The 57,671-nt window shown below is 59.7% G+C and carries 53 protein-coding genes and 1 pseudogene; 30 read left to right on the forward strand and 24 right to left on the reverse strand.

Translation table 11 applies throughout. The annotated features are described in order from the left end of the window. Window positions 1–300: 300 nt before the first annotated feature. Window positions 301–957, reverse strand: a complete 657-nt coding sequence (locus J7J50_RS02185) for a response regulator transcription factor (protein ID WP_215063144.1) — start codon at window positions 955–957, stop codon at window positions 301–303. A 551-nt stretch (window positions 958–1,508) separates the two neighbouring features. On the opposite strand from J7J50_RS02185, the gene J7J50_RS02190 reads away from it, so the two are divergent. Both J7J50_RS02190 and J7J50_RS02195 read left to right on the forward strand, forming a co-directional pair. Further along, window positions 1,509–6,371, forward strand: a complete 4,863-nt coding sequence (locus tag J7J50_RS02190; protein ID WP_215063142.1) for an RHS repeat-associated core domain-containing protein — start codon at window positions 1,509–1,511, stop codon at window positions 6,369–6,371. 39 nt (window positions 6,372–6,410) lie between these two features. Further along, on the forward strand, window positions 6,411–6,881 hold the full coding sequence (locus J7J50_RS02195; protein WP_215063140.1) for a hypothetical protein: 471 nt from the start codon (window positions 6,411–6,413) through the stop codon (window positions 6,879–6,881). 980 nt (window positions 6,882–7,861) lie between these two features. On the opposite strand, the gene J7J50_RS02200 is transcribed toward J7J50_RS02195, so the two are convergent. The 5 genes from J7J50_RS02200 to J7J50_RS02220 form a co-directional block, all read right to left on the reverse strand. Beyond that, window positions 7,862–8,146: a hypothetical protein gene (locus tag J7J50_RS02200; protein ID WP_215063138.1), complete on the reverse strand. Its 285-nt coding sequence runs from the start codon at window positions 8,144–8,146 to the stop codon at window positions 7,862–7,864. Between the two features lie 272 nt (window positions 8,147–8,418). After that, window positions 8,419–8,922, reverse strand: coding sequence for a DUF3489 domain-containing protein (locus J7J50_RS02205; RefSeq protein ID WP_215063136.1), 504 nt, complete (start codon window positions 8,920–8,922; stop codon window positions 8,419–8,421). 4 nt (window positions 8,923–8,926) lie between these two features. Further along, on the reverse strand, window positions 8,927–9,157 hold the full coding sequence (locus J7J50_RS02210; RefSeq protein WP_215063135.1) for a hypothetical protein: 231 nt from the start codon (window positions 9,155–9,157) through the stop codon (window positions 8,927–8,929). Between the two features lie 205 nt (window positions 9,158–9,362). Next, window positions 9,363–9,653 (reverse strand): hypothetical protein, encoded by a 291-nt coding sequence (locus J7J50_RS02215; protein ID WP_215063134.1) that lies wholly within the window; start codon window positions 9,651–9,653, stop codon window positions 9,363–9,365. Between the two features lie 730 nt (window positions 9,654–10,383). Beyond that, complete coding sequence (locus tag J7J50_RS02220) at window positions 10,384–11,295, reverse strand: hypothetical protein (RefSeq protein ID WP_215063133.1); 912 nt, start codon at window positions 11,293–11,295, stop codon at window positions 10,384–10,386. Between the two features lie 500 nt (window positions 11,296–11,795). On the opposite strand from J7J50_RS02220, the gene J7J50_RS02225 reads away from it, so the two are divergent. The 8 genes from J7J50_RS02225 to J7J50_RS02260 all read left to right on the forward strand — a co-directional run bounded on the left by J7J50_RS02225 (window position 11,796) and on the right by J7J50_RS02260 (window position 18,195). Beyond that, window positions 11,796–12,425, forward strand: coding sequence for a hypothetical protein (locus J7J50_RS02225; protein ID WP_215063132.1), 630 nt, complete (start codon window positions 11,796–11,798; stop codon window positions 12,423–12,425). 99 nt (window positions 12,426–12,524) lie between these two features. After that, window positions 12,525–12,800 (forward strand): helix-turn-helix domain-containing protein, encoded by a 276-nt coding sequence (locus tag J7J50_RS02230; RefSeq protein WP_215063131.1) that lies wholly within the window; start codon window positions 12,525–12,527, stop codon window positions 12,798–12,800. 1 nt (window position 12,801) lies between these two features. Continuing rightward, window positions 12,802–14,583, forward strand: a complete 1,782-nt coding sequence (locus J7J50_RS02235; protein ID WP_215063130.1) for a hypothetical protein — start codon at window positions 12,802–12,804, stop codon at window positions 14,581–14,583. A 13-nt stretch (window positions 14,584–14,596) separates the two neighbouring features. Further along, on the forward strand, window positions 14,597–14,869 hold the full coding sequence (locus J7J50_RS02240; RefSeq protein WP_215063128.1) for a hypothetical protein: 273 nt from the start codon (window positions 14,597–14,599) through the stop codon (window positions 14,867–14,869). Window positions 14,870–14,890: 21 nt separating this feature from the next. After that, window positions 14,891–15,817 carry a hypothetical protein gene (locus tag J7J50_RS02245; RefSeq protein WP_215063126.1) on the forward strand — a complete coding sequence of 309 codons (927 nt, stop codon included), beginning with the start codon at window positions 14,891–14,893 and terminating at the stop codon, window positions 15,815–15,817. A gap of 112 nt (window positions 15,818–15,929) precedes the next feature. After that, window positions 15,930–16,409 carry a DUF2924 domain-containing protein gene (locus J7J50_RS02250; RefSeq protein WP_215063124.1) on the forward strand — a complete coding sequence of 160 codons (480 nt, stop codon included), beginning with the start codon at window positions 15,930–15,932 and terminating at the stop codon, window positions 16,407–16,409. Then, the gene (locus J7J50_RS02255) at window positions 16,406–17,752 is read left to right on the forward strand and encodes a recombinase family protein (protein ID WP_215063123.1); all 1,347 of its coding nucleotides are present in this window, start codon (window positions 16,406–16,408) and stop codon (window positions 17,750–17,752) included. The genes J7J50_RS02250 and J7J50_RS02255 overlap by 4 nt, the downstream gene beginning before the upstream one ends. Further along, window positions 17,749–18,195: a LacI family transcriptional regulator gene (locus J7J50_RS02260; protein ID WP_215063121.1), complete on the forward strand. Its 447-nt coding sequence runs from the start codon at window positions 17,749–17,751 to the stop codon at window positions 18,193–18,195. Before J7J50_RS02255 ends, J7J50_RS02260 begins: the two co-directional genes overlap by 4 nt. 31 nt (window positions 18,196–18,226) lie before the next feature. Here J7J50_RS02260 and J7J50_RS02265 read toward each other — a convergent pair whose 3' ends face one another. From J7J50_RS02265 to J7J50_RS02275, 3 genes are all read right to left on the reverse strand, one after another. Then, the gene (locus J7J50_RS02265; protein WP_215063120.1) at window positions 18,227–18,865 is read right to left on the reverse strand and encodes a hypothetical protein; all 639 of its coding nucleotides are present in this window, start codon (window positions 18,863–18,865) and stop codon (window positions 18,227–18,229) included. A 703-nt stretch (window positions 18,866–19,568) separates the two neighbouring features. Continuing rightward, window positions 19,569–20,669, reverse strand: a complete 1,101-nt coding sequence (locus tag J7J50_RS02270; RefSeq protein WP_215063119.1) for an XRE family transcriptional regulator — start codon at window positions 20,667–20,669, stop codon at window positions 19,569–19,571. Window positions 20,670–20,678: 9 nt separating this feature from the next. Then, a complete protein-coding gene (locus tag J7J50_RS02275; RefSeq protein WP_215063118.1) occupies window positions 20,679–21,338 on the reverse strand; it encodes a hypothetical protein in 660 nt (219 codons plus the stop codon). Between the two features lie 757 nt (window positions 21,339–22,095). Here J7J50_RS02275 and J7J50_RS02280 point away from each other — a divergent pair. The 5 genes from J7J50_RS02280 (at window position 22,096) to J7J50_RS02305 (ending at window position 30,854) form a co-directional block, all read left to right on the forward strand. Continuing rightward, window positions 22,096–23,988: a site-specific DNA-methyltransferase gene (locus tag J7J50_RS02280; RefSeq protein ID WP_215063117.1), complete on the forward strand. Its 1,893-nt coding sequence runs from the start codon at window positions 22,096–22,098 to the stop codon at window positions 23,986–23,988. Beyond that, window positions 23,985–26,663: a DEAD/DEAH box helicase family protein gene (locus tag J7J50_RS02285; protein WP_215063116.1), complete on the forward strand. Its 2,679-nt coding sequence runs from the start codon at window positions 23,985–23,987 to the stop codon at window positions 26,661–26,663. The genes J7J50_RS02280 and J7J50_RS02285 overlap by 4 nt, the downstream gene beginning before the upstream one ends. A gap of 818 nt (window positions 26,664–27,481) precedes the next feature. After that, window positions 27,482–29,044: a recombinase family protein gene (locus J7J50_RS02295; RefSeq protein WP_285222343.1), complete on the forward strand. Its 1,563-nt coding sequence runs from the start codon at window positions 27,482–27,484 to the stop codon at window positions 29,042–29,044. A gap of 11 nt (window positions 29,045–29,055) precedes the next feature. Continuing rightward, window positions 29,056–29,922, forward strand: a complete 867-nt coding sequence (locus J7J50_RS02300; protein WP_215063110.1) for a plasmid partitioning protein RepB C-terminal domain-containing protein — start codon at window positions 29,056–29,058, stop codon at window positions 29,920–29,922. A gap of 11 nt (window positions 29,923–29,933) precedes the next feature. Next, window positions 29,934–30,854, forward strand: coding sequence for a plasmid partitioning protein RepB C-terminal domain-containing protein (locus J7J50_RS02305; protein WP_215063108.1), 921 nt, complete (start codon window positions 29,934–29,936; stop codon window positions 30,852–30,854). 176 nt (window positions 30,855–31,030) lie between these two features. Here J7J50_RS02305 and J7J50_RS02310 read toward each other — a convergent pair whose 3' ends face one another. The 12 genes and pseudogenes from J7J50_RS02310 to J7J50_RS02360 form a co-directional block, all read right to left on the reverse strand. Next, window positions 31,031–31,411: a VOC family protein gene (locus tag J7J50_RS02310; RefSeq protein WP_215063107.1), complete on the reverse strand. Its 381-nt coding sequence runs from the start codon at window positions 31,409–31,411 to the stop codon at window positions 31,031–31,033. A gap of 498 nt (window positions 31,412–31,909) precedes the next feature. After that, a complete protein-coding gene (locus J7J50_RS25235; protein WP_343222422.1) occupies window positions 31,910–32,338 on the reverse strand; it encodes a response regulator in 429 nt (142 codons plus the stop codon). After that, window positions 32,324–33,439 (reverse strand): annotated as a pseudogene (locus J7J50_RS02315) (PAS domain S-box protein); the annotation flags it as partial. The gene J7J50_RS25235 and the pseudogene J7J50_RS02315, both read right to left, overlap by 15 nt. 318 nt (window positions 33,440–33,757) lie before the next feature. Further along, window positions 33,758–35,236 carry a SulP family inorganic anion transporter gene (locus J7J50_RS02320; protein ID WP_215063103.1) on the reverse strand — a complete coding sequence of 493 codons (1,479 nt, stop codon included), beginning with the start codon at window positions 35,234–35,236 and terminating at the stop codon, window positions 33,758–33,760. Window positions 35,237–35,637: 401 nt separating this feature from the next. Then, complete coding sequence (locus J7J50_RS02325) at window positions 35,638–35,961, reverse strand: hypothetical protein (RefSeq protein WP_215063101.1); 324 nt, start codon at window positions 35,959–35,961, stop codon at window positions 35,638–35,640. A 63-nt stretch (window positions 35,962–36,024) separates the two neighbouring features. Then, the gene (locus J7J50_RS02330; RefSeq protein WP_215063099.1) at window positions 36,025–36,540 is read right to left on the reverse strand and encodes a helix-turn-helix transcriptional regulator; all 516 of its coding nucleotides are present in this window, start codon (window positions 36,538–36,540) and stop codon (window positions 36,025–36,027) included. A 44-nt stretch (window positions 36,541–36,584) separates the two neighbouring features. Then, window positions 36,585–37,028, reverse strand: a complete 444-nt coding sequence (locus J7J50_RS02335) for a LacI family transcriptional regulator (RefSeq protein WP_215063097.1) — start codon at window positions 37,026–37,028, stop codon at window positions 36,585–36,587. After that, window positions 37,025–38,365, reverse strand: a complete 1,341-nt coding sequence (locus tag J7J50_RS02340; protein ID WP_215063095.1) for a recombinase family protein — start codon at window positions 38,363–38,365, stop codon at window positions 37,025–37,027. Before J7J50_RS02340 ends, J7J50_RS02335 begins: the two co-directional genes overlap by 4 nt. Next, window positions 38,362–38,814, reverse strand: a complete 453-nt coding sequence (locus tag J7J50_RS02345) for a recombinase family protein (RefSeq protein WP_215063093.1) — start codon at window positions 38,812–38,814, stop codon at window positions 38,362–38,364. The genes J7J50_RS02340 and J7J50_RS02345 overlap by 4 nt, the downstream gene beginning before the upstream one ends. Beyond that, window positions 38,811–39,167 carry a recombinase family protein gene (locus J7J50_RS02350; protein WP_215063091.1) on the reverse strand — a complete coding sequence of 119 codons (357 nt, stop codon included), beginning with the start codon at window positions 39,165–39,167 and terminating at the stop codon, window positions 38,811–38,813. Before J7J50_RS02350 ends, J7J50_RS02345 begins: the two co-directional genes overlap by 4 nt. A 13-nt stretch (window positions 39,168–39,180) precedes the next feature. Continuing rightward, the gene (locus tag J7J50_RS02355) at window positions 39,181–39,648 is read right to left on the reverse strand and encodes a DUF2924 domain-containing protein (protein ID WP_215063089.1); all 468 of its coding nucleotides are present in this window, start codon (window positions 39,646–39,648) and stop codon (window positions 39,181–39,183) included. Between the two features lie 188 nt (window positions 39,649–39,836). Continuing rightward, complete coding sequence (locus J7J50_RS02360) at window positions 39,837–40,748, reverse strand: hypothetical protein (RefSeq protein WP_215063087.1); 912 nt, start codon at window positions 40,746–40,748, stop codon at window positions 39,837–39,839. A 556-nt stretch (window positions 40,749–41,304) separates the two neighbouring features. On the opposite strand from J7J50_RS02360, the gene J7J50_RS02365 reads away from it, so the two are divergent. The 12 genes from J7J50_RS02365 (at window position 41,305) to J7J50_RS02420 (ending at window position 50,336) form a co-directional block, all read left to right on the forward strand. Further along, window positions 41,305–41,517, forward strand: a complete 213-nt coding sequence (locus tag J7J50_RS02365) for a helix-turn-helix domain-containing protein (RefSeq protein ID WP_215063085.1) — start codon at window positions 41,305–41,307, stop codon at window positions 41,515–41,517. Then, window positions 41,514–41,984 carry a hypothetical protein gene (locus J7J50_RS02370; protein WP_215063083.1) on the forward strand — a complete coding sequence of 157 codons (471 nt, stop codon included), beginning with the start codon at window positions 41,514–41,516 and terminating at the stop codon, window positions 41,982–41,984. The genes J7J50_RS02365 and J7J50_RS02370 overlap by 4 nt, the downstream gene beginning before the upstream one ends. Next, entirely contained in the window at window positions 41,981–42,811 is an 831-nt protein-coding gene (locus J7J50_RS02375; protein ID WP_215063081.1) for an ATP-binding protein, read from the forward strand. The genes J7J50_RS02370 and J7J50_RS02375 overlap by 4 nt, the downstream gene beginning before the upstream one ends. Window positions 42,812–42,825: 14 nt before the next feature. Then, on the forward strand, window positions 42,826–43,446 hold the full coding sequence (locus J7J50_RS02380; RefSeq protein WP_215063079.1) for a hypothetical protein: 621 nt from the start codon (window positions 42,826–42,828) through the stop codon (window positions 43,444–43,446). Between the two features lie 207 nt (window positions 43,447–43,653). Further along, complete coding sequence (locus J7J50_RS25240; RefSeq protein ID WP_215063077.1) at window positions 43,654–43,890, forward strand: DUF6511 domain-containing protein; 237 nt, start codon at window positions 43,654–43,656, stop codon at window positions 43,888–43,890. Continuing rightward, window positions 43,887–44,675, forward strand: a complete 789-nt coding sequence (locus J7J50_RS02390; RefSeq protein WP_251044295.1) for a PD-(D/E)XK nuclease family protein — start codon at window positions 43,887–43,889, stop codon at window positions 44,673–44,675. The genes J7J50_RS25240 and J7J50_RS02390 overlap by 4 nt, the downstream gene beginning before the upstream one ends. Before the next feature lie 27 nt (window positions 44,676–44,702). Next, the gene (locus J7J50_RS02395) at window positions 44,703–45,590 is read left to right on the forward strand and encodes a hypothetical protein (protein WP_215063075.1); all 888 of its coding nucleotides are present in this window, start codon (window positions 44,703–44,705) and stop codon (window positions 45,588–45,590) included. Next, window positions 45,587–46,450 (forward strand): ParB/RepB/Spo0J family partition protein, encoded by an 864-nt coding sequence (locus J7J50_RS02400; RefSeq protein ID WP_215063073.1) that lies wholly within the window; start codon window positions 45,587–45,589, stop codon window positions 46,448–46,450. Before J7J50_RS02395 ends, J7J50_RS02400 begins: the two co-directional genes overlap by 4 nt. Further along, window positions 46,447–48,726 (forward strand): phage/plasmid primase, P4 family, encoded by a 2,280-nt coding sequence (locus J7J50_RS02405; RefSeq protein ID WP_215063071.1) that lies wholly within the window; start codon window positions 46,447–46,449, stop codon window positions 48,724–48,726. The genes J7J50_RS02400 and J7J50_RS02405 overlap by 4 nt, the downstream gene beginning before the upstream one ends. Then, the gene (locus J7J50_RS02410; protein ID WP_251044296.1) at window positions 48,719–49,318 is read left to right on the forward strand and encodes a hypothetical protein; all 600 of its coding nucleotides are present in this window, start codon (window positions 48,719–48,721) and stop codon (window positions 49,316–49,318) included. Before J7J50_RS02405 ends, J7J50_RS02410 begins: the two co-directional genes overlap by 8 nt. Further along, window positions 49,315–49,764 (forward strand): DUF6362 family protein, encoded by a 450-nt coding sequence (locus J7J50_RS02415; protein WP_215063069.1) that lies wholly within the window; start codon window positions 49,315–49,317, stop codon window positions 49,762–49,764. Before J7J50_RS02410 ends, J7J50_RS02415 begins: the two co-directional genes overlap by 4 nt. A 248-nt stretch (window positions 49,765–50,012) precedes the next feature. Further along, on the forward strand, window positions 50,013–50,336 hold the full coding sequence (locus tag J7J50_RS02420; RefSeq protein WP_215063067.1) for a hypothetical protein: 324 nt from the start codon (window positions 50,013–50,015) through the stop codon (window positions 50,334–50,336). Window positions 50,337–50,678: 342 nt separating this feature from the next. Here the strand turns inward: J7J50_RS02420 and J7J50_RS02425 are convergent, their stop codons facing one another. Next, window positions 50,679–50,987: a hypothetical protein gene (locus tag J7J50_RS02425; protein ID WP_215063065.1), complete on the reverse strand. Its 309-nt coding sequence runs from the start codon at window positions 50,985–50,987 to the stop codon at window positions 50,679–50,681. A 465-nt stretch (window positions 50,988–51,452) separates the two neighbouring features. Here J7J50_RS02425 and J7J50_RS02430 point away from each other — a divergent pair, with 465 nt between their 5' ends. Next, window positions 51,453–52,832, forward strand: coding sequence for a hypothetical protein (locus J7J50_RS02430; RefSeq protein ID WP_215063062.1), 1,380 nt, complete (start codon window positions 51,453–51,455; stop codon window positions 52,830–52,832). A 394-nt stretch (window positions 52,833–53,226) separates the two neighbouring features. Here J7J50_RS02430 and J7J50_RS25245 read toward each other — a convergent pair whose 3' ends face one another. Further along, the gene (locus J7J50_RS25245; protein WP_215063060.1) at window positions 53,227–54,450 is read right to left on the reverse strand and encodes a hypothetical protein; all 1,224 of its coding nucleotides are present in this window, start codon (window positions 54,448–54,450) and stop codon (window positions 53,227–53,229) included. A gap of 452 nt (window positions 54,451–54,902) precedes the next feature. Between J7J50_RS25245 and J7J50_RS02440 the strand changes: the two genes are divergently transcribed. Continuing rightward, entirely contained in the window at window positions 54,903–56,159 is a 1,257-nt protein-coding gene (locus J7J50_RS02440; protein ID WP_215063058.1) for a site-specific DNA-methyltransferase, read from the forward strand. 93 nt (window positions 56,160–56,252) lie between these two features. After that, window positions 56,253–57,257 carry a hypothetical protein gene (locus J7J50_RS02445; protein ID WP_251044297.1) on the forward strand — a complete coding sequence of 335 codons (1,005 nt, stop codon included), beginning with the start codon at window positions 56,253–56,255 and terminating at the stop codon, window positions 57,255–57,257. Here the strand turns inward: J7J50_RS02445 and J7J50_RS02450 are convergent. Continuing rightward, on the reverse strand, window positions 57,230–57,550 hold the full coding sequence (locus tag J7J50_RS02450; protein ID WP_215063054.1) for a hypothetical protein: 321 nt from the start codon (window positions 57,548–57,550) through the stop codon (window positions 57,230–57,232). The genes J7J50_RS02445 and J7J50_RS02450 overlap by 28 nt on opposite strands. Between the last annotated feature and the right edge of the window lie 121 nt (window positions 57,551–57,671).

Raw genomic sequence — 57,671 nt, forward strand, 5'->3', positions numbered from 1 at the left:
ACAGGGACACCAGGGGATCAAGAGAGTTAGCCCCCAGTTGCCGTGGGCGCGCCAGTTTCCAGCGGTGAACCCTCTCCGCTCTCCGCACGCCCCTCCGAAAGCCCCAGTCCTGGCGGCCTTCCGCGATGGGCGTTTGGTTTTGACCTTTGGGCCAAACCGCCGAAACGGTTCGTTTTCCCCTCTCTCCACCCCATTTTTCTCCGGTCGGTTGGTCCTGAGACCAAACGCTCGTTTGCGCAAAGCGCCAAAAACAAGGTGGATTTCGCCGGCCCTATTTTCTACGTTGGATTCGGACTTAGGTTATCCGCCGCGATTCGAACGATCTGCCTCGGCATCGCCGGGGTGCGGAATTAGGCCCCAGACCATCGCCAGTCGCACGAGTGCGATGTCACTTCTCACCCGCAGCCTAGCCATCACCTTCGTCCGCACGGTGCGAACGGTCGATTCGGTCAGCGCAAGCTCCAGGGCGATATCGCTTGTGCGCTTACCTTGCACCATTAGCCGCGCCACCTCCAATTGCCGGGCGCTGAGATAGTCGAACGGCGAGGCCTCAAACAATAGTCTGACTCCCAGCGCGTCATCCAGAAATCGGCGTCCGGCAGCCACCTCGCGCACCGCGCGGATGACAGCAGCTCCGTCCTGCGCTTTCGATACGTAACCACTCGCACCAGCCGCCAGCAAACTGCGAGGCACTGCTCCGCGTTCAATGACCGACACAATGAGGATCTTCATCTCGGGGTCGCGCACCAGCAACCGGCGCGTGACCTCCAGCCCGTCCCACTCCGGCAGGTGGAAGTCGCACAGCACCACATCGGGCTTGCACTCCGAAATCGCAGCGAGCGCATCCTTGCCGTTCGATGCTTCTCCTACCACGCGCACATCGTTCTGCGTCTCCAGCGCTCCTCTCAAGCCCAGTCGCACCAAAGGATGGTCGTCGATTACAAATACTCGAATCATCTTCTTCCTCGGGAATCATCCGCCGAGGACAGACTTAGCCAATACAAGCCGGCCGCTATCAACATAATCATTTGTAATTTGCGATTCGCCGACGCCAATGTCGGCTAATGGCATTTATCGATAGACAAACGCCTAGGCTGGTGGATCGAAATACCAAGTAAAAGTCAGATTTTGCTTACTCTCAGCCCTTGCCTTAGCTGCTAGCGTGGAGCCCCACCGACGCACCCAAAGTACACTTCGGGCGAGCAAGGAGGGCTATGTCACATTCACGAAATTTAGCTACAGACCGAACAAGAAGCACCGAGGCTTTCGCAGTCTCTTCGAACGAGATAACCTTCGGCGAAACTGGCCATCAGGATGGCCTGGACGCTCAAGCACTCTTCTGGCGCCCCGCACTTAGACATGGACAGTTGTATGCCCACACTGAAGCTACTGGCCTCTCAGCCGGCACGAGCGGTCGTCGATTTTCTCCGCAATCCTCACCTCCCCAAGGCGTGGGCATCCGCCCGCGCTGTTCCGCTGTGCCAACAGGAGTAGCACCAAGGAATATCATGAAAAAGAATCGAATATTCGCAGTAGCGCTCAGCGTGCTGGCCGCTTGGTCGGGCCTAGCGATCGCACAAGAACCCATTACGCCATGGAATTGGAAGCTCACCATTTACGATGCCTCCGATCACGAGTTAGAGAACAAGGAGTTCACCAGCCGAAGCGCGGCAGAGCAGTACCTCTGGGCGTCTTCTCCACTGAACGCGACGCTCAAGGAAGTCAAGCTCATTAAAGCGGGCGGATTGGGCGCCGAGTATCGGTATACCGGAACTCGCTCATCGACAACTCCAGGTCCGTATCAGTACAACACATATGTTGAGGAGGGCCTGAAATGGTTTTCCAGTGAATCGGAAGCAGTTACCGCGCGTAAGCAACGCCTCACCTACGCCTGGGGTACAAGCCGGAAAGCTTGCGCCCCAATCTTTGAGGACGAAGAGTGGAGCAACGAACCTAATCCAACTGACTCCCAGAGGAAATATACTAGGGTATATGTATTCAATGAGGACGACCCTACTTGCAGACCCTACTGGGAATTTCCTTACTTCAATACTGAACTGGTTAACAAAAAACGCATTACCTTTCGCGACCACGTCAAAAATCAGGACGGCAATTTCTTTCGTGATCCGCAGCCATTCACGGGTTTGGAGGAGAGCGCACAAATCTTGCACACTGGACCCGCTCGCGACCCGTACGGAAGCAATTACACCCCGGAGCAATGGACCGTATTCAGTCGGCGAACGGCCAAGCTAGTCGGGCAACCCAATCACTGCTCGCCGATCAAGGGCAATCCCTGCGATGTCGCTAGAGGTTCAAAGTATGAAATCGTAACCGACGCGGGCGGGTACGGCCCGCTGGATTTGATTCGCCAGTACGACTCCACCGATGCCGGTGGTTCGTTTGGCCGAGGGTGGCATGGCCCGTTTGACTACAGTTTGATGGTCTCAAACGACGGTAACCAATCCATCGTTCTCACGACCCCAAGTGGCAAACAAGTCGATCTGACGCGATCGTCTGGTTTGATCGACGACGCCCAACGGTATCGCAGCTCGGACAATCGCTCGGCTACCGCGATGAAGTACTACAAAGGGGCTGGCGTGTATGCGGTCCGGGTCGAGTTTCCGGACATGTCGATCGAATTCCGCTACCCCGGCCCAGGTTACAGCGAGAGACCTAGCAGCATCACCTACAACGGCAACCAAGAAGTTCGGCTTAACTACGACACGCTCGGCCGCATCGAGCGCGCGGAGTACCTCGGCCGTTCGGTCAAGTATGTTTACGAGCACACCGATACCGAGCGCCTGCATAAGGTTTCAGCCGCGCTAATGCCGGATGGGCGGCTGATCACCTACGAGTACACGGCCGATGGCAACCTCGACCGCGTGGCGGACGACAGCGGTGAGTTGTTCAAGTACGGCTACAAGGCCGGCACGTCGCTGATCACATCGATTCTGGAAAGTGGCGAGCATCCTCGTGGATACCAGTACGACGATTTACGCCGCCTGATCGGATCGACCAATGGACCGGCCCAGTACGGCTACGCCTATCAGCCCACCCAGACTACCGTGACGTTTCCGAGCGGCCGGGTCGAGGTCACAGACTTTGAGCCCGAGCTCTCGCGACGACCGGTGCGCGAAGAGACCGTGGGCGGCTTGGTCACCTCGACAGCCTATACTTATAGCGGCCCCTACGACATCGTTACCGAGACCGACAACGCCGGTTTGACCACGATCCGGAAATACAACAGCAACTCGGAAACCGTTCAGACCCTGCTGAACAATGCGGTGTTGCGGACTATCCTCACGACATATGAACCCGGAACGTCGCGGCCGACGCGGATTCAGGCCAACGATGGGACGAGCAATCTCACCGCACAGACCGACTACACGTACAACACTCGTCGGCAGTTGACCTCGGTCGTTCGCAAAGATGCGAAGACGGCCGAACAGCGGACGACGACCCTGACCTACTGCGAGGACGCGGACCTGACGGCTCCGGCTTCCACCTGCGCCACGCTGGGGGCCTTGAAGTCCGTAGACGGACCGCGCACCGACGTCGCCGATACGACCGGTTATGACTACTTCGTCAGTGACGCGCCCGGCTGTGCAGTACCCGGTGGCAATTGCTCCTACCGGAAAGGTGATCTGTGGAAAATCAATTTCCCGATGGGTCAGACCCAGGAGTACTTGGCCTACGATGGCGGTGGCCGAACCTTGGGTTCTAAAGACTCCAACGGGGTCGTCACGAACTCGGAGTACGACCCGCGGGGTCGTTTGGCCGCGCAAAAGATTCGCGGTGCGAACGATTCGGTCAAGACCGATGACCGGATCACGCGATTCGAATACACCCCTAGCGGCTCGGTGAAACAGATCACCCTGCCGGATGGGACGTACACCCGGTTCACCTACGACGCCGCGCTGCGGCTGACAGACATCACCGACAACCTGGGTGACGTCATCCACTACACCCTGGACAACGCCGGCAATCGCAAGCAGGAAGACGTCAAGGCCGGGGGCACTACGGTCAGGCGCACCCTGTCGCGCGCCTTCAATGCGTTGGGTCAGTTGGAGGTACTGAAGGACGCGTCCCAGAATGCAACCAGCTTCCGCTACGACCTGGGCGGCAACCCCGACCGGACGACCGACGCCTTGGGGCGCATGACCGATCAGACCTACGATGGGCTAGGTCGTCTCAAGAAGACCCTTCAGGACGTGGGTGGACTGGCCGTCGAGACAAAGCTCGAATATGACCCGTTCGATCGCCTCGCTGGGGTGGTCGATCCTAAAGGATTGTCAACGGCCTACGTCTACAACGGCTTCGGAGATCAGACCAAGCTGACCAGTCCGGATACGGGCGTCACCGATTACACCTATAACGCCGCCGGTCTGCTGGCGACGAAGAAGGATGCTAACGATACCGCGGCGCACACCTATACCTACGATGCGCTCGGGCGCCCTAAGACGGTCTCCTATGGTTCGGGCAGCGCCGATGTCGAGTATGTGTACGACACCGTCAACCCGGCTTGCACGGCAGGCGAAACGTTCGCCTCCGGTCGCGTGACCGCGATGCGGACGGACGGCACGGAGTTGTTGTACTGCTACGATCGCTTCGGCCAAATAGTCCGCAAGACCCAGACGCTAGCAGGCAAGAGTTTCACCCTTCGCCACGCGTACACCAGCACGGGGCAGCTCAAAAACTTGACCTACCCGGATGGAACCGTCGTGGACTATGTTCGCGACGCCAGGGCGCGCATCAAGGAGATCGGCGTTAAGCCCAACGGCAGCGTGCGTTCCGTGTTGCTCACCAGCGCTTCATACGAGCCGTTCGGCCCCGTTAATGGCTGGACTTACGGCAACGGCCGCACCCTAAGTCGGACCTATGACCTGGATTACCGTGCCAAGACCGTGCTCGACAACGCCAGCGGCGGTTTATCGCTGGGCTACGGCTACAACGCGGTCGGCGACTTGACCGAATTGAAAGACGGCCAACAAAGCGCGTTCCAGGCCAAGTATGACTACGACACCCTTGGGCGGTTAAAGGTCACCCGCGATGGCACGACCGACACGGCATTGGAAACCTACGGCTACGATGGGACCGGCAACCGTCTCAGCGTTCTGCAGAGTGCGGTGACGACGGCGTACACCTATCCGGACACCCAGCATCGCCTTACCCGCGTCGGCACCGTCAATCGCACGTACAACGCGGTCGGCAACACGACCAGCATTGGCAGCACGGCCAAGGAGTTCGCCTACAACCCCGATGATCGGCTGAGTCAGGTCAAGCTCAATGGCGTAATCAAGGCGGGCTACCGCTACAACGCCATAGGCGAACGCGTGGCCATCACCAAGCCGGACGGCACGATCGACACGTACACGCTGTACGACGAGGCCGGGAATTGGATCGGTGACTACACGACGGCCGGAATCGCGAAGCAACAGGCGGTTTGGTTAGGCGGCGCACCCGTCGGCGTGTTGGTCGGAAGCGGCACCACTCAGTCGGCGAAATACGTGGAAACCGATCATCTCGGCACACCGCGTGCGGTCATCGACCCCATTCGCAATGTCGCGATCTGGACCTGGAGTGCGAAGGGTGAGGCGTTCGGCAAGGATGTTCCCAACCAGGATCCGGACCTGGATGGCACCGCGTTCGTGTTCAACTTGCGGTTTCCGGGACAGAGGTTCGACGCCGGCAGCGGATTTGTTTACAACTACTATCGCGATTACGACCCAGCCGTAGGCCGGTACCTGCAAAGCGACCCGATTGGCCTGAACGGTGGGGCTAGCACTTACGCCTATGCATTCAATAATTCGAATAGTTTCAAGGATCCATTTGGTCTTCAGCCGCCCGTAATTGACAGACCGGCTCCCGGCACCAGCAGAATCTTCACCCGCAATGAGTTTACAGAGCGCTACGGCCCCTTCAGTTCAGCCGTTAATCGCCAGTTGGATCGCGGCTGTGTCGGCGTTGCTTCAATCTACCAGGGCATGGGATACAACATGCCCGAGAACGCGCCCGGGGCACAGTGCTTCAAAACGCAAGACGAGGCAGAACGCAAGGCTCGCGAGTGCAAGAATAATGTTGTATGGATCAAGCAAGGCGAGTGGCGGTTTGCTGACAAATCGAACATCAAGCCCAATTCGATCAAGGGAGTCTCAAATAATGATTCGAAGAATCCTGCCGAGGCTTTCAACTACGTTACTTGGCTACTCGATGAAGAAGCATACCTAATCATGAACTATCGGGTCGAAGATGTCCCCGCTAACGGGCCTCAGATGATCGAAATTAAGTCATCACAAAATACGCAGATCGCTCCGACCGACGAATATCCTGCGCAAATTTTCTGCACTACCTGCCCAGCACGAACAAGGTGAAGAATTAGACTGTCCACTCGTTAGACAAAAAGGTGAGATATGAGATACATAGCCATTCCCAGCCTCATCATGTTGATGACGATCCCCTTCGCCTCTGCCCAGCCGCCCGAATCGAATACAGAGGTAGCGAAATTAGCGGTTCAGTACGCGAGCGCTCAGAACGAATCGCAGCGGCTACTCGCAAGCATAGAAGCGATAGATAGAAAGCTTATATGCAAAGGATGTGAGCTCGAAACAATCAACGCGATCTTTGGCACACGTTTTTCGACGAAGGACTTTTCTAGGCAGGGCGACGACGGCTTGTTCAGCGCCGTTGTGCCACTAAGGCCGCCAGCAGCCGCCGTGCAAAAGGAGAAGGCATCTCCTCTTGTGAGCCCTGAGGCTTCGGAAAAAAACCCACCATCTGCAACCGCAATTACCGGCTGGCGGCTTGGGCTTAAATACGACAACTATGGAAAGGTTAGGCTCTACTACTTAGCGAATGCGACGCTAGCACCTATGGGCTTCTAACGGCTTCCGCGCTTTGAAGCAGATAAAATAGCTGACCTACAAGGCGGAGCAGCTAGCCGGACAAGTAAGTGACTAAGGGCTGGGCTCTGTACTTCACGGGGCTCAGCCTTTTTGTCTGGTTTTGGGGGCATTCTTTTAACGCGGCGGTCACGATTGGAGCACACACTATTACCTTCGTCCCCACAGATGCCGGCCCCCCATAAGCCCCTGGCCTCCTCGAGCGCTTGAGCTGCTTTGCTGACGTCTATGCGATTGAGTCTCGTCAGTTCGTCCTGTAAATCGAGAGCAAGGTCGGCCACGCCGCTCGCCTCGGCATCAGGATTGGCCTCCGAGTAGGCCGTCCTACCGCTCGACACAAGTACAGCCTCGATGAGGCGAAGCGTCTCGCCCCCATGCATCTCAGCCTGACCGGCCAGCGCGCGGCCAAGCATCACCCGCCTCCGAGAAGATCGCCGTGCAACAGGAGCCTCGACAAGCTGCCCCTTCCTCCAGCCGCAGATCCAGCCGATATCGGCGCATACGCGAAGCAGTCGCGCTTCAATTCTTTTCCGCAGCGCGGCCTTCCTTTCGGGCGGTCGAGCCAGTCGCCCTCGACGATTTCGCTTCGCGTTCTTCATATTCTTCTCGCCGCATTGAACCAGGCGAACACGATGCGGCCATAGCGGCTGCACCGCAACAGCGATTTCGTTGCTGTGACGGTGGTGATGGTCGTGACGGTGTATCCCGACCTGCGACTACGAACGAAAAACGAGAACCACGGTCGGCCGACCGACCCGTGATGGTCGTGACGGTTGTGATGGTGTATCCGGACCTGACGCTACGACTCAAAACAGAAGGTCGCCGTCGGCTGGCGATCCGAACTGCTAAACGCGAGCGTAACCCGCCGAGCTATTGCTGGCTGGGTTCAGCCGCCAGCTAATTATGCAAATTTGCATAATGAGAATTGCCGCCACCGGCGAGCTGGCGGCGCAGGCTTCGGGTCAGCGGCCGAGCAGGTAAGCGTTGCGCAAGCTCAGGGCGGCATCGGCCTGCGCGGCCGTCAGGCCGGCGGCGACGAAGCTAGCGTGCAGTTCGGCATCATCCGACGCTTCGTTGTTACTGAGCAGGTCCTCGACGAAGGCGAGCAGGTCGGGCAATAGGTCGGCGAGCAGGAGGTCGGTGCGCGTGGCCGGGTCCGTAGTCGAGACCCCAAGAACGCTTCCGTCTTCTATAGAATCAGGCCAAATGCCGGCCGTGCAGTCGTCCTCCGCATTCGCGGACAGCATGCCGGTGCCTCACCGAGGGCACTTGGGATTGGCTATGGTCGATTGGCTGGCAATCTTGGAAGACGAACCAGAAGCTAACCCAGACAACTGGATAGATGGGATCTATGTCGGCCCAGCGGCGGCGTCAGTGATGCGAGCTCGAGCGCACCATGAGGCAATTAGGGAAGCGCACGCGAGGGCGCTGCGGGATCGCAGCAGAGAGCGCGATGCCGCAGCCGGACCAAATGCTGCAACTGACAGCGAGCCGGGCTAAGCCCGGCTCGCCATGGGGGTCACTCGGTGGCGTTGCCGGCCGGCGCGGCTTCGGTCTGGATGCGGTAGACCCGCTCCTCTTTTCCTTCTTTAGTAGAAGTCAGCGGATAGCCCTTCTTGCGAACGGTGCCGGCGAAGAATCCGCGTACCGAGTGCGCTTGCCAGTGGGTTGCCGCCATCACCTGCGAGATGGTCGCGCCTTCCGGGCGGGTCAGCAGGCCGACGACAAGATCTAGCCGAGGTTGCTTGGTGTTGCTGGACGATGCAGCGTGGCTGGGCGATTCCGCAGCTGACGCTTCCAACTCGACCGATTCCGGTGGCCCGTCGTAGCCCACTGCACGCCAGCCGGCTTCAGTGAGTAGGTGGCCACTCCCATTGGCGACGATGAAGTCGTTAAGTAGCAGGCCGCGCACCACCGAGGCGCGCGCACCACCTTTGAGGTTGTCGGGGAAGCTCTCGATCCGGCCGCCGGATTCGACGGCGAGAAGGATCAAAGCGTGCTGGCTGTCAGTAAGGTCCGTCATGGTCTTAGTCAGCCAGAACTTCGCGGATGACGCGCTGGATGTTCACCTCGCCCTTGGCGATGGCCATGATCATGTCGTCGGGCAGAATCTCGATGGCGTGAATCGCTCGTCGCTCAATCTCGCCATGTATGAGTTCCGGCCAGTTTTTGATCGTATCCAGCCGCTCCAACGCGAGGCGGTTGTTGCGCTTCATGCCGTTGAGGTAGTCCTTCAGTTGCTGCGTTTTATGGTGCATCGCTGGCCTCCGTGGCCGTTGTTGGTGTGGAGTCATGAACGCTTCCTTTCCCAACGAAGCCAAGTGAATTTCGCGGCAAAATACTCTCGCTGTCTATTTCAGACAGCCGGCGGACAGCTAGCGATTTCGGTAACGCGAACACCAGGAAGAGGGAACACCCCAACGCCCTATGGGCGTTGGGGTCTGCGCTCTCCAAAACCCAGCATCAGGACTCGAAAATTTCTCCTACCAGATCCGATGGCTTCGCCCGTAAGGCGAAATCAACGCCATGGGACATGTAGATTGCCTGGATCATGCCTAAGCAATCGTTTGCAAGATTCTTCAACGCGTTCAATTCATCCAGTGTGATCGCTTGCGGTACACCCGTTGCGATCTCCTGAAACTCTTGAAGGCAGTCGGCCATCATCGCTTCGGTGTTACGGAAGATGTGGGTCTTGGCGAGCTCGATCTTCATCTGGTTTTCCCCTAAATGGCAACGTCGTTGCGGTAGGGACATGAACGCTTCCTTTGGCGGCGAATCCAAGTGGATTACGCGAAGAAGAGCGAACGTTATAGGAGGCGGACAGGTGTCGGACAGGTTCGTCGCCGCAAGAGAAACCGGCAAATGTACCGGTTTGTAAAAGCCTTTAGGCACAAGGCCTCCCGCGCGAAAAGCATGAAAAGCTGGCGTATGCCAGATCGGCAAATTTGCCTATCTGCCGCTGAAAGGCTTGCTACACCGAGCGTTTAGCCGAAATAGCCGAGTGACCTTTGCGTGCACGAGGCTTGAGGTCGGCCAAGTGGCCGATCATCCGAGGTCGGCAGCTCCGCAAACTTGCGGAGCTGCGAAAGCGTTGCGCTGCAAGAGATTGCGAGGAAAAAAAGTTGAAAGGTCGCCGAGGGATGGGTGGAGAAGATGCAAACCAATCTCGCGAGTGCAAACCAAAAAAGTGCAAACCTAGTTCGCAATCCTGACGCTAGCGGGGCTTTGCGGCTATGCCCCCCGCTGCACCTAAGCTGAAGGAAGGACCCGCGATTTCTGCCCGAAGGGCGCGACGTGCGCCGCCGCGAGCGCAGCTGGGCGGTGTTGCGCGGCATCAACGAGCCGCGCGTGCACCGCGTGTGGCGGCGACGTTGCGTCGTGGTCTTCAGCAACGCACCGCGATCAGCACGCCGGTCAGTCCACAGCAGCAAGATCGCCTACGCCGCCACGCCTTTGTCATCGCGCAGCGTCCGTAACGGATTCGCTACGGCGCTACGAGCTTGGGGAACAACAACTCCGCCGAGAGGCTACAGATCAACCGCTGATCCTCAACGTGAAACAGCGTCTGATCATCTGCATCCTGTCGTCCGATGAAGAACAACCAGCTTCTTTCCAAGCGTTCGTTCCTCTTCGCCTCGATGCTCTCGGTGCGCGAAACCTCGATATCGGTTTCAAAGGAGGTCCTCGCTCGCTTCGACCATCCGGCCCAGCGTACCCGCACTCGATAGGCTTCAATGACCCGGCCGGTTTTGTCGCGCCTGCCCGCGCTCAACGGCACCTCAAGAAACTCTTCTGTGGAGGCAGGCTTGGCCCAGGCCAACTCGGCGTAGCGCAGGCGCTGCGTGTCGTACCGAATGATGCGTTGGGTTTCCAACATCCTGACGACCTGGGCGTAAGTGACACCGACTAGTCCATCGATCGACAAGGGCTGATCACGGTTGTTTGGGAAGTTCAGATAGGCTCGGCAGATGCGGCGAATGCTGGAAGCGGCCGTCGTATGCCGGCTGCGTCCGGTGGTTCCGCCCGCCCCCTCCCGTCGAACGTGAATCCGATGCCCGGCCTCGACTAGGTCGCCCTCGGGATCGGTCCGGGTCGCGTCATTGCGCAGGTCGAGCCGGTTCGGCATCTTGCCCGGAAACGATCCACGCTCGTCCACTAATCGTTCGGTCTTGGCGCGCTTGATCAGGGCCAGCTCGCCCTCGACGTCGCACCACGCTTCGTGATCCTTGGAGCGTCGGAAGTACGGCCGGACCTTATTCTCAGGTTGATACGAAGCCGGCCAGACCGGAATACGGCAGTCGATGCATTCGTACCGATCCCTATCCACCTTCTCTATCTGCCATAGATCTTCGGCATCCACGTCCTTGCCGGCGACCTTGTCCCAAGCTCTATCCATCCGAACCTCATCGGCCTCCCGTCAATGACGGGATCGTCAACCAAGTGCCGAGGCTATCGCATCGCCTAACCCTGGGCACCCCGGAGGTACGGCGCAGGACACCAAAGGTGATCGAGCGCACAGGTCGCAGAGGCGGCCAGCCTTGCTCGCCCGCCCGCGTGCCGCCGGCATTCTCTTCTCTCGGCGATAGTGCAAGGTCGGCATACATCATCACCACCGTCACGACCGTCACGTTATCCACAGGCGTGATGGTCGTGACAGTCGTGACGCTCTATCCCGACCGGGCGCTCGGCGTTGAAGAAGAGAGTCCGCGCTGCCCGCCGGCCTTCTTCTCTCGCGCCAATAGTTCAGGGTCCGGATACACCGTCACCACCGTCACAACCGTCACAGCGGCCGCCCAAGGTCCTGCCCGGCGCGATATCGAATCATGGTCGTCAAGCACTTGTGCCGGAACACGGCCGTCACCATCGTCATCGGTCCCCTTCTGGCCAGGACCGCCGATGACCGACGCCACCCCTCCCCGTCTAATCACTCAGCCCGTTTTTTTTTGGGACATAAGCGATACCGTGACCTTTGACGAGGCCATTGCGCTCTGGAGTGGCATCCCGGCTCAGGAAGTTGATTCGATTCGCAGTCACCACGAAAGCTTCGAAACCAAGCGCGCGGCGCTTGTCAGTGCCGTACTTGAGAGGCGCTTGGAAGCCGAGGACGTCGGCGTCATCACGCCGTATGGGTCACGACGGCTCTACGACCTACCGTTGGCCGAGCTGATTCGAAGCGGCCGCATCGTGATCAAGAAGCCCCAACTGCTGCGGTGGCTGGAGCAGGTCGGAATCAACGAGCCGCCCACCGACACGGTCGGCGAGTCTGCGACCACGGATGGCACCGAGGCGGGGGAAATGATCAGCCAGACTGCGATTGCCGTGCTGGCCCACCTCGTCGCCGAGCTTGCGCCGAAGACCTACGCTGTCGGTGAGCGGCCGAACGCTGCCCAGATCAGCGTCGCGGTGGAGGCGCGCGCAAAGGTGTGGTTCGGACCTGACGTTCGCGGCTTCGCGTCCTTCCGCAAGAAGGTGGCGAATGCGCTCAAGCGAGTCGAGCGGGAGCTGCCCGATCGAAAATGGCACTGATCGGAAAATGGCATGCCAAAATTTTTCTGGCATTAGCCACGATGCCAAGAGGGCCGCTCGTAGTCTGCCGTCTGTCCCGGCAGACCCCGATGGAGCGCCATGCAGTCCCTCACCACCCGCCGCCAAGCATTAGAGCGGCAAACCGAACTTAGTCTTCTGTTCTGGGCCGCGCCCGACGCGGCGATGCTCGATCGCCGCACCGCGGCGGCCGGCCTGGGCTACACCGTGGCGTGGCTGGAAGCCGTGGCCGCGCGCGGCGCAGGCCCGGCGTACACGCGCATCGGTCGCCGCGTCCGCTACCGTAAGGCCGACGTGCTGGCGTGGCTGGCCCGCCACGGCGAGCGGGTCACCCCGTCCGACGAGGGCGCGCGCTGAGATGTCGCTGCACTCCGACACGGCCGCCAGCGACGTGGTGGCGCACCTGCAACAACAGATCGAGGCGGCCATCGCCCTGGCCGCGGACGACATCGGCGCGGTGCTCGCGCCGTCCGTGGTGACGGCGTGGGCGGAGCTGCGTTCGCTCGACCCCGGCGCCTTCGTTCGCCTGCGCCAGCAGGTCAAGCGCGTCAGCCCCGCCTTCCCGGTGGCCGAGCTGGAGCGGGCGATGCGCCGCGAAGTCTCGGCCGAGGGCGAGCGCGATCCGACCGCACTGGATGCGCTGGTCCAGCTGGCGCGCTCGCGCTGCGACTTGGTTCACGATGCCGACCGCAATGCCGTCGCGATCATTACGATGCCCGATCATCGGCAGGTCTGGCGCGTGCACTCGGCCGGATTCTCGGATTGGCTGCGTGCGCTGTGGTGGGCCGAGAAGCAAGCGGGCCTGCAAGAGACGCTGCTCAAGGCCGCGCTCGCGACCCTGGCCGCCGCCGGCCTGCACGAAGGCGAACAGGTCGAAGTCCACCTTCGCGCTGCACGCGGCGACGATGGGTACTACATCGATCTGTGCGATGCGAAGTGGCGGGTCGTCTACGTTTGCGCGACAGGCTGGGACTTGCTCGACCACGCCCCGATCCTGTTCACGCGCACCTCCGCGATGCGCCCCTTGCCCGAACCCGATCCGAACCACGGCGGACTGTCGGATCTGGCGCGGCTGTGGGAACACGTCAATGTCCGCCCGGAACAGCAGGTCCTGGTGTTGACTTGGCTGCTGGACTGCCTGCGCGCCGACACCCCGTTCCCGGTCTTGGAACTCATCGGCGAGCAGGGCTCGGCGAAATCGACCACGCAGTCCGTGCTGCGCAGCCTGATCGATCCGAACAAGGTGTTGCTGCGCGGCCGGCCGAAGACCGTCGAGGACATCTTCGTCGCCGCCGCGAACAACTGGATGGTCTCCTACGAGAACCTGTCGGGTCTGACGCCCGAGCAGCAGGACACGTTGTGCACGCTCGCGACCGGCGGCGGCTTCGCCGCTCGTCAGTTGTTCACCAATGGCGAGGAGCATGTCCTTGAGACCAAGCGGCCGGCGGTCCTTAACGGGATCGCGGTCGTCGCCACCCGCCCGGACCTAATCGATCGCGTCGTGCACATCGACATGCCGGTGATCGACTCCGCCGCGCGCAAGGACGACGCCCAGGCGAAGGCGGCTTGGGATCGCGACCGCGCGCGCGTGTTCGCCGGATTGCTGGACCTGTTCGGCTTGGTGCTCGAACGCCTTCCCACGATCCGCCTCAAGCACAAGCAGCGCATGGCCGATTTCGAGCGATTGGGCGAGGCGGTGTCGCGGGCGCTGGGTCATCCGGCAGGCCGATTTCAGTCGCAGTACGCCGAACTGGTGCATGCAGGCGTGGACCGCGCGCTCGACGGCAATCCGGTCGCCCAGGCGCTGGACAAGTTCCTGCGCAAGGAAGTCCTGCCCTGGACCGGGACGGCTGGCGCGCTCTACGAGCAGCTCAATCACGTCAGCGGATCAGATCGGTCGGCGTGGCCACGCTCGCCGAAAGGACTGGCGGATCAGTTGCGCCGGGTCGCGCCGGCTTACCGGACCAAAGGCATCGAGATCGAAAACCGCGGCCACACCCGCGACGGCGCGGTCTGGCGCGTGAGCCGCCGCCCGGGCCGCGCCGTTGAAACCGAAATCCCACTGTCGGCGTCGGCCGATGCCACTCGACTGGAACTCGACGCCGCCGAGTCGGCGGCACACCCCACCCTCCACTCCTGAAAGGAGAACCGCTGTGAACCACCCCAATGCTGCGCCATCCGGCGGCGGCACACGATCGACATCGCCCGCCGCCCAAGTCATCGACTTTCATCCTGTCCTACGACGGCCGGCTCCGGAAGCACTGCCCGCGCCGTCGCCTTACGAAACCCTGGCCTACCTCGCCTACGTGTTGCCGGCGCGTATCTACGCCGCCAACCCCTGGCTGCTTGACCCGAAGTATCAGGACTGGATGCAAGACCCTCGGTGCCAAGAGTGGCTTGACAGCCTGAAGTACCCCGAGCACTGATCACCCTATAGGACAAAACGCATGAAACTCAATCCGTTCAACAAGAAGCAGAAGCAAGCCAAGCCTGATGTGCCGTCCGCCGAAATCGTCATGGAGTCGCATTCGGCGGCAACACCGCACTCGTCGCCGACGCGGTCGCCGGCTGACGACCTGGTGGGCCTGGAGAAGCTCGCCGAATGGAAGCAGACCCTTAAGCGCTTGGAAGCCGACTATCGCCGTGGACAAGCTGCGCTCGTGGCCGCCCGTCGTCAGGTCAGCGGGGTCGATCCCTTGCCGGAACCGGATCTGACCTGGCACGTCCGGCGTGAGCTGCTGGTCGCCGCCGGCGATGCCGATACCTTGGCGACGTTCGACCAAGCACATGCCGCCGACCTTGCGGCCGAGCTGACCGCCCGGCAAAACGCATTGCAAGGCGCGGCTGAGGCGCAAGCGAAGGTCAAGGCGCTCACCGAGTACCTGACGGGCATCGCCGGCCAAATGGCCGCCTTGGCGAACGACGCGATGTATCGCGACGAGATGAAGCGACTGTTCAAACCGAGCGCCGAACGCATGCTGGTCGCCGCGCAAGCTTTTGCGCGCGCGCATCGCGAGATGATCGCAATGGAAAGTGCCCTTAAGGGTATTTGCCGCATGCATCAATCTTACGTCGATGGCAGCCGCATCACGCCTTACGACTGCATTCTGATCGAGCGAAAAGGACGAGAAGAATGGTTGTCATCGTTGATTGATGGATTGGATTACGACGACCTTTACGATCTTAATCATGGCTACGACCGCTACGACAATGAAGTCGCACAGCCGATCCACGATCGACTGGAACAATTTGGCCTCGATACCAGTTGGGTGAGCGTCTTTCACCCTGGGAGTGAAGCGAATCCGCGACAGATTTACGCAGTCGATCCGAACCCGCCGAAGAGCAAACAACAGTACGTCATTCCCGTCTATTGAACGGGAGCACACCGCAGGCCCGGCCTGCGGTGTGTTTTTTCTTTGAAGAAGTTGGTTGGCTTCCGGGCCGACCCGAGCGTACATGTCAACCCGTCCACGCCGGTCCAACCGCATGACCAAGATTGAAACAACTTTCGCGCCCACCGCATCGCTGCTGGCGCAACTCGCTCGCCTGCCCGAGATGTCCTGGGCCGAACTCAAGGCCGAGCATCAGCGGCTCTTTCACGCCGAACCCGCAGTTAAGCATCGCCGATTTGTCGAGCGCCGCATCGCGACTCGCCTGCAAGAAATCGAATATCGCCATCACGACCGCGCTCGCCTTGAACGTAATCAGCGCCGTATTAGCGCACTGATCGAAACCGGCAACGTGCCGCCGCGTGCCCGCAACACTGCGCCGATGCCGGGCACCGTGCTGTCGCGCGAGCACAACGGCGAGATCCATCGCGTCACAGTCGCGCAAGACGGCGGCGTCGAGTACCGAGGTCAGCGCTACGCCAGCCTGTCGGCCGTCGCCCGCGCTATCACCGGCACCCGCTGGTCCGGGCCGGCGTTCTTCGGCTTACGCGCGGCCACCAAAAAGGAAAACAAATGAAGAACATGCCGACCACGGCGCGCCGCCTGCGCTGCGCCGTCTACGCCCGAAAATCCACCGATGAAGGCATGGAGCGCGAATACAACTCAATCGATGCCCAGCGCGACGGCGGCGCGAACTACATCGCCACTCGTCGCAGCGAAGGCTGGATTCCGGTGGCCGACGATTACGATGATGCCGGCTACTCCGGGCGTGATCTGAAGCGGCCGGCGCTGCAACGGCTGCTGGCCGACATCCGCGAGGGCTGCATCGATGTCGTGATCGTCTACAAGATCGACCGGCTTACGCGCGCGATGCGCGACTTTCCCGTTCTCATTGATCTGTTCGACAAGCATAAGGTCACGTTGGTCTCGATTACCGAGAACTTCAACACCAAGGATGCGGTTGGCCGCATGACCTTGAACATGATGCTGACCTTCGGCCAGTTCGAGCGCGAAATCGCCGCTGACCGTGTTCGCGACAAGATGGTGGCCAGCAAGAAGAAGGGGTTGTGGATGCACGGCGTTCCGCCCTTGGGCTACGACCTGAAGGACCGGAGGTTGGCCATTAACCAGAGCGAGGCCAAGACGGTGCGCTTCATCTTTGAGCACTTCGCCGAGCACGGCTCCGCCATCGGCTTGCTGCGCGAGCTGCGAGTCCGGGGCGCGACATCGAAGGTCTGGACAACGCAGGCAGGCCGCCAGATCACGGGCAAGCCCATCGACAAATCACTCCTTTATAAGGTGCTGGCGAACCGTACCTACCTTGGTGAGCTGCGGCACCACGACCAGTGGTTCCCCGGCGCACACTCCGCCATCGTGACCGCCGAGCTGTGGGACCGGGTGCAGGCGCGCCTCGTCGTGCCCACGTCGCCGCGCGAGCGGGTTGAAGCCGGCAAGGTCGCCTTTCCCCTGCGCGGCCTGTTGGTCGCCGCCGACGGCCGCGCGTTGACGCCGTGGCACACCACCAAGAAGAACGGCCGGACCTACCGCTACTACCTGAGCACCCGCGCGCTGCACGAGGGCGCTAAGGGTCAGGATGCGCTCCGTTTTCCGGCGGCCGAACTGGAGGCCGCCGTCGTACAGCAACTGCGCCATGTCCTGAAGATGCCGGCGTTGCTGGCGGACCTGATCAAGACAGAAGTTGCTCGTAACCCGCGACTGGACGAAGCGCAGGTCACCGTGGCGATGGCGCAGGTCGAGAAGCTTTGGGGTCTGCTGGTGCCGGCGGAACAAAGCCGGTTGCTGCATCGACTGGTCGAGAAGGTCGTCGTCAGCGCCGACGCTCTGGAACTCCGGTTGCGGGCGGCCGGTGTCCGGGCCACGGCGGATGAGATCCACGCGCCGACTGAGTTCGCAGCATGAGCCGGCCGAACTTGGAGATCGTCGGAGAAGCCGAGAAGCGCGAGGTCAGCGACGGCAGCGTTTCCCTCGTCGTGCCGATTCGGTTGACGCGACGGTGTGGTCGCCGGTTGGTGCAGATGCAGAATGCGCCGGAAGCCAACCGGCGTTGGGACAAGCAAAAGACGGCACTGCAAGTCGCCCTAAAGCGAGCGTATCTGTGGCTGGCATTGCTGGAGCAGGGCGAGGTTGCCAGCCTGAGTGATATCGCACGCAAGGAGAAAACGGACGTCAGCTACATCGCTCGCGTGCTGAACCTCACCGCTTTAGCCCCGGAGATAATCGAGGCGATTCTCGACGACGCACTGCCTGATGCAGCTAACTTGAATAGTCTGGCCATCAATCCTCCCACCTTTTGGACACACCAAGTGGTCCGCCTTCAACGAGAGAGTTTCATCTACGATTAGTGCGGCCGCCTTGGATATCGCCCTTGACGTGCTACGCACGCGGCGCAGGCAGTCCAAAGCTTTTTTCTTGAAGCCATTTTGCGGCAATGGCAGCATATTCATTGAATAGCAGCTCACCCTCATCGAGTCGTAAACGCTGGCAGAGTTCTGGCAAAGCCACTTTGAACTCTCCGTAGCGTCCTTGAATGTGTGCAGCACTCGGAATTGTAGTTCGATCGGTAGCGTTACTAAGCCAATTTCGTACTTGTGCGATCAGCCCATCAGGGGTGCCCGCGTGTGACTGGATATCTTGGCCGGCAATGTCTGAGAGAAATTGCTGATAGCGAAATCGCTCGCGATCCAGAATCAAAGTTATCTTCTTTCTCTGGTTACCTGAACCAAAATATCGCGCGCCAAGAAACATGCCGAGCTCGAATGGCATGTTGAATCGAGGCAGCGCATTCATATCACCCAATTCAGTTCTTGAAATATCATGAATTCCGAACTTGCATGCCTCGATGATGCGACGGATCTTGTCGATCCGTATATCGCCACCATCTGCGGCCTCTAATGCGCATCGGGGTTGATAGCCGCAATCAAAAATTGCAAACACCGCTGCGTGGAACATGGGCAGATAGTCTGCGTCGAAAGGACAATTTATGAAAATGCTCGATGCATATGTCGCTTTCATCGGCTGCGCTTCACTTCTTCCGCTTACGATCTGAAAGAACCGAGGACACAACCTTCTCCACACTGGAGGCTCGCAACGAGCCGAAGCTAATCGGCATGAGTATCGTTCGCTCCATCTTTCCGCTCAATGCACGCCGAGTTCCGACATGCTGCTCCAGCACCCGCCCGGAACTAGACTTACTTTTGGTCGCGTCAGCTTTATTCCCCAGCCTCACCGCCTTCCCGGCTGGCGACGTTTTAGCCACGCGCTTGGTCTTCTTTGTCGCCATCACCACTAAACTCTCGCTGAATAATTACGCTATCCGAAGGAGGCGTAGAAATGGCGGGGTCGTGCCGCGACCCCGCCGAGACCCGTTACTTCTTTGTTCTTTGAGAGAGCGCGCTACCTGCTGCGGACTTTGAGGCTGCTGACGTACGCCCATCTCGCAACACCTTTGATGCAGCTGACGCAGCCGTACGCGATGTCGATTCCTTGGGGCTATGTGCTTGAGTCAGTGCGCTCGCGGCTGCGGCTTTGGATGCCTTACCAGTGCTGGAAGAGCTCAGCACCTTTCCAGCGGCGGTTGCGGCCTTCGATCCAGTCGTCTTATTTGCCATTGCTTTCACCTTGCAGTTAGAAGGGAGATGCGGCCAAGTGATCACACGAGATCGCATCGATCGGTTTAAACCAAGCATCCTTCGACATCGCTATAGCTACAGCGTTGTTACTTAACAAGCGTAAGGTGTCCCGTCCTCTTGGCCGTCTTTAGTGGCATGGCATTGTCGGCCCCGAGCGTTACCGGCACCAATCCAAAAATCAGCTTATAAATTTCCTCTGCCGGCACCTTGAGATCAGACGCTAGAGTTTGGACCCCTTCTCCTTTTGACTTGAGAGAATCAAATACTTTTCGTAACACTAACGAGGTCTCTCTATCCGCACCGTCTTGTTCCCGTGTTCGAAAGCCCTTGCTGCTCAGCTCGATACACAAAGAACGATACAGCCAATCGCTTATGGCGCCTACACGATGCGCTCGATAGACAAATGCCATCGCAGAAACGTTCCAACGTTTCTTCATAGCCATCACATCACTAGCAGACTTGCATCCCCAGGCCCTCGCCAACACTTCGGATTTAGGCATTAAGAAAGCGGACGCGAAAGCATTTGCCTCACTCTCGGCATCCTTCCCCTTTGGATCAGCGTGACGATGTAAAACGAGATGGCCGAGCTCGTGAGCCGCGTCAAACCGGCTTGATTCTGCCGACTTGACAGTATTCAGGAAAACAAACGGGGTCGCTCCGGATTTCCAAGAAGAGAATGCATTGACTTCGCGCGTATCCTCTACAAGAGAAAAGACGCGAACCCCCTTCGATTCAAGCAAATGCACCAAATTCTTGATTGGTGAAAACCCAAGCTCCCAAACCTGCCTTAATGTCTCCGCAGCAGCTTCGGGTGCATGCTCAGATAGATCCGGAACATCCACCGCCGGCGTGTGAAAACGTTGAGCAATCCAATCAGAGAGATGAAATGCTATGCCCCCAGCAGCCAACGCAGAATCACGTTGTCCAGCTGTCATACGAGAAAATGATCTGAAACTTGCATTGCTCGACGTAGGCAGCTCCATGTCTGGTTGAAGAAAAAATGAAACAGGGAAGCTGAGAGCATCAGCGAGCAGGCTGAGGCTCTCTTCTGATGGCGCCAGTGTGCCGAGTTCGAAGTTCACGATGCTTTTCTGGCTTAGTCCCACCAGATCAGCAAGCGCTTTTTTGGTGATTTTTCTTCGTTGTCGTGCCACCAGCAATTGGGAAGGGTTAAATTTCTCGTTCATTGCTCACTGCTACATCTTTGGGACGACTTCAATATCGATGTCAGGGGCATCATCGTCGCCCGTATCATCGGCATTCAGGCGTAGGCTAAGTGCGGGAAAAATCATGCGCGCGGACCAATCAACTACCTTGTTAGCGTCCGACATCTCTGAAGGTTTCGATAGCTCAAAACGCACTTCTTGATTGTCGAGATCGATGTGGTACAGAAATATCCACAACGCAAACCCATCAGTGACTGCTGCAGCATTACGATCGGCTTGAGTGACGACTTCAAACAACCTTCCTTGCCGTGAATTGAAAGCAACGCTATTTGATGTCTGAGCGCCCTTGTCGTTGCGTGTCTGGGGGTTATGAAATGGATCTCCCGTGTACGCATCACCACTACTCACGGTGATGGCCATCTTGCGAGAGCGATTAGCGACCCTCGGCTGTCCTGACGGGTCATCCGGCAACCATCCCAAGGGGATGAAAAGCTCTCTCATTGCACGAGTACCTTGTGCCCATGCGTTCGTGCCAGAGAAGCCCTTTGGATGGAGAGCCGTTACCGCGTTAAATCCAGAGTAGATTTGCTTCACGACGTCATTGACGTCTTGAGCGGAAATGCCGAATTCGGAGTTGAGGACGTCATAGGCTTCCTCTCCAAGAAAAACCGATTGTTGATCCTGCTGCATGAGCTCTCTCAGATACGGTGGGGACGGACTGCGCAAGAACGAGGTTCCATTTTTTATACATCATTTGATGTAGAAAAAAAAGAACCTCCCGCATCTATTCACAACGTCAATTGAAAGATGAAATTCAATAGCCAGTCCGCACTGAGTCCTATTGACCCGTAGGCGCATGTCAATGGGCGTTGGACGGAATCGAAACAGGCGCGCCAAACTCCCAGCCTCAACCTTTTCTACGCCTCGTCGCAGCGCCGAAAAAGGCCTTTTATCCGGCGCTTTTGGTGTTTTCCATTGGTCGGTGAATTATCCACAGAGAGGCAATCTGGCATTTTTTTCGCCTCTCTCCAGGCCTTTTTCTCCAGGCCTTTGGTCGGCCGACCATTGCTCAGTCTTTAAATTCAGTCACTTACAAAAGCTGGTTTTTTAGGCTTCCGATTGAAATGCGCATCGCAACTTCCGACTATTGCCTTGCGCCGCACCTCCAGAGGAGCCCCGCAAAAAGTGCATGGCCCAAACAAGAATCAGTGTCGTAGTTCGACGCTCTTAGACCTGATCGTCACGGCTATCCGGTTCAGTAGTTGTCAGGGCTAGAGCTGGAACAACTCACGTTCAAGCGTCGTCTATAGATCCAAACCGTTTATGGAGAATGCCTTTGGCGCCCTTAAAGGCCTAGTCATGGATCGCCGTTCTGGGGCTATGTGACAATCGGGGTTTTCCATGGCCGTCCCTTTTCTGGCTGCCCAGTACGCCACACATCAAACTCATGACCCAATCTGACAAGCCTACCGACCTTCTTGCTCGCCTTGGCCAACTAAATGCCCCTGAGCTTCGTCGCTTGCTCGTCGAACACCTCACCAAGCGCAAGCTCGGCCTGACTTGGGAGCGAAACGCAATCGAGCACGACGAGGCATTGAATGCCGATATCGTATTGCCTCGACTCGTGCCAGAGCTGAGTCATAAGCCGACGAGTGCGGGTGTTAAGTTCGTGCACCGTAACTTGATTATCGAAGGCGACAACTTCGACGCGCTGCGCCTACTCAAGGCGACCCATGCTGGGCGAATCCGGGTGATCTACATCGATCCGCCCTATAACACCGGGAACAAAGACTGGGTCTACAACGATGACTATGTCGGGAAGAGTGATCGTTACCGACATTCCGTGTGGCTGGAATTTCTTTACCAGCGCCTGATGCTGGCTCGGGACCTGCTGACGCAGGACGGCGTGATCCTGGTGTCGATCAATGACGAGAACCGGGCGCGCCTGGAAATGTTGATGGATGAGGTATTCCCAGGCAGACGTGTAGGTAGCCTGGTCTGGCGCACCCGAGATACGACGAGCGCCAAGGACCGGAATTTCAGTGACGTGCACGAACACATTCTCGTCTACGGCAATGAAGAGTTTGCCTTCAACGGGACGGAGAAGACCCAGAAAAAGTACAAAAATCCTGACAAGGATCCGCGTGGCCCCTGGAACGGCGACCCTCTCACCCTTGCTTTCGATCGGCTGGATAGAGAGAACCTGTACTACCCTCTGCACGATCCCAAGCGCGATCGCTGGTATCCATGCGATGAAAACCGGGTTTGGGCTTACGCAACTGAAGCTCGCGTCGAGGACACAACCAAGCTCCAATCCGAGACAATGGAAGAGTGGGTTCGCCAGGAAAAGATTCTCTTCCCGGAAAAGGAAGAAACTAGGATTTGGAACTCGAAGGAAGAACTGCTTGCTGCGATCGATGCTGGCGATGTGCCTGTGACTCCGAAGAGGAGACGGCCGCTCTTGACTCGAGAAACTCCGAATCTTGATTTCTGGGTTGGGAAAGTCGTGGGCTTTGGGCGCCCGCTTTTTAAGAAGCATTGGAGCGACCTGCGCAGCCACACCAATCCGCTTGGGTCATGGATCGCGCGTTTGACGGAAATCTTCGATGACGAAGACTTTTCGGTTTTGCGATCGCCCCAAGCAGGCGAAGGTACCGAGGTAATCCAGGAGGTGTTCGGATCGAAGGCATTCCAATACCCGAAGCCCCCGACACTGATCCGGAACCTCCTTGCCCAGACCACCAAACCTGGGGACATCGTCCTGGATTTCTTCGCCGGGTCCGGCACCACTGGGCAGGCCGTACTTGAACTGAACGCTGACGACGACGGCGAGCGTCGATACATCATGTGCTCCAGTACCGAAGCGACAGCACGGGAACCGAACAAGAACATCTGCCGAGACATCACTGCGGAGCGCATGAGACGCATCAGCCAAGGTTTCGCCGGCAAGTCTGGTTATGCAGTGGATCAGGGAGGCGAGTTCGCCTACCTACAGCTTGATAAGTTTGCTCCCGCAGACTTGCCTTTCGAGGCAGCGGCAGTGAACGCGATGGCGCATCTAAGCCTGCGCCTTACGCATGCGGTATGGGAGCAACGTGCCGGCCTTGTTCAGCACATCGCGAGGGCGGGTGACCACGACATCCTGATCTGTCTTGAGGTTAATGCACGGGTGGTGGAGGAACTGGTGGCATGGCCACAAGCGAATGGCGTGCAGCGCCTCGGTGTGTACTGCGACCGCCCGGTGGCTCTGCAGGAGGCATTGGAAGCTCGCGGAATCGATGCGAATTGCCACAGTCTGGCTGAAGCCTTGCTGGGCGGCCAGGCCAGGGGGCGCGCATGAACATGGATTTCGTGGTCGCACAGTCTGACAGCCTTGAGCCTATTGGCTTCCAGAAAGACATCATCAGTAACCTTGCCTTAGCACTCTTAAGTCGACCCTCGCCGCCCATTCTGCTGCGATCGCCTACTGGATCGGGTAAGACCTTCATGCTGGTGCGCTCGCTTTCGAAGGTGTCGGCGGAACAGGACACAGTATGGCTATGGTTTGTGCCGTATGTGAATCTCGTCCAGACCGAGGACGCCATCTTGGCCAATTCGGATGGGCAGTTGTTCCCAGTGATGCTCTCGCGTGGACGCAATCAGGAGCCGACGAGGGGCATGGTATTGCTGTCGACGGCCGCGGGCGTAGCCAGCGCCAAGGATCGTAAGACGGGCTATTCCAGTGGATCAGACGACGACCAGCGCGCACTGAATGAGTTCGTTGAGCTGGCACGTGCCAGAAAGCTAAAAATCGGTCTTGTCGTAGACGAAGCCCATATTGGCCTCAAGACCGGAACAGAGTTCGGAGCTTTCGCTCTGTGGGTTAAGCCGGATTACATGGTCATGGCCTCGGCCACGCCCAAGGATGCGGTGCTCGATCAGTTCCTGGCACAAGCCGGGAAACAAGCTCGCACGTCTTTCGTGGTGAGCCGGGCCCAAGCTGTCGAAGCTCGCTTGAACAAGAAGTATATCGAAGCGGTTAAGTATGACTTGCAGCGAACAATTTCCACGGTAGCCGATCTCAAGCGCACCGTGCTGCGTCAGGCCTGGAAGAAACATTTGTGGCTCAAGAAGACGCTCAAAGCCGCCGAAATCGATCTGACCCCATTGCTCCTGGTGCAAGTTGCCAACGGCGATAACACCGTCGAGGAGGCGCGCGATGATCTGATTCGCTTATGCCGTGTGTCCGCTGGTGCCATTGGTGTCCACTCGGCCGACGAGCCAGACCCCGTGCTGATGGCGGCCATCGCCAACGACCACAGCAAGGAAGTACTGATCTTCAAACAGTCGGCGGGAACGGGCTTCGACGCGCCCCGAGCGTTTGTCCTGGCATCGACGAAGCTGGTCAATGATGCTGATTTCGCCATGCAGTTCATCGGACGCGTCATGCGGGTGGCTTCCCAAGTGCGGGATGCCTTCCCCAAGCCGAGGGAAATCCCAGATGCGCTGGACACGGCGTTCATTTACTTGGCCGATGGCGAAGCCCAAGCAGGCTTCCAATCGGCGGTGAACACCGTGGGCTCGGTCAAGAGCCAGTTGGAAGGCCAGACCGAACAGATGACGGTTAAACACACGAAAAGCGGCGCGACGGTCATAACCAACAAGATCTCTCCGCAACTGCCGGCCTTCTACGACAAGACAAAGCCCACGCCAGTCGTACCCATCGAAGATCCGGACGATGAAGAGTCGGACCTGCCGAGCATTGGCACCAAGCAGCCTAGCTTGTTCGGCAGGGATGCCATGACGGATGCAAGCACGACGATCATGGGGACAGACTGGGTGGTGGAAACGACACCCAAACTGGCTGGCGTGCCTGCCGACGAGCGTGAAGTTCTAGGCAGGCTGAGGGATCAGGGACTCAAGGCCTACCGGCTCAACCTTAAGCTGCCAGGCGTGCCCGCAATGTTCCAGCAGGAGAGCCGGCCGGCCATGTCCGATATGGCCAAAGTGTCGGTGCACGTGGCCACCCACCTGCCGCTGACCGAAGACAAGGTCGCGTTTGCCGTGCGGGCAGCCTACAACCTGCTGCGCGACAAGGAGATCCACACTGAGTTGACCAAAGATGAGGACAACATCCGCACGGAAGAAGTCACGGTGATCACTGACCGTACTTCCTTAGCCCGGGATGCCGCGACCCACCTAAAGAAGATTCCTCAGGTGGAGGAATCCGACGTTCGGATCATTATCGGTACGCTGGCTGCGCGATTAAAAGAGGATGTAGCGGTACCGCCCTCTGATGCCACCTCGTCCGTGCTGGACGACAAGCAGTTAAATCGCCTCGCGCGTGATGCGGCGTGCTGGGTGGTCCGTCGGGATGCTCAGCGGATTGGTGAGATGGTCCAAGACGCAATCGCCGAGTTTGCGACGGTGGGTGATGCTTCCCCTCTCCCACATTTCTTGCTGTACCCCTTGAGCAAGGCGCTCGACCAAGCTCAGAAGAACCTCTACGGCATCGTCCCGCCGCTCGATAGCACAATAGCTAGCAACCGCGATAGCTTGGACATCGAAGGCCAGACGACAATGTTCAAGGAGACCCTGGCCCATGCCGGTGGCACAATCTCGGTATTCGGTATAGACGGATCAGCGGGTGTGAACCACGAGGAGCGCGAGTTCATCCAGTCGATGGAGCGAGATGACCATGTAGTGTGGTGGCACCGCAATCCATCACGTAAGCCTTGGTCTGTGCGGATTGTGCGAAGCGAGCATAGGAACTACTTTTATCCTGATTTCGTCGTCTGTCTGGAGTTCCCGCAAGGGGTAGATCCTGAAATCCGCATGGTGGAGACCAAGGAGAGCACGAAGGACGCCAGTCGCAAAGCACAACGCACACCAAAGATATACGGCAAAGTGCTGTTTGTAACTCGAGACGATACCCGCTTGCGCATCGTCAACGATGACGGAAGTTTGGGTGGTGAATTCGATTGGGTCGATCTCGCCCCGGCTTGGCAATGGATGGCCGCAAACCGGAATAGCTAGGTGTGTTTAAGGGGCAGCACGAGCGCTATGGGCAGCGAGCAAAGCCGACCAGCGGGCGCTAAATACTCTAAATGTCTCAGAACAACAGCAGTAGTTTCAAAATACCAACAAGATCAGATTTATGGTTACGCCGCCTTCGGCTCGTAAGCGTGAAAACGAACGACCTTCTCGCCAATCCAGCCGAAGCCGCTTCGCGGCTCGGTTCGCGCGATATGACCGATCTTCATCGGGGCAAGCTTTGATTCCACTGGAATGGCCGGTACGAAGCGATTAGTGGTACGTCCCTAAATCCAGCATCTCCAGCCAGACTTAGCTGGTATTTTATTGCCAACGGCACAGGTGCGATGACAAGGGAAGGCGTGAATCGGATTCGGGAACTACGTGAAGCGCGGCGGCTGTCGCTTGAAGAACTTGCCGACTTAGTCGGCACGAGCAACCAGCAAATAAGCCATCTCGAGAATGGACGTCGTCGCTTGACGGTGGACTGGCTACAACGCATTGGAGGGGCGCTAGGGTGCCATCCATGGGCGCTGGTCTGCCTCAAGGAAAGCGAGAACGATGCGGCTGCGCCCCAAGAGATCTTACTGTTGACGGCCTATCGCGCTTTGTCGGCTGAACAGCAAGCCGGCCTTCTCGCTCTCGTGGCCCCATTCAGCCTCCAAAAATAGTGGCTTCATTGGGGGCGAGATAGAGCCCCTACAGGCGGCTGGCCTGCTGTGCCGCAGATATGCGCTCAGAGTTAACCCATCAAAATGTTTGACATTTTCCAACATTTTATGTAAGCCTGCTCGCCTGTTTAGTCCGCGAAGCCCCCTCCTATGAACGGGCAGCGACATAGTTTTGCCGGGCCTCCCAGCGCGCGTCCCGTGGCGCTCTATGTGCGTATGTCCACCGATCATCAGCGTTACTCCACAGAAAACCAGCGTGATGCCCTGGTTCGCTACGCCGAGCAGCACGGCATGGCAGTCGTGCGTACATACGCCGACGAGGGAAAGAGCGGCCTGAGCTTAGAAGGGCGCCGATCGCTGCAATCGCTTTTGCATGATGTGCAAAATGGGAGCCCAGGATTCAATGCCATCCTCGTTTACGACGTCACACGTTGGGGGCGCTTTCAAGACGCCGATGAAAGCGCCTACTACGAGTACCTATGCCGCCGCTCTGGCATAGAGGTGGTGTACTGCGCGGAGCCCTTTGAGAACGACGGCAGCCCCATGGCTGTCATTATCAAGAGCGTGAAGCGCGCGATGGCCGCAGAATACAGCCGCGAACTGTCCGTAAAAGTCTTCGCGGGGCAGTGTCGCCTCATTGAGCTGGGCTTTCGGCAAGGTGGCACCGCAGGCTTCGGCTTGCGTCGGATGCTGGTTGATGAGCACCGGCAACCGAAGGGTGAACTTGGCCCCGGAGAGCGAAAGAGCCTGCAGCTTGATCGAGTGGTTTTGACCCCGGGCCCGGCCGAAGAAGTGGCCGTAGTTCAGCAAATATTTGAGTGGTTTACCGATGCGCGGCGGTCAGAACAAGAGATCGCCGATACCCTAAATGAACTGGCCATTCGGCCCGACCCCGATCGAGTTTGGACGCGCGGAAGCGTGCATCAAATCCTGATCAACGAAAAATACATCGGCCATAACGTCTACAACCGAACGTCTTACAAGCTCAAAGTCAAACGGGTGACCAATCCTTCCGAGATGTGGGTGCGATCGGATCGAGCTTTTCAAGCCGTCGTTAGTGCAGAGCTTTTTACTCATGCAAAGCAGATCATTCTTGAACGGTCCCGACCGGTCGACGACGCAGCCATGCTTTCACAGTTGCGCGATCTCTACGCGCGAGTAGGCATGCTCTCGGGCCTGCTCATCGACGAGCAAGTGGGGATGCCGTCCAGCAGTACGTACCGTCAGCGGTTTGGTGGGCTGTTACGCGCCTATACGCTGGTTGGCTTTCTGCCGCAACGCGACTACGAATACTTGGCCGTCAACCAAGCGCTCCGCTCTGCTCGACCCGACGTCATGGCTTCCGTCTTAAGCGGACTGGCCGAAGCCGGAGGATCGGCTCGCCAAGATGAGCAAACCGCCTTGCTGACTGTCAATGAAGAGTTCACGGTATCCATTGTACTTGCCCGCTGCCTTCGAACACCTGCCGGTGCATTTCGATGGCGAGTACGTTTCGACACCAGTCTGCGTCCGGACATAACTGTCGTGGTGCGAATGACGAGTGACTCGATGCAGGTACTGGACTATTACCTGTTTCCACGAATTGACGCCCCGCCTGAGGCGGTAAGAGTAGCTGAGGAGGGGAATGCTACCTGCCTTGATACATATCGATTCGAATCGTTGGATAACTTGTATGCGATGGCGGCACGTTCGTCGTTTGCAGTAGCAGCCTAGCGGAGCATCCCATGCGTCCAGTCCAAATGATCCCCATCCACCAAATACACGTGCTCAATCCACGGTCCAGGAACCGGCGACAACATAAAGCCATCATCGACAACATTGCGCTGGTCGGCTTGAAGAGACCCATCACGGTCAGCCGTAAGCGCCGCGAGGAAGGGGAGCTGATTTACGATTTGGTGTGTGGACAAGGGCGATTAGAGGCGTACAGAGCACTTTCCCGCTTGAGCATCCCGGCCTTCGTGGTTGAGGCCGGAGAAAGCAAGTGCATGGTGATGAGCTTGGTAGAGAATATTGCACGAAGGCAGAGGCCGGCGATCGAGATAATGCACGAAATTGGAGTTTTGCATCAGCGCGGCTACAGCGACCTGGAGATTGGCCGGAAGATCGGCATGACGTCGCAGTGGGTGGGGCAAGTGGTGACGTTGCTGACGCAAGGCGAGGAGCGACTCGTCGCTGCGGTGGAAACGGGTCTTGTTCCGATCAGTCTGGCGGTGAACATCGCCCGCAGTGACGATACGCAGACACAGCAGCTCCTCGCGGAGGCATATACCAGTGGAGTGCTCAGAGGGAAGAAGCTGGCTTTGGTGCGCAGATTATTGGAGCAGCGCTCCCGAAAAGGTAAAGTCAATCGAGCACAACCGTCGTTGCATCGGGGCAGCCGCAAGTTGACGGTCGAAAATTTAAGGCGTATCTACGAACGCGAGGTCGAGAAGCAGCAAATTTTAATCAAGAAAGCGGACGTGACTCAAAGCCGCTTGCTCTTCGTCATCCAAGCATTGCAAGAGCTGAGGAAGGATGAAGGCTTTACGGAGGTTCTACGAAAAGAAGGAATTGATTCACTTCCTCGCGCGCTAGCGGAGCGAATGACCTGAGTGAGGTGTCTATGAGTGATTCAATCGATAATATTGGAAAGGACGGGTTCGAGGCAGAGACTCGAATGATCCCCATCTCCTCGATAGTTCCGCTAAAGGTTCTATCCAAGGACGTCAAGAAAACGCAGAAATATCGCCAAATCGCTGCCTCGGTCAAAAGCGTGGGCTTGATCGAGCCGCCGGTAGTGTTCCCTGACAAGAAACGCGCGAGCTTCTATCTTTTGGATGGAATGCTGCGGATCGAGGTCATGAAGGATCTAGGTCTGACCGAGGTCGAGTGCTTGATCTCGACCGACGACGAAGGTTACTCCTACAACAAGCAGATCAATCGACTGTCCGTCGTACAGGAGCACCGGATGATCGTTAGAGCAGTAGAGCAAGGAGCCTCGGAAGAAGCGATCGCAGCCGCGCTTAATCTTTCCGTCGCCACCATCCACCAACGTTTCCGCATGCTGGCGGGGCTCTGCGGCGAGGTCGTCGCGCTCCTATCAGATAAGCCTTGCACGATGGTTGTACTCAGAATTCTCAAAAAGATGAAACCGCTGCGGCAAATGCAAGCGGCCGAGCTCATCGTAGGTCAGGGCAACTACTCCACCAGTTTCGCGCTAGCGATCTTGGGAGCCACGTCAGATGACCAACTCGTGGAGCCCAAGCGTGGACGGCAAGGAAGGGTGCCGGGCCCGTCACGTGAGCAGATCGGCCGACTAGAGCGAGAGTTGGCTACGGCACAGCAACGCACACGATTTGTCGAAGAAACATACGGCGTGGATAATCTGTGCCTGACGGTGGCACAGAGCTATCTAGCCAAGCTTTTAAGCAAGAACACCATTCACCGTTGGCTGTCCAAGCATCATTCGGATTACTTGTCCGAATTCCAGTCGATCGTTGCGCTTTCCTCTCTTTCCGTTTCGTCGGATTCGCCTCGCACCTAACTGGCACACCGTTTAGGGCTCTGGCACATCTCTCCGGATCAATGCGAAGAATGACCGCCCATGCGAGCCGAAACTTCTTCGTGGCTCGTTCAAGTCACTCGCAGTGTTATCCAGGAGGATTTCTCGTGCTGAGCTTGGACTCGCCGCACTGAGATCAGGCGGCTGGTCTCTTCCATCTATGTTCTTGCTCGATTAATTTTCGCGTATTCGAACAACTCGACGACATTTCCCGACGGATCCTGAAGCAGGATTTGCCGCCCTGCTCCTGCCTCAGCGATGTCGCCGCGGAAGCTTTCTCCAGCCTTTCGAAGCTCGCCGATCATTTCATCGAGATCATCTGTGACGATCATGAACCTGCTCCACCCACCCGGTTGAGGAGAACCTCCTGCTTTTCCGGCACTGCCGGCCCCGGGCGCATTGAGGAAGAGATATAGATCTTCGCGGGCCAGTTCAGCGAATTTTCCTAGATTGTGCTTCGCGACTGCAAAACCCAAGCGGTCCCGATAGAAGGCAACGGACTTATCGATTTCGTTCGCAATGTATCTAACAGAAGCCATGCGTCTATCTCCTTTGCGTAATGGGCGCGAAATGCTCGGTCAGTAACTCGCAGCCGTTGTTAAACGCGGCCAATGCTGCGCGCAGACATAGTAGTCGCGCTTAGGCATGATGATTCCTTGAAGGAAGCGTGAAAATCTAGTGCCGAGCACTTGACGGTTTATTCCAGCCGAAGCCGCTTCGCGGCTCGGCTCTATTCCGGCGTTAGGCACCACAGTCAGCCGATCAGAGCGAAGTTCCAATTCTTCCGCTTCAGCCTGAAATGAATCGCCCTGGGTGTGGACGGTCGTTGGCCGGCGGGCGCACGGGGCTCGAGTTCACTTCAACATCAAAGTGCATTACTAACTGTTGACCGGTCACTGGCCGCCTCGATGGTGCTATCGAAGGCCACGACGCGGTGGCGCTGCACTTCGCACGGTGGTATGTCCGATGCCCCACGGCAAGTACCGGCCAGTCCACGCGCCCGTATATTTCAGGCCAACGGCGGCGGACCCCATAGGTCACTGCGGCGAGCCATCCCTATGTGGCGCCGTGCGACGCGGCGAGCGCTTCAGGAGACGATCTAGATCAGAGAAGTCATAAGGTTTCGGCAAAAATTCGCAGTTGGGCGGCATGCTTGGTAACCAGTTCGGTGAATAGCCCGATGTCAGGATGACGCGGAGATTGGGTCTGGACTCATGAAGTTGGTTCGCCAAGTCGATGCCCGTTAACCCGCCCGGCATGGATACGTCGCTAAAGACGATGTCGATTGACGTGCCGCTGCTCACGATGTCTAGGGCCTCTTGAGCGGTCTTTGCGGTAACTAGGCTGTATCCTGCATCGACCAAGCTGTCTGATGCGATGTCCAGGATGTTCTCGTCATCGTCTACAAATAGAACGGTCGTTTTCGCCTCCGCAGGTTCCTGTCCCGTCAGAGGAAAATGCAACAAGACGCAGGTGCCTTGTCCGGCCACCGATTGGAGTTCTAGTGAGCCCCCAGACTGCTGGGCGAAGCCATACACTTGGCTGAGGCCAAGCCCGCTGCCGCGTCCGACCTCCTTGGTTGTATAAAACGGTTCAGTGGCTCGTTGAGCCACCTCGACCGACATGCCTTCGCCGTCGTCCGAGACCGAAATAGTCAGCATCTCTCCAGAGACATAAGTCGCAAGGCAGATTCGTCCAGTGGGCTTCTTGATTGCGTCTCGAGCATTGATCACGAGATTCAACAGCGCCGCTTCCAATTGCGTGGGGTCAACTTGCAGCACTGTATTAGTGCTGCGAAGGTCGTAGACCAGTTCGATATGTTCGTCGCATACGCGACTGAGCAACATGTCTATTTCGCGCAGGAGCGCATCCACCTCAATCGTCTTCGGGCGCAGTGCCTGACCGCGAGAGAAGGCTAAGAGCTGTTTGGTCAGGCGTGTGCCTCGGTCCAGAGCACGACGGGCGGTGGCCAAGGCACGACCGTGCTTTTCCTCATCATGGCGAACGGTAGCCATGCGACCCAGGCTGTTAGCGATAACCGTAAGAAGATTGTTGAAATCATGGGACAAGCCATAGGTCAGCTGGCCGACCGCCTCAAGCTTCTGTGCCTGAAACAGCGCACTCTGAGCGTCGGCAAGCGCCTGTTCGGCTTTCTTGCGCTCGGTAATATCGCGGGTGACCTTAGCGAATCCCAGGAGCATCCCATCCTGCCGGATGGCATCGATGATAACGTGGGCGCAGAATCGCGTTCCATCCTTGCGCACCCGCCAGCCCTCCGCTTCGAACCGACCGGTGCTGCCGGCTTCGGCCAGTGCGGCTTCAGGGGCGCCAGCTGCAATGTCCTGCGGCGTGTAAAACATCGAGAAGTGCCGGTCAATCACCTCAGGGGCTCGGTAGCCGCAAATGCGTTCACCGCCTGGGTTCCAACTTGCAATGATGCCGTTCGGGTCCAGCATATAAATGGCGTAATCAACCACGCCGCTGATTAGGAGTTCGAACTGGCGGGACTCGTTAATCAGCGGAGCACCCTCGTGCGATTCGGCCGGTTCATGGGCAGGAGTCGTCATTGAGGTGTCTTCCGGGGCGGGAGAATAGCCTGCGACCAAACAATGACGAAGTTGTTAAGATGGCTAGAGATAGGGCGCCATTCCCAAAGTGATGCAAATTTCGTGCCTGCCGTGGAGGCTCGGTACCCAAGGCCGGACAGTCGTCAATCAGCGTGCGTCGTACCGGAAAAAGTTGCGTGTGGATGAAGATGTTGAGCCCTTCTCAAGATTAAGCATCTGGATATGGCCATCCACTAGATCTACTTTTCCGAAGCCGCTTCGCGGCTCGGCCGTTCACGTCTCATCCTGGCAACCGGACGTCCGTCAACTCGATAGCGGTCAGTGCCCTAGGTTCAAGGTGGAGTTTTTGTCCCGATGCTGGTTCAACCGCTCGACTAGCGTCTCGCTGGCGTGATTCAGGCCAACGACTTCGACCTCGGCGCCATGCGCCCGCAGCTTCAGCACGACACGATCGAGCGCGCCGACCGCGCTCAGATCCCAGAAGTGCGCCGCGGTCAGGTCGATGACCACCGTCTTCGCCGCGTGGATGAAGTCGAAACTGTTGACGAACTGGGTGGCGGAGGCGAAGAAAACTTCGCCACGCACCGAATAGACGCGGACGCCGTCTTCGCGGTCGTGATCGCCGACTTCCAGCATCGCGCTGACCCGGCGGGCGAACGACAGCGCCGTCAGCAGCACGCCGGTCAGCACTCCCTTGGCGAGGTCATGGGTGGCGACGGTGACGACGACCGTACCGATCATGATGATCGACGCGCTCGCCGGATGGGCCCTGAGGTCGGCGATCGACTTCCACTGAAACGTACCGATGCTGACCATGATCATGACCGCTACCAGCGCCGCCATCGGGATGCGCCCGACCCACTCGGACGCATAGACCACCAACAGCAGGAGCACCACGCCGGCGACGAGGCAGGACAGGCGACCGCGCCCGCCCGCGGTCACGTTAATGACCGACTGGCCGATCATCGCGCAGCCCGCCATGCCGCCGAACAGGCCCGCAACGATGTTGGCCGCGCCTTGGCCGCCGCATTCGCGGCGACGATGGGTCGGCGTATCGGTCATGTCCTCTACAATCTGCGCGGTCATCAGGGACTCCAGCAGGCCGACCACGGCCAACGTCGCCGATACCGGCAGCAAGATCCGCAAGGTCTCCCAGGTCGGCGGCACGTCGGGGAGCAGGAAGCGCGGCAGTTCGCTGGGTAGCTGGCCCATATCGCTGACGGTCCGGATATCCAGCCCGAGCCCCATCGCCACCGCGGTCAAGACGACGATGGCGACCAAAGGCGACGGCACCGCGCGAGTCGCCAACGGCAGCAGGTAGATGATCGCCAAGCCTGCTGCACAGACCGCATAAACCGTCCACGGCATGCCGATCAGTTCCGGCAACTGGGCCAGGAAGATCAGGATGGCCAGCGCATTGACGAAGCCGGTCACCACCGAACGGGAAACGAAGCGCATCAAGGCGTTCAACCGCAGTGCGCCCGCACCGATCTGCAGGATGCCGGTCAGTATCGTGGCGGCGAAAAGGTATTGCACGCCGTGGTCTTTGACCAAACCCACCATCAGCAGCGCCATGGCCCCGGTTGCGGCGGAAATCATGCCCGGTCGGCCGCCGGCGATCGCGGTGATCACCGCGATGCAGAACGAGGCATACAGGCCGACCTTGGGGTCGACGCCGGCGATGATGGAGAACGCGATGGCTTCAGGAATGAGCGCCAGCGCGACCAGCAGACCGGACAACAGGTCGCCGCGGACATTGCCGAACCACTGCTCGCGCAGGGAATAGGAGACGGACATGGAACACTCCACGCGCACCTAGCGGGCGCGCCTTGCAGGATCATAGGGAGAGGCACGACGAAATGCGCCCGAACTAAGGGCGGGTAACCTGATGCATTGGGTCAGGGTGGTGTCATTCGTGCGGAGTGGTACCTAGTCAGTCCACGCAGTCTATCGCGCTTCAACACGCCGGCTCAATCGTTGGAAACCGCGGATGCAGGCTGGCGGGGCGGCAGACGGCTTAGTTGCTGACAGTTGGATAAGGATGAGTGTATTTGATCCCGTGAGCAAGCGAACTGTCATTCGGCGACAAAGAGCTGCGACCGGTACATTTCGCTTCACGGCCGAGAAAGCGAAACGGTGAGGGCTAATTCGCGGTAGCCGCGCCGACCTTCTGGGCCTAGTCTCTGCGTTGAGGGAACTTACCCCGATACCGTTGTCATCGGCCACGGCGCGGCCAGTTCGGCACGTACGACCTCCCCTTGACCGGCCAGCCAACGCGCGACCCAGCCCACGGCGGCGGCGTCCGTGCGAAACGGGCGGGTCACGTGGTCTTTGACACTCCGGTGTCGTCGGATCGTGGCGATCGCACCGTCAGAATCCCGCGCGGGCGTGATCGTCGCCAGCCACGCGTCGATGTCGTCATCGGGAACTGCCACCAGATGGGGCGGCAGGATCGAGCTCGTGAAAGGCGCCTCCCAATGGAAGCCAGGAGGCAGGCTCTGCGATAGCTGATGGGCGTCCATGGTGCGGACGCTAAATCACCGGCGTCTCGTAAACCGAGACGCCAAAAGCTCCGCGCGGTCGGACTACTCCTTCGCAGCCGGCTTAGCGGTCGAACCCTTCTTCGCCGGGGCTTTCTTTTTTGCCTTGGCGGCCGGCACGGTTGCCTGTGCTTGGGCCAGTAGGTCCTGCACCTGTGCTTTGGACAACCCGCGGATCAAGGCGATCTTGTCCAAGAACTCTTGGCGAGGACGGGTTTCGGTCTGTTCCCAGTTGTAAAGCGTCTGCGAACTGGCGCCGAGCAACGGTGCGAACGCGTCGCGCGACAGTCCCAGCCGCTCCCGCAATTTGCGCAGAAGTGCGCCGGAGTACCGCGACTGTTTGCCTGACTCGCTGGAACCCGCCTTGGCTGGCGTGTTCTTAGACGTGCCTTTAGACAACTTCACAACATCACGTTGCAGCTTCTCCACTTCATTCTTGAGCGCGGAAATCGCTTTTCGCTGCGCCAGAACCTGCGCCCGAAGCGGATCAACCTGTTGCCGCATTTCCTTCCGCGCCAGTCGGGTGATCTCATCTTTTAAAACAGTAGCGATGTTCGGCATGCATGCTTCCTTATATTGAACGTTCAGGGAAAACGACCAGAGCGCTAGGACCTAATCGCCAATCCTGGCGATAGGCCAAGGCGATCAAGCTGATCCTGCCACAGAAGTGGCGGGCTCATGCCCAACCGATCGATCTGCACATCGGGCACGGTGTCATCCAGAATCCCGGCGATGATCTCGGGGGCCAGCAGCGTCAAATTGATGATTCGGCCTACATAACTGTTGTCGGTGGATTCGCGTTCCGCGATCTCTTTTGCGGAAGCGACCTCACCGCTGTCCAACATGCCCCGCCACCGAAAGCCTCGGGCCAGCGCTCGTTGCAACGATGTCAGGTCGGACGCCGATGCCGCTGCCGCGACGTCTTTCGGAAGTCCGATTCGCTTTCGCCCCGCACGCCGGGTGATGCTGACCGGCAGGATGACCGTCAGCGCGCCATCGCTGGTCACGATAATGTTCGGCGATCCGGCCATTTTCAGCATCGGCTTCATGCCGCCACCGCCTGGGATTCAAACGCGCTAGCAAGCGATGTGATCCCGTTGGGGTGAAACCTGATCTCGATGGCTTCCGGCCGCACCACGACCTGCTCCACCAGTAATTTGACCAGCCGCTGCTGCTCAGCGGGGAACAAGGCGTCCCAAACCTGATCAAACTGGCGCAGCGCCACCGTGACCTGGGCTTCGTCCAACGCGCAATCGAGCGCGACCGCCTTCTGCGTGATGAGCTGGAGCATCTCCTCGGACGTCAGCAGCGTTCGCAAGTACGACATGACGAGGGACTCGACTTCCTGCGCCGGCAAACGTGGTATCTGGGTCGCCGCCTTACCTTCATGAATCTGAGTGGTACTCAGGTAGTAGCGATACATCCGACCATTGCGTTTGGTGGTGTGCCACGGCGTCAGCGCCCGGCGATCCGGTCCGACCAATAGCCCCTTGAGCAGGAAATGCACGCCTGCGCGACTGGCATTGCCGCGAGCGTGGGCGTTCTTGCTCAGCACCGCATGCACTTGCTCCCACACCGCCGCTTCAATGATGGGTGGATGGCAGTCCTTGAAGTACTGATCCAGATGCTTCAGTTCTCCGAGATAGGTGTGGTTGTGCAGAATCTTTTGGATCGTGCTTCTGTCGTGGGGTTGGGGCTCCCGAACGCGGCCATCGCGCGTTGTCCACGCCTTGCTCTGGTAGCCCATGCCGCGCATGTCGTTGACCACGGTCAAAATCGACTCAGTCTCGATCAAGCGGCGGAAGATCATGCGGACTTGCGCTGCCTCGGCGTGGTTTACGACCAAGCGCCGGTCCTTAACGTCGTAGCCAAGCGGTGGGATGCCATGCATCCACAGCCCCTTCTTCTTACTGGCTAGCATCTTGTCACGTACCCGATCCACGGCCAGCTCGCGTTCAAACTGGGCAAACGTCATCATCATGTTCAAGGTCATGCGGCCCACCGCATCCTTGGTGCTGAAATTCTCGGTGATCGACACCAGCGTGACCTTGTGCTGCTCCAGGAAGTCGATCAGCACCGGAAAGTCGCGCATCGACCGCGTCAATCGGTCCAGCTTGTAAACCACCACCACGTCAATCCGACCCTGCCGGATGTCCTCCATCAAGCGTTGCAAGACCGGCCGGTTCATGTCGCGCGCCGACACAGCGAGTTCGTCGTAGTCGTCGGCGACCTGCGCCCAACCCTCGCTGCGCCGGCTGGCGATATAGTTCGAGCCACCATCGCGTTGCGCCTCAATGGAGTTGTACTCGCGCTCCAACCCCTCTTCGTTTGATTTGCGCGCATAGACAGCGCAGCGCAGTCGCCTTGCTGTGGGCGCGGTCGTCATTGATTTGCCTCGACAAGCATCGCTGCCGCGACGTGTGCGTTCACCACCACCACGTTTTCGGGGTCGAAGTTCTGCATCAACCTACGAGCTTCCGCAACCGATGTCGCTAACTCGGCCCACTCATTGATTACGACGCAGTCGAAGTGGTCCTGTTTAACCGCATGCAGCAGGCGTTGCAGCTCCGGCCGAACCCATGGATCGAGATGGCGTTCCGCGTCGATGAACAGCGTGGCAGGCTGACTGGCGCCCAATTGCGCCATCGCCTTTTCGGCGAGTTTTCGTTGAAAGACGAGCTCCTCGACCTCCTTATTCGGTATGTAGCAATACACAGCGAATCGCATGTTTTCCATCTCAAGCATGTTGGGTTCCCTAGCAGGGTTGGACTGGCCCGGACGAGCGGGTACTTTTAGATTGCGAGCGTGGCGGTCGGGCGGGATAGCAGCGGTCATGCGGCGATCCTCACCAATACGCCCTCTCGGATTCGACATTCCACGACGAGTACGCCGCACTGGTGGAAATAACGTTGCAGCCGCTGCACGCCTGAGTCGGTCGGCGCCAACCGCGCCCAATCGGTCACGGCGATGCAGTCGATAACGCCGCCAGCGGCGTCCAACAACAAACGCTGGAAGGCGGGCCGCACCATGGTCTCGGCGCAGTAGCCGTCGTCGGCGTAGTGGCGAACGTCGAAATCCGATCCTGCACAGCGGTCGATGACCGACGAGATGCCTTGTTGCTGATGCGCGATGAAGCCGGCATCAGGCTGGGACGATTGGCAGTAGATCGCGATGTGTAGCGTGTTCATGATTTGTCTCATGTCAATTATTCCCTGCGCTGCTGCGCAGACCAAAGAAGGCTGGCCCCGACCATCGGGTGCCGGTGATTTCACGCGCGATCTTGGACAAGCTGGTGAACTGCCGGCCCTCATATTCGAACAGGCCACCTTCAAGCACGGTCACCCGGTGCAGCTTTCCATCGTGAACCCGAGTAAGAACGCTGCCGACCAGTGGCGCGGCGGTAGCAGCACGTCGGCTTACGCGGCCGGTATCCAGCAGTTGCTGGGTGCGGCGCGCGTTGTCTTCGATCAGCTTCGGATGCGTGACCCGATAGGCGTCCTCTTGAATTCGGTGCGCCAGTCGCCGCACGACATAGCGCCGGTTGTTGATGCCCGGTGGCGCACCGAATAGATCGACCCACTTGGCTTTGAGCTGAATCCAGGACATGTCTGGGAGCGCAGCGATCTGCGCGGCGGTGGATGCTGTTTCATTTGACGGTTGCGATGACACGCTAGCCTCCGGGGCTCTCCAAGGTGTTGACATAGACCCTCGGTTCCCCCGGGTTATCAAGTCCAACTTCGGCGGAGAGTTTCTCCATCGCTCGTCTCCTCGCTCGCAGCCTGATTAACGCCCTGGCGATCAACTCCGCCGCCGCATCGATTCGCTCACCTGCGATCCTGATTTCATTAGGAAGTCGATCAGCTTTCATCGGCTTCTCCCTCGGATTTGGCAGGCACGACATCCTTACGAATCCACACTTCGCCGTTCTTGTGATCGATGAATCGAAAGAATTCGGGCTTCATCAGCTGATGCAGACTCGTGTACTTCCCGCGGTACTTTGATCTGCGCAGCAACGAATCTGTGCTTACCCGCTTCATGCCCCGACCGTGCGCTTCCGCCAAGCCGCGAAAGAACCGGCGCTGTCCGCGACGAAGCAGCAGTTCTTCATCGCCCAAGATGAGGCGATCCGCATTCGAGGTAAGACGAAACCACAACGGGGGCGGCGTCGAAACCAACTCGGCCAAACGCTCCACGTTGAGCCACAGCCCTTCGGTTTCCAGCTTTGCCACCTCCATCAACGGAACGATGAAGCGGTCGGGCTCAGCCAAATCACCGTCCAGCAGCGTGGACGTCGTGAGCACGATCTGCCGGGTTCCATTTTCTGAGCGCAGTACGTCCGAGGTTTGGTCGTAGATAACATCCCAACCGCACCGCACGAGATAGACGGGAACTCGACCTGCTTTCGTCTTGAGGTAGGCAAGGCGCCACAACCTGTTCTCGATGAGCATCGTCGGCAACTGATCAGCGCGAGCCATCTGCTGAGTCAGCGCTCTAGGCAACCATTCGCGATTGATCTGGACCGACTGGAAGGTTGCGCCCAGTTCAACCACGCCGCCGCACTTGGTGCAGCGCAGGCCATGATCGCCGTGCATATAGCTCTGCCTTACACCGCCAAGATGACAATCCATGCACTGCACTCGTATGGTTCGCCGGGGCGTGTTCAACGCGCCCAGGACAAGCAGATTGTTGGTCCCGTCGCTTTCATCAACAGGCATAAGGGCATCCACCGGTTCGCGTTCGAACCAGCGCAAAAATCGTTTAAACAACACAAAACGTCCTTCAGAAAATCGCGGCCAAAGACGGCCCGTCAAGCCGTAAACGGCTTGCTGACGAAGCGCTCAGCAGTTGGGATCAGCGGATCGGCGAAGCCGTAGCCGCTAGTCGTCCGAGTTGTACGCGATCAAGGTCTATATCGAGTGCGTACACGCGATGACCGCAACCCGGAATGCCGAGTTGCGCTATCAGGAGGCGATGGAAGGATCGACCTACAGAGGGTCGCGGCAGCGCCGCGCGGTAAAACAGTCCGTTGTTCATGGGGTGGTCGCCTGCGACCAAATCTTGCTGCAATTGTTTGCTGAATAAAGCCTATGCGGCTTCCCTGCGGTGCGCAATATCACCGACGCGACTATTTCGTCCGCCATGCTGATTCGGGCATGCCGATTCATCATTCGTTTGGATAACGGCGTGGTCGAACTAGAAATCGGCCTCGATTCCTAGCTATTTCTAGCTGATTCCTAGCTCGTTTCCCTATTTCGCTCCTAGCCACTTTGGCACCACGCTTCTCCACGGCACGCGTGTGCCGATGCATGAGAGGAGTTATTCACCGTGAGCAGTACCCACCTTTCCACCGAGCAGTTGGCCGCGCGCTGGGACGTCACCGTCGACACGATCGAGCGATGGCGATCCGAAGGCATCGGGCCGCGCTTCTTGAAAGTGACGCGCGCTATCCGCTATCGGCTCAGTGACGTCGAAGCGTTCGAGGAAGTCTCGGTGCGGTCTCCGCAGGACGCGGCAACCTCCACGGGAGCGCGCGCATGAGCCTGTTGCAACGCTGTGTGGACCGGCCCGCCACCGAGCTGGCCGCCTACGCGCCGGAATTGTTGCTCGATCTCAAGCGGGAGGCGTCCGCCGCGCTGGCCGTCGCCCAGGCGCACGCCGAGTTGGTCGATCGCGCCCTGGAGCTGAAGTACAACCACCTCGCCCAAGCGAAGCGCTTGGCCGCCGGCAAGGACACCGGATCGGTCACCTTCAGCGACGGGCCGGTCCGGGTGAGCGTGGACCTGCCGAAGAAGGTTGAATGGGATCAAGCAACGCTCGCACGCATCGCCGATCGCATTCGCGCAGCGGGCCAAGACCCGAACGAGTTCCTGGCCATCACCTACAAGGTGAGCGAAAGCAAATACACCGCTTGGCCGGAGTCCATGCGGACTTCGTTTGATCCCGCCCGAACCCTCAAGACCGGGAAGCCCACGGTCCGGCTGTCCCTGCCGGGGGATGCGGCATGAGCGGCCTGCCCATCATCACCGCGGATCAGCGACTGGCGGAGTCGCGCGGGGTCAAGGGCGTCCTTGTCGGTCGCTGGGGCCTGGGCAAGACCTACCAGCTGTGGACGCTCGATCCGACCAGCACCTTGTTTATCGACATCGAGGCCGGCGACCTGGCGGTGATGGAGTGGCCGGGCGACAGCCTGCGTCCGCGCACCTGGGAAGAGTGCCGCGACATCGCCGTCCTCCTGGGCGGTCCGAATCCGGCGCTGCGCGACGGCCAGTCCTTCAGTCGGTCGCATTTTGAGGAGGCCCGCCAACGAATCGGCGACCCCGCCAAGCTGGACAAGTACCGCACCCTCTTCATCGACTCGATCACCGTCGCGGGCCGGCTGTGCCTGCAATGGTGCAAGGGCCAGCCGCAGGCGTTCTCCGACCGGACCAACAAACCCGACACGCGCGGCGCCTACGGCCTGATGGGTCAAGAGATGGTGGCGTGGCTGACCCACATCCAGCACGCCCGCGGCAAGCACGTCTGGTTCGTCGGCATCCTCGATGAGCGAAACGACGAATTCAACCGCAGGGTCTACGAGTTGCAGATCGACGGTTCCAAGACCGGCCTGGAACTGCCCGGCATCGTCGATGAAGTGATCACCCTGGCCGAGATCGCGCCCAGCGAGGGCGCTCCCTACCGCGCCTTCATTTGCCACACCGGTAATCCGTGGGGCTTTCCCGCCAAGGACCGCTCCGGCCGGCTCGACATGGTCGAGCCGCCGGATCTGGGCCGGCTCATGCGCAAGCTCGGCGCCCCCGAGGCCGCCACGCCCGAGCAAACCTCTCCCGAATAATCCGCAGGAATCCCATGTCCACCTGGAACAATTTCAATGACGCCGAGAATCCGGCGTTCGCGCTCATCCCCAAGGGCACGCTGGTCAAGGTCCGCATGACCATCAGACCCGGTGGCTACAACGACGCCAACCAAGGCTGGCTGCACGGCTGGGCCACTCGCGGCGACAGCGGGTCGGTCTACCTCAATGGCGAGTTCGTCGTCATGGAAGGCAAGTACGCGAAGCGCAAGCTGTGGTCGAACATCGGCCTGTACAGCGCGAAGGGACCGACGTGGAGCCAGATGGGGCGCAGCTTCATCAAGGGCGCGCTGAACTCCGCGCTCGGCCTGCACCCCGACGATATGGGTGCGACCGCGCAGGCCGGGCGCTGCATCGCCAGCTTCGGCGACCTCGACGGACTGACCTTCGCCGCCCAAGTCGATTGGGAGAAGGATGGCTACGGCCAGGACAAGGCGGTGATCAAGATGCCGATCATGCCCGACCACCCGCAGTACAAAGAGGTGATGGGCGCAGTGCCGGTGGCAGCCGGCGTCGGTGCCGCGCACACCGCGGCCGTGCCGGCGCACGTCGCGCACGCGGCGCAGACGCCGGCCGCCGCGCCGCCGGTGGCGGGTCGCCCCGCGTGGGCGCAGTGACGGCGGCGGTTGCCGATGACCCCGTGTTGGGGCTGCGGCCGACCCGCGCGCGGCTTCGGCCATCTGGACCTGCGCCGCCGGATCGGTGATCCGCGGCGCACGCCGTACCGATGGACGTTCTGTTCGACCACCTGTCAGAACGCCTTCCACCAACTCTACGACACCCGATGCCGGAGCGATCCGGCGTCGTTAGAGGAGCTATTGCCCGTGACCCACCCGCTCACCCATGACGCGCAGCGCGCTTGCCTGAAAGCGCTCACGACCGTGGCCGAGAGTATCGGCTTCGACGTCCCGTTGAACCACTACAGCCAAGCGCAAGCCATCGAGGTCATCGAATCGATCACGCAAGCCTACGAATCGTCGATTCGCGGGCAGTCCAATCCGGCGGCCTACAAGGTCGCGCTGCCGCTGGATGGATTCGAGAACGACTCAATTCCTTTTTGAATTTTGGCATTGCCATTTTCTTTTTGGCATTTGCCACCTTCGCAGCCGAATCTATGCTTGATTTCAACACACACGACGTATCCGAACAGATCGGCGCGCTCGTCGACTCCGCGATGGAACGCGAGGCGGCCTTGCTGCCGCCGCGCGCTTACCTGGGCGCATCGAGCCTGGGCGAAGACTGCGCGCGCCGACTGCAGTTCCAATACTTCGACGCGCCCAAGGATTACGGCCGGCATTTTCCTGGCCGCGTACTACGCGTGTTTGCGCGCGGCCACCGCGTCGAGGACTGGATGGCCGACTGGCTGCGGCTGGCCGGTTTCGAGCTGCACACGCTCACCGATCAAGGCGAGCAGTTCGGCTTCGCCGCCGCCGCAGGCCGCGTTCGCGGACACGCCGATGGCGTGATCGTCGCCGGCCCGGGCGGGTTCCATTACCCGATGCTCTGGGAAAACAAGGCCGTGGGTCTGAAGACGTTCCGCGAGCTTCAGCGCAAGCGATTGTTCGCCAGCCGTCCGGTCTACGCCACGCAGGTCGCGATGTACCAAGCGTACCTCGGCCTGCACGAACACCCGGCGTTGTTCACCGCCATCTGCGCCGACGACATGTCGATCTACGCCGAGCGTGTCGTGTTCGATCGCGGTCTGGCGCAGCGCGCGTCAGACCGCGCCGTCGAGATCCTGCGCGCATGTGATGCCGCCGAACTGCTTCCCCGCATTTCCACCACCCCCACTCACCAAGCCTGTCGGTACTGCCCCTGGCAGGACCGCTGCTGGTCCCTGCACTAACTACCCCCCACAACAAACGAGGCACCTATGAACGTTTTGGCACACCCCGCATCCAGCCCCGCCGCATTCGATGAGGACTTGGCCGCGATCCACCTGCCCGATCAGAAAGAGTTCCGAACCCAACAGATGGCGGTCACGCCCGCTGTGGCCAGCGCCTGGTTGCGCCGGAATGACGCGAACCGGAAGCTGCGCCAGCGAGCGGTCAAACAGTACGCGCACGATATTCGGCGCGGCGCCTGGAAGACGACCGGTGAGTCGATCAAATTCAGCGCCACCGGCCGCCTGCTCGACGGCCAACACCGTCTTGCAGCTATCGTCGAATCCGGTATGACGATCGAAATGGGCGTGACCACGGGCCTGGACAATGGCGTCTTCGACGTCATCGATACGGGTCGGTCGCGTACCGGCGTGGACGTTCTGGTGATCGAAGGGGTGGGGCTGCGCGAGTCGGCCACGGTGGCCGCCGCGTTGCCGCTGATTATCAACTACCAACTCGGCTTTGACCCGCATAGCCGGAGCCGATACTCGAATCAGGAATTGATCGAGGTCTGGAGCGCGCAGGAAGCGGTCCAGCGCAGCAGCCAGTTCATCGCCAAGCTGCCGCGACGGGTGATGCCGATCACGCACTCCAAGGCGTTGTTCCTGCATTGGGCCTTCTGCCAGCGCGATGTCGCCGCGGCCGATGAATTCATCGAGCGTCTGTTCACCGGTGAGCGCCTGGGCCGAAATGAACCGCTGTATCAGCTGCGCCAGCGCCTGTTGTACTTGAAGATCGAGGGACAGACGATCTCCGATGCGGTGCTGCTGCACGCCTGCATTAAGACATGGAATGCGACGCGACTGGGCCGCGTGTATTCCACTTGGCCGCCGGTGTTCCCGCGCTCGGATGAGAACTTCCCGGAGATCGCGCGATGAGCCTGGAGTTTCATCCGCTTTGCTTGACCCTGCCCGACATGGCGAAGGACGCGTTTGCCGCGCTGGTGGAAGACATCCGGCGTAACGGCCAGCATCGCGACATTGTGCTGCACGAAGGCATGATTCTGGATGGCCGGCATCGGTACCGCGCTTGCCTGGAGTGCGGCGTCGAACCGCGCATGATCGAGTTCACCGGAGACAATCCGGTGGCCTTTGTGGTGAGCGAGAACTTGGCGCGACGGCATCTGACCGATTCCCAGCGCGGCCTGGTTGCCGCCACTCTGGCAAATCTTTCCCATGGGCAGCGACCGAGTCCCGCAGATCTGCGGGACTCGGCCGTAACCCATGCTCAAGCCGCTGAATTGCTTGGGGTTTCCGAGCGGATGGTGCAGAAAGCTTCCGAGGTCAAACGCAAGGGCGCGCCCCGACTGGTGGAATCAGTGCAGGCCGGAAAGATCAGCCTCAACGAAGCAACCAGGATCGCGTCGCTCGGACACAAATCGCAGGAACGCATCGCCCAAATCGAAAACCGTAAAGAGCGCCACCACGAAACGACGAAGGCGATCAATATCAGCAGCGGCCGCAAGCGGCCGCCGCCGGTACCGCGCCTGGATTTCGTTAAGGCCATTAAGCAGCCGGCGTGGGTGCAGACCACGCTGGGGCGTCTGGAGAATCTGATCCAGGCCATCAAGGATGCGCAGATTGAATCGACCGGGTTCGTGCAACGCCTGCGCAGTGATGCGAACTGGAGCGATGAACGCTTTCGTGAGCGATTCGACCGTTGCCGGCCCTGGCTCGGCGCGCTGGCCGACGCGCGGGACCTGAACCCCCAAGGGCAGGAACAGGAGCGGGCCGCATGATGGATTTCAACGATGCGCCTGCGTCGGAGAACGCCGAGCGCGCGCGGCGGGCCGATGTCCGCGCCGCGTTGCTGCAACGATTGGAAGGCGTGCTGCGCGCGCTCCTGCCCAAGGGTAAGGTGCGCCACGGCAAGTTCGTCGTGGGCGATGTGACGGGCGCGGCGGGCGACAGCCTGGAGGTGGAACTGACCGGCGACAAAGCCGGGCTGTGGAAGGACCACGCCAGCGGCGAGGGCGGTGATGCGTTCGACCTCATCGCCGCTCACCATCGGCTGGATGCGCGCCGCGACTTCGCGAAGGTGCTGGATGAGGCCGACGCGTTGCTCGGGCGTGCGCCGGAAGCGCAAGCGCCCGCGCGGCACCGCCGCGCCGAACCGGTGCTGGATGAGTTGGGACCGCATACGGCGCGCTGGGACTACCTGAGCGCCGAGGGTGAGCTGATCGCGTGTGTGTATCGCTACGATCCGCCCGAGGGCAAGCAGTACCGCCCCTGGGACGCGAAGCGCCGGAAACATCAGGCTCCGACGCCGCGCCCCCTCTACAACCAGCCGCGCATGGCGGCGTCCAACGAGGTCGTTTTGGTCGAGGGCGAAAAGACCGCCGATGCGCTGATCGAACTCGGCGTGTGCGCCACGACCGCGATGAACGGCGCGAACGCGCCGATCGACAAGACCGATTGGTCGCCATTGTGCGGCAAGCATGTCCTGATCTGGCCCGACAAGGATAAGCCCGGCTGGGAGTACGCCATGCAAGCCGCGCAGTCCGCGTTCCAGGTCGGCGCGGATTCGTGCGCGTTGCTGCACGTCCCCGATGACAAACCGCTGGCTTGGGATGCGTTCGACGCGGTGGTCGAGGGCTTTGACGTCCTGGGATTCTTGCGCGCGGGCGAGCGGACGTTCCTGCAACCGGGCACCGAGGATGCGCCGCCTCCGATCGACTTCGACGGCTTGGACTGGAGCAGCGACGACGGCCTCGGCCTGGCCTTCACCCGCCACTACGGCGAGGACTGGCGCTACTGCGCATCGTGGGGCCAGTGGCTGAGTTGGACCGGGACGCGCTGGAATCCCGACCGAACCCTGGTCTTGCAGCACTTGGTGCGCGGGGTATGTCGAGCGGCGCAGGCGTTCGCCGACAAGCCGTCACAGCGCTCGAAACTGGCGTCGGCCTCGACGGTGGCCGGGGTCGAGCGCCTCGCGCGAAGCGATCCGCGCCACGCCTCGTCGGCCGATGATTGGGACAGCGATCTGTGGGCGTTGAACACGCCGCGCGGGATCGTGGATCTGCGCTCAGGTGCGACGCGCCGACACGCCCGCAGCGAACAGATGACCAAGCTGACGACAGCCAGTCCTTCCGGTCAGTGCCCGACGTGGTTGCGCTTCCTAAGCGACGTGACCGGGGGTGATACCGCGCTGATGGAGTATCTGCAGCGCGTCGTCGGGTATTGCCTGACCGGCGTGACCCGCGAGCATGCGCTGTTCTTCCTGTACGGCACGGGCGCCAACGGCAAGTCGGTGTTCGTCAACGTGCTGGCCACCATCTTGGGCGATTACGCGACCAACGCGCCCATGGACACGTTCATGGAATCGCGGCACGACCGACATCCGACTGAACTGGCGGGGCTGCGCGGCGCGCGCTTTGTTGCCGCCAGCGAGACCGAGCAGGGCCGGCGCTGGAACGAGTCGAAGCTCAAGTCCATTACCGGCGGCGATACCGTGAGCGCGCGCTTCATGCGGCAGGACTTCTTCGAATACACGCCGCAGTTCAAGCTGGTCATCGCCGGCAACCACAAGCCGGCGATCCGCAACGCCGACGAAGCGATGAAGCGGCGCCTGCATCTGGTGCCGTTCACCGTCACCATCCCACCGGAGCGGCGCGACGGCCGCCTGACCGAGAAGCTGCTGGCTGAGCGCGACGGGATCATGGCGTGGGCCGTGGAGGGCTGCCTGCAATGGCAACACACGGAGCTGCGCGCGCCGCAGTGCGTGATCGACGCGACCGACGAGTATTTCGAAGGCGAGGACGCGCTCGGCCACTGGATGGAAGAGCGCTGCTTTGTTCATCCGCAATCCAAGGCTCTCGTCGCCGATCTGTTTGCCGACTGGCGCGATTGGGCCGAAGCGAACGGCGAGTTCGTCGGCTCGATCAAACGCTTCTCGGATTTGCTGACCACGCGTCAGTTCAGCAAATACAAGGGCGGCAAAGGCGCTCGGTACTTCATCGGCCTGAGTTTGAAGCCGAAATCGTTCACTCAGTTCGGAGGCGTTAGCCGTGATTGAAATCAATGACTTAAACGTGGGGGTGGCAGATGGGGCAGAGATGCCGGTTCCCCCTCATGTGTGCGTGCGCGCGCACACACGCGCATTAACCGGCAACCCTGCCATATCCGCCACCCAGCTCGGCGACGACACGTCCCCGACCGTCCTCGCGCTCGACTTGGGCACCACGCTCGGCTGGGCGCTGCGCCTGTCCGGTTACCCCATGAGCGGAACCGAGTCGTTCAAGCTCGGCCGCTTCGAAGGCGGCGGCATGCGCTACCTGCGGTTCGTCCGCTGGCTCGATGACCTGTGGCGCTTCGCAGGACCGCAGATCGTCTATTTCGAGGAAGTGCGTCGGCACAAGGGCGTGGATGCGGCTCATGCCTACGGCGGCTTCCTGGCGCAGCTGACCGCGTGGTGCGAGCGCCATGCCGTTCCGTACCAAGGCGTGCCGGTCGGCACGATCAAGAAATTCGCGACCGGCAAGGGCAACGCCAACAAGGAAGCAATGATCGAAGCCGCCAAGCGCTGGGGCCATGAACCGGCCGACGACAACGAAGCCGATGCCCTGGCTCTGATGCATTGGGCGATCGCGCAGGAGCCGAAGGCATGAGCACGATTTGGACCGTCGATGCCGTCGCTGATCGCTTCCACGAAGCCGCGGTGACCGCGCGCCGATTGCCGCCGGCCAGGGTGCAGGGCTATGCGGCGTACTGGCCCGACATCCAACGCCAATCGTGGGAGGGCTACGCCGACGAGCGGATCGTGCTTCGCTTCACCGCCTCGCCCGCCGCCATCGACCGCTTCGGCGAGACCGTGCGCTGGCTGCGTTGGCTGGACGAGGAGCAGCGTCGCCTGATCTGGCTCAGGGCACAGTACGTGCCGTGGCGTGAGGTATGTATCCGCACCGGCCTGATCCGCAAGACGGCGTGGCGTCATTGGCAGCACGCGCTGGTCCTGATCACGGTCCACCTCAATGGGCCGCTGCCCCGCATGGCCGACGTGAAATCAAACCAATCGAACGAATCAGCGATTGAGTTTCAGCTTACGCCGGCTTAAACCGGTTTAAACCGGCCTATCCGGAAGTTGGGGGTGTCCCAACATCCCGGTTTTGCCCTAGCCTAGTCGGCATGCTGATGGTGGTGCGTTGGGGGATGTGGCAGTCGGCATGGGTCAGCCCGGAGCGTTCCGATGTTTCATCGGGATCTTCGGGCTGACCTTCTCCGAACCATCGGAGCGCGGATCAGGAACGGACCTGTCCGAACTCTTACAGGACATCGTCCGACACCTTACCTAGCCCCATCGGCATGCTGATCGCGGAGCGTCGCCAGGAAAAGCACAGCGGACAGAGCGGCGAGTTGCGGTCATTTTTTGCTCAATTTCTTCCGCGCACGGAGTTTCGGCTCATCTGTCCAAACAATGAACTTGTAATCGAGACAGTACAGAAGAAAAGCCAGGGGCACACACAGAAGGAAATACAGATAGCTTTTTGCGTCACCGCTCATGCTCATGAAGTGCGGCAGGAATGGTTTCAAAAGAAGCGGCGTCAACATGAAAGAAATAAGATAGTACAAGCAGAATATGAGATATCTATACAAATACCGCACGCCCGTTTTAGGGCTTTGAACTGATTCCGTAGATGTTAAGAAGCCGGCCACGTATAGCCGTGCTGGGATGCCGCATATCCCGGCTATCAACGTGTGGGCAACGAGCATCATCTTGAATTCCATTTAATCCCTCTGTCGATGGACGTGTGGCGGCCGTGGTGACGATAGTAGTTCTATCTCGAATACCGAGTTGGAAGCGGGATGGCCACATACGGCCGGGTCAGTATGCTCGTTGCGGGGCGCCGACAACATATCGAGTGTTAAGACGCAACGACGCCGCGACACAGCACCAACGTGCGGCGCGCTTACGAGCCGCCGCCAGTGCCTCACCTTAGCCTAGTCGGCATTGCTGATCGCAGTGCGCCATCAGTCAGCCCGCATCTGAGATCCGGAAACAGCGCTGCGAGGTGCCTCATCGGACGTGATCGCGTAAGTCACAACGTTCGCGTCGGCACGACACAGACCGAAGCGGTTAAGCGAGGCGTTGTCTATGACGGGTGGGCCTGCGCCCATCCAGTAGAAGGAAACAAATACCGTTTCACCTTCCAAGCGCTCTGTACGTGGGTTAATAACTCCCGGCACGCCGTCGATAACGGCTTCGGCGAGTTCGTACAAAGGCAAATCATTGAAACTGGTGTGTCCAGAACGCTTAAGTGCGATCAGCAACCGAGTCATGGCTATCCTCCCTGGGCAGCGAGACGGACAACATCAACACGACACTCGCTATGGATCAGCGTGTTTACGGTGACAGCGGTTCTCTGAATGGTTCCTAGATGCACGCAAGGCGCACGACAGGCGGTGTGTGGGCCTCGGATTATTGCGCACACGACAGCGCACTCTGCGGCCAGAAACCGAGTGATACCGAGGTGCCGCGAACGCTTGGCCCAATCGGTATGCTGATCGCGGTGCGTCGTTGAATCAACGTGCTATTCAAGCGCAGCGGCCAATGATTTCAATATCGTGCGCGATGCGAACGAATCTCTCAGTAAAACAATATTGCATGAGGGCCATGTAGTAGTTCACTCAAGTGAGAATCCGTGAGCGAAGAACTCAGAGCGAAGTCCGGGAATTAAAACCCGAGGTCACCTATAAGCTAGTGCGCGATTGAATGCGATCGCAATCCAAGCACCGGAGGACATCATGTCCAGCAAGCTCTGGTATCTCACGGCCGGGCTATTGAGCTCGTTGGCCTTTGTCTACGCTGCGCCTGCGGCGGCTCAAATGATCAATCTTGATACGTTGGGCGGAAATGTGTGCACTGCGGAGAATACGAACAATAGCGGCGCGATCATCGGCACATGCCGTGAAGTCGATGGCGATATCGTTGCGGTCTACTGGGCACCTGGCTCGGCCACGCCAGTTCCGCTCCCGCCGCTTGAAGTCGGTGGACCTTGCGAGGTCTACGATATAAATAACGCCAATGTCGCCGCAGGCAACTGCGAGCAAGGTGCAACGGGGGAGTGGTTTCCGGTACGTTGGGTTACATCATTGCCAGGAAGCGGCCCGCAGCGGCTCAATCCTCTAGCAGGTCATGCGAAGGCTGAGGCTTGGCTGATTAACCACGCCGGAGTCGTGGCCGGGGCGAGTATCGAGGCCGGCGGCGGCTCGCGTGCGGTGGTTTGGCGAGCGGGCCAGAGCGGTCCGACGAATTTACCGGAACTGGGGCTGCTGCCACCCTTGCTCCCGAGCAGCACCGAGTGCCAGGTGGCCGATCTCAGCGAGTCCGCCGAAGCCATTGTGGTCGGCACCTGCGAATTGCGAGATGGCGGATCGGTGGCGGTGCGTTGGGCGCCGGGTCTGTTCGGTGGCTATGCGGCCACCGAGCTTCCACGGCTACCGGGAGGGTCGAATTGCGCGGCGGCCGCTATCAACAACAATAGCTTTGTTGCCGGAACCTGCGAAGACGAGGACGGCGATATTGTAGCCGTGCGTTGGGCGCCGAACGGAACGAGCCTAACCTATCTCGACTACCTTGAAGCATCGGGCGAGTCACGACAGCAACTCGCTGTTGTAGACATGAACGAGGCTGGCGTTATTGTCGGTAACTACATCACCGATGAAGGATTTGATCGTGCATTCGCCTGGGTGCCGAATGGAAATCCCATGCTTGAGGAAGGACTGGACTTGGGATCGCTGGGTGGGGCTTGGGCTCGTGCCATCGATATCGCCGACAACGGCCACGTAGTCGGAGTCGCACAGAATACAGGTGGCCATAGCCACGCGTTCCGCTGGACGCCGACCGATGAGATCGCAGACTTGGGCTCATTGGGCGGATTTACTAGTCAGGCGGCTGCGTTGAGCGACAACGGGCTTTGGCAAGTGGGAACCAGTCAGACGACTTCGGGTCATGTACATGCGTACACGCTTGATCCCACTAGGCGCGCAAGAGCACGATTTGTTGCGCTGAGTGATGCACAGCGAGGGGGGGCTGTTAAAGCTCGGTGGGCTACTGGTGGATGGCAGGGTGGTGTGTGGAATGGAAGAATGACTCTTCCGAGGAAAGCGAGCGTCGCCAAATAGTTGCAGGGGGATTACTGTAATGCGGTCCAACCATCGTCCGTGACAAGTCTGCGTTAGCATTTATCGCGTCGATCGATGCATTCGTCGTTCTTAGTTGCGCTGGCTCGATATAGTGAGGACGCGTAGATGGCGGCGGCCCATGCTGCGTGACAGCTCCAACGTGCGGCGCGCTCACGAGCCGCCGCCGTTGCCTCACCCTTCTCGCACGCGGCCCACACGCGCCGACACGGCGCGACGTCGGCGGGTCAAATCGGCGGGTCCTTCCCTAGCACATTTCCATGCGGGGGGCCCAGCCGCAAAACCCCGCTAGCGTCCGAGTGATTTTTTGGTTTGCAGTTGGCAATGGAAAAGCCATCGTGAGCGGGATGGCTCATTCAAAACTCGACCGATTGGGTCACTGCTTGTAGCACTTGCGGCAGTCGGCTCCGAGCAGGTCGGGTAGCAGGCGTTTGAAGTCCAGTGCCAGAGGGGCGCACGGACTTTTATCCAGCACACAGGCCATGTAGTTCGCAAACAATCGTGGGTTTCCCGTGATGGCATCAATATCCACATTGTCATTTCGAGAGGCGTAGCCTTCACCTCCCGATGCCTTCACCGACGCCGGTCGGCTTGGCGACATAGCTGTTCGTGAGGCCCGAGCCTTGGCAAGGCCGCCACGGAACGCATGCACATTGCCGTTGGAAAGTTCACTGGATCCGATCCACCACCTGCCATCATCGGAAAGCGCGAACGCTCCACTAGCGAACCCGCCCAAAGTCCCAAGGCCAGAACTGTGCTGTTCGGGAGTCCATAAGAACGCTTCTCCCAAACCCGACGCGTTCTGTGCAATGCCGACGACAAATCCGTTGTCGGCAATGTCCATAGCCTTCGTCCAGAAGCCGCCAAGCCCACCGAGGTCGAGCGCTGTTTCGTGGCCAGGATCTTCGGCTGGTGCCCAAACAAAGGCATGGCCCAAACCCCCGTCCGTCAGGTAGTTGCCGATTACGATGCCCGCCTCGTTCATGTCAGCGACCGAAAGTTGCTGGCGCGATGGACCACTGCTCTCAAGCTTGTCTAGCCAAGTGGGCTGCGCTTCGGCCGACGCCCAGCGCACAGCGGCAATGTCTCCTACAGACGTTTCGCATGTGCCCGCTATCTGTCCGCGGCTATTCACAGCCGAGGCAGTGCAATTTGACCCGCCCGGCAACCGCGCCAATTCAATCGGATGGTATCCGAGTAAGCCGGATTCCCATTTCACGGCCACGCTGCCACCGTTACGAAGCTCGCATTTTCCTACCACTGCCGGGTCCACTCCATCCGTCATGTCAGCCACACTGCATTCGGTGCTGGTAGGTATCAAGGGTGGCAATAGGCCGAGCTCTGGGAGCAGCGTAGGGGTCACCTTTCCCGATTTCCAAATCACCGCGTGCCCGCCGCCGTTGCTATCAACACTGACGCCAGCGATGACACCGGAATGGTTGATGACGGACGCTGCCGCTTTCGAATGGACTCCGACTGGATTGAGCCGCTGCGGTGCACTACCGGGCAAGGACGCTATCCACCGAACCGGAAAGAACTCACCGTTTGCTCCTTCCTCGCAATTTCCCGCCGCTACATTTGCATTGTTGACGTCATACACGTCGCAGGGGCCGTCAGGTTCTAGCGCAGCTAGGCGCTGCGGCGTGTCCGTACCAGGAGCCCAGTACACAGCCACAATGTCTCCGTCTTCATCCCGGCACGTCCCAATTACGGCGCCGGCATTGTTGGTGTTCTCGGAATTACAAACATTACCGCCTAACGTACCGAGCCCAATGATCTGAGCCGAACTAGGCGCGCAATACAGCGCCGCCAGGACTAGTACGGCTAGACGACATAGATGCGCAGATTCTCGATGGACGTGCATGGCTTTCTCCGATAGTCAGTCCGGGTGGCACTACGGGGTGAGGTTTACGCTCAACGGTCGAAATATTTCGCGACCTTGTTCGCCGATCGCAACACCAATCGACTACTCACCAAAACTCACCTGAAAAGTCAGATCGCCGCTGCATAACAGCGACGCCATTCATCGCATTAGTAGAAAGGTTGAGTTGCGTGACTCTGAACGTGCAAGATCGTCCGGTCCATGCGCTGATCCCGTACGTGCGCAATGCGCGCACACATTCCGACGCGCAGGTCGCGCAGATCGCGGCAAGCATTGTCGAATTTGGTTGGACCAATCCGATCCTAGTCGATGGGACCAGCGGCATCATCGCTGGCCACGGCCGACTGCTGGCCGCCCGTCAACTAGGACTCGCGCAAGTACCGGTCATCGAACTGGCTCACCTGACCCCGGCGCAGAAGCGCGCTTACGTTATCGCCGACAACCGGCTCGCCGAGAACGCGGGTTGGGACGAAGAACTGCTGCGGCTGGAGCTGGAGGAGCTGCGCGACGCCGATTTCGATCTGGACCTGCTCGGTTTCACCGATGACGAACTGGATGAGTTGCTCGACGGCGATCAGGTCGGATTGACCGACGGTGACGAAGTGCCCGAGGTGCAGGAGCAATCGGTCTCGCGCCGCGGCGATATTTGGATTTGCGGCACCCACAAGGTGCTGTGCGGCGACGCCACTCAGGCCGACGATTACGCGGCGCTGCTCGGCGACGAGCTGGCGGACATGACCTTCACCGACCCGCCCTACAACGTCGATTACGCCAACAACCCCAAGGACAAGCTACGCGGCAAGCACCGTCCGATTCTTAACGACAACTTAGGTGGCGACTTCGGAGCGTTCTTGGAAGCGTCTTGCACACAGATGGTGGCCCTGACCAAGGGCGCGATCTACATTGCCATGTCGTCGTCGGAACTGGATCGAATGCAGACGGCGTTCCGCGCGGCCGGTGGTCGCTGGTCCACGTTCATCATCTGGGCCAAGAACAAGTTCACGATGGGTCACGCCGACTACCAGCGGCAGTACGAGCCCATCTTGTACGGCTGGCGCGAAGGCACCGACCGATTCTGGTGCGGCGCGCGCGATCAAGGCGACGTCTGGTTCATCGATCGCACCAGCAAGAACGATCTGCATCCGACCATGAAGCCGGTGGCGCTGGTCGAGCGCGCGATCCGCAACAGCAGCAAGAGCCGCGATCTCATCCTCGACCCCTTTGGCGGATCGGGCACGACCCTGATCGCGGCCGAGAAGACCGGCCGCCGCGCTCGCCTGATCGAACTGGACCCGAAGTACGCCGACGTAATCGTGCGCCGCTGGCAGGACCACACTGGCCAGGCCGCGCTGCGACAGTCTGATGGAATGCCATTCGATGACGCCGCGAGCAGCGTCGACCCCAACGCCATCGCCGAAGCCGAATGATCCGGCCGGCGTATTACAACGAGATTGATCCCTACCTATGTGGCTGGCTGCGCAACCTGATCAACGCTGGTTTGATTCCACCTGGCGACGTTGATGACCGAGACATCCGATCTGTTTGCGCAGACGATCTGCGCGGATACCGCCAATGCCACTTCTTCGCCGGGGTCGGTGGCTTCGCCTATGCCTGCCGGCTCGCTGGCTGGCCCGATGACGCGGAAATCTGGACGGGCGGTTTCCCCTGCCAGCCGTTCAGCGTCGCGGGACGACAACGCGCGCAGGCGGATGACCGTCACCTCTGGCCGGAGCTGCATCGGCTCATTGCATCCGCGCGACCCGCTGCATTCCTGGGCGAGAACGTTGCTGGCATCATCCCGCTGGCACTCGACGGAGTTCTGTCTGACTTGGAAAGCGAAGGCTACGCCAGCCGGGCGGTTGTTGTTCCAGCTTGCGCCGTCAACGCCACGCACCGACGCGACCGCGTCTGGATCGTCGGACGGCGTTTGGCCGACGCCGCTGGTGCCGAACGGTGGCCGTACCCTGCCGCCGGGGACAACCCTGACGGGCAAGACCCCCAGCGGCAGCAAGCGCACGATCGAACTGGCGCATGTGGCGCGGCAGGTCTGGCCGACCGCGACGGCGAACGACGCGGAGAAGCGCGGCGACTTTGCGGCCGAACGGCGCAATGGCCTGCCGGGAGTGGCGAAGGCGGTCTGGAGCACGCCGCGCGCGAGCGACGGCGAGAAGGGCGGCCCCGGCCAGCGATTCGGCAGCGGGGCGACGTTACCGCTGCCGGCGCAGGCGGTGTGGGCGACGCCGACGACGCGGGATCACAAGGACGCATCGAGTATTGGCAGCGCACCGGTCAATGGAATGCTTGGCAGACAGGTCGGACCCTCGCCGGTCGCCGGATACCTGAATCCGGAATTCGTCTTCTGGCTGATGGGATATCCGCCCGAATTCCTAAGCTGCGCGCCGCCGGCAACGCGATTGTCCCGCAGGTCGCCGCCGAAGTCCTCCGCGCCCTGCGCCGCTGACGCCGCGTTGCCGCGCGACGCCAGGGCCGGCCCGCCTCAGTCGGCGTCGGCGAGGCCGACGTAGCGCGGGTAGTCGTAATCGTCGGGGCGCACATAGAGCGTCAGTCGGGCGGGGGCGCTCACCGCGATGCATTGATCGCCTCGACCTTTGAAGCTGGCGATCCAGTCCTGCGTCCGGCACAGGTCGCACACAAACGCGTCGTACTCAGCGGCCGTCATGGTATTGATGGCAATGACGCTCACGCGCTCTTCTTCGATGAAGTAACCGCTGTGCTCGCGTAGCATGGCTCGCAGGCTGGCCGGCTTCCGAGAGAAGCGAACGGCGACGGGGTATGGGCGGCACTTGGTGATGTTCATGAGGCTTTTCCGTGGTTGGGTGCGTCATGAACGCTTCCTTCTGCGAGGAAGCCAAGCACAATGGCGACGATGTTTGCTCTGATGCCTCTTCTGTTTAGTCTTCAGACAAGAAGGGGGAGTT

It is taken from the genome of Lysobacter sp. ISL-50, assembly GCF_018612875.1.
Taxonomy (GTDB): domain Bacteria; phylum Pseudomonadota; class Gammaproteobacteria; order Xanthomonadales; family Xanthomonadaceae; genus Lysobacter.

Excerpts from the sequence above, each read along its gene's own strand:
- J7J50_RS02185 (WP_215063144.1), bottom strand. The coding sequence starts at position 957 with ATGATTCGAGTATTTGTAATCGACGACCATCCTTTGGTGCGACTGGGC.
- J7J50_RS02190 (WP_215063142.1), top strand. The coding sequence starts at position 1,509 with ATGAAAAAGAATCGAATATTCGCAGTAGCGCTCAGCGTGCTGGCCGCT.
- J7J50_RS02195 (WP_215063140.1), top strand. The coding sequence starts at position 6,411 with ATGAGATACATAGCCATTCCCAGCCTCATCATGTTGATGACGATCCCC.
- J7J50_RS02200 (WP_215063138.1), bottom strand. The coding sequence starts at position 8,146 with ATGCTGTCCGCGAATGCGGAGGACGACTGCACGGCCGGCATTTGGCCT.
- J7J50_RS02205 (WP_215063136.1), bottom strand. The coding sequence starts at position 8,922 with ATGACGGACCTTACTGACAGCCAGCACGCTTTGATCCTTCTCGCCGTC.
- J7J50_RS02210 (WP_215063135.1), bottom strand. The coding sequence starts at position 9,157 with ATGCACCATAAAACGCAGCAACTGAAGGACTACCTCAACGGCATGAAG.
- J7J50_RS02215 (WP_215063134.1), bottom strand. The coding sequence starts at position 9,653 with ATGTCCCTACCGCAACGACGTTGCCATTTAGGGGAAAACCAGATGAAG.
- J7J50_RS02220 (WP_215063133.1), bottom strand. The coding sequence starts at position 11,295 with ATGGATAGAGCTTGGGACAAGGTCGCCGGCAAGGACGTGGATGCCGAA.
- J7J50_RS02225 (WP_215063132.1), top strand. The coding sequence starts at position 11,796 with ATGACCGACGCCACCCCTCCCCGTCTAATCACTCAGCCCGTTTTTTTT.
- J7J50_RS02230 (WP_215063131.1), top strand. The coding sequence starts at position 12,525 with ATGCAGTCCCTCACCACCCGCCGCCAAGCATTAGAGCGGCAAACCGAA.
- J7J50_RS02235 (WP_215063130.1), top strand. The coding sequence starts at position 12,802 with ATGTCGCTGCACTCCGACACGGCCGCCAGCGACGTGGTGGCGCACCTG.
- J7J50_RS02245 (WP_215063126.1), top strand. The coding sequence starts at position 14,891 with ATGAAACTCAATCCGTTCAACAAGAAGCAGAAGCAAGCCAAGCCTGAT.
- J7J50_RS02250 (WP_215063124.1), top strand. The coding sequence starts at position 15,930 with ATGACCAAGATTGAAACAACTTTCGCGCCCACCGCATCGCTGCTGGCG.
- J7J50_RS02255 (WP_215063123.1), top strand. The coding sequence starts at position 16,406 with ATGAAGAACATGCCGACCACGGCGCGCCGCCTGCGCTGCGCCGTCTAC.
- J7J50_RS02260 (WP_215063121.1), top strand. The coding sequence starts at position 17,749 with ATGAGCCGGCCGAACTTGGAGATCGTCGGAGAAGCCGAGAAGCGCGAG.
- J7J50_RS02265 (WP_215063120.1), bottom strand. The coding sequence starts at position 18,865 with ATGAAAGCGACATATGCATCGAGCATTTTCATAAATTGTCCTTTCGAC.
- J7J50_RS02270 (WP_215063119.1), bottom strand. The coding sequence starts at position 20,669 with ATGAACGAGAAATTTAACCCTTCCCAATTGCTGGTGGCACGACAACGA.
- J7J50_RS02275 (WP_215063118.1), bottom strand. The coding sequence starts at position 21,338 with ATGCAGCAGGATCAACAATCGGTTTTTCTTGGAGAGGAAGCCTATGAC.
- J7J50_RS02280 (WP_215063117.1), top strand. The coding sequence starts at position 22,096 with ATGACCCAATCTGACAAGCCTACCGACCTTCTTGCTCGCCTTGGCCAA.
- J7J50_RS02285 (WP_215063116.1), top strand. The coding sequence starts at position 23,985 with ATGAACATGGATTTCGTGGTCGCACAGTCTGACAGCCTTGAGCCTATT.
- J7J50_RS02295 (WP_285222343.1), top strand. The coding sequence starts at position 27,482 with ATGAACGGGCAGCGACATAGTTTTGCCGGGCCTCCCAGCGCGCGTCCC.
- J7J50_RS02300 (WP_215063110.1), top strand. The coding sequence starts at position 29,056 with ATGCGTCCAGTCCAAATGATCCCCATCCACCAAATACACGTGCTCAAT.
- J7J50_RS02305 (WP_215063108.1), top strand. The coding sequence starts at position 29,934 with ATGAGTGATTCAATCGATAATATTGGAAAGGACGGGTTCGAGGCAGAG.
- J7J50_RS02310 (WP_215063107.1), bottom strand. The coding sequence starts at position 31,411 with ATGGCTTCTGTTAGATACATTGCGAACGAAATCGATAAGTCCGTTGCC.
- J7J50_RS02320 (WP_215063103.1), bottom strand. The coding sequence starts at position 35,236 with ATGTCCGTCTCCTATTCCCTGCGCGAGCAGTGGTTCGGCAATGTCCGC.
- J7J50_RS02325 (WP_215063101.1), bottom strand. The coding sequence starts at position 35,961 with ATGGACGCCCATCAGCTATCGCAGAGCCTGCCTCCTGGCTTCCATTGG.
- J7J50_RS02330 (WP_215063099.1), bottom strand. The coding sequence starts at position 36,540 with ATGCCGAACATCGCTACTGTTTTAAAAGATGAGATCACCCGACTGGCG.
- J7J50_RS02335 (WP_215063097.1), bottom strand. The coding sequence starts at position 37,028 with ATGAAGCCGATGCTGAAAATGGCCGGATCGCCGAACATTATCGTGACC.
- J7J50_RS02340 (WP_215063095.1), bottom strand. The coding sequence starts at position 38,365 with ATGACGACCGCGCCCACAGCAAGGCGACTGCGCTGCGCTGTCTATGCG.
- J7J50_RS02345 (WP_215063093.1), bottom strand. The coding sequence starts at position 38,814 with ATGACCGCTGCTATCCCGCCCGACCGCCACGCTCGCAATCTAAAAGTA.
- J7J50_RS02350 (WP_215063091.1), bottom strand. The coding sequence starts at position 39,167 with ATGAACACGCTACACATCGCGATCTACTGCCAATCGTCCCAGCCTGAT.
- J7J50_RS02370 (WP_215063083.1), top strand. The coding sequence starts at position 41,514 with ATGAGCCTGTTGCAACGCTGTGTGGACCGGCCCGCCACCGAGCTGGCC.
- J7J50_RS02375 (WP_215063081.1), top strand. The coding sequence starts at position 41,981 with ATGAGCGGCCTGCCCATCATCACCGCGGATCAGCGACTGGCGGAGTCG.
- J7J50_RS02380 (WP_215063079.1), top strand. The coding sequence starts at position 42,826 with ATGTCCACCTGGAACAATTTCAATGACGCCGAGAATCCGGCGTTCGCG.
- J7J50_RS02395 (WP_215063075.1), top strand. The coding sequence starts at position 44,703 with ATGAACGTTTTGGCACACCCCGCATCCAGCCCCGCCGCATTCGATGAG.
- J7J50_RS02400 (WP_215063073.1), top strand. The coding sequence starts at position 45,587 with ATGAGCCTGGAGTTTCATCCGCTTTGCTTGACCCTGCCCGACATGGCG.
- J7J50_RS02405 (WP_215063071.1), top strand. The coding sequence starts at position 46,447 with ATGATGGATTTCAACGATGCGCCTGCGTCGGAGAACGCCGAGCGCGCG.
- J7J50_RS02415 (WP_215063069.1), top strand. The coding sequence starts at position 49,315 with ATGAGCACGATTTGGACCGTCGATGCCGTCGCTGATCGCTTCCACGAA.
- J7J50_RS02420 (WP_215063067.1), top strand. The coding sequence starts at position 50,013 with ATGCTGATCGCGGAGCGTCGCCAGGAAAAGCACAGCGGACAGAGCGGC.
- J7J50_RS02425 (WP_215063065.1), bottom strand. The coding sequence starts at position 50,987 with ATGACTCGGTTGCTGATCGCACTTAAGCGTTCTGGACACACCAGTTTC.
- J7J50_RS02430 (WP_215063062.1), top strand. The coding sequence starts at position 51,453 with ATGTCCAGCAAGCTCTGGTATCTCACGGCCGGGCTATTGAGCTCGTTG.
- J7J50_RS02445 (WP_251044297.1), top strand. The coding sequence starts at position 56,253 with ATGACCGAGACATCCGATCTGTTTGCGCAGACGATCTGCGCGGATACC.
- J7J50_RS02450 (WP_215063054.1), bottom strand. The coding sequence starts at position 57,550 with ATGAACATCACCAAGTGCCGCCCATACCCCGTCGCCGTTCGCTTCTCT.